Origin of the sequence: Leucobacter salsicius M1-8, from assembly GCF_000350525.1 — a bacterium.
GTDB classification, from domain to species: Bacteria; Actinomycetota; Actinomycetes; order Actinomycetales; family Microbacteriaceae; genus Leucobacter; species Leucobacter salsicius.
In genome coordinates this window covers 57672-101020 of the sequence record NZ_AOCN01000004.1, presented here as the reverse complement: position 1 = coordinate 101020, position 43349 = coordinate 57672, and the positions used below count along the sequence as shown (strand labels likewise).

Annotated in this window: 54 protein-coding genes (1 of these 54 only partly in view); 42 read left to right on the top strand and 12 right to left on the bottom strand. The window is 64.3% G+C overall.

Going from position 1 to position 43349, the window contains the following annotated elements:
• Positions 1-244: 244 nt before the first annotated feature.
• The gene (locus C795_RS0101140) at positions 245-1303 is read left to right on the top strand and encodes an IS110 family RNA-guided transposase (RefSeq protein WP_017791760.1); all 1059 of its coding nucleotides are present in this window, start codon (positions 245-247) and stop codon (positions 1301-1303) included.
• Between the two features lie 18 nt (positions 1304-1321).
• On the opposite strand, the gene C795_RS17475 is transcribed toward C795_RS0101140, so the two are convergent.
• Entirely contained in the window at positions 1322-1696 is a 375-nt protein-coding gene (locus C795_RS17475; protein ID WP_232225399.1) for a hypothetical protein, read from the bottom strand.
• 488 nt (positions 1697-2184) lie between these two features.
• On the opposite strand from C795_RS17475, the gene C795_RS0101130 reads away from it, so the two are divergent.
• A complete protein-coding gene (locus C795_RS0101130) occupies positions 2185-4497 on the top strand; it encodes a bifunctional alpha,alpha-trehalose-phosphate synthase (UDP-forming)/trehalose-phosphatase (protein WP_017791922.1) in 2313 nt (770 codons plus the stop codon).
• A 54-nt stretch (positions 4498-4551) separates the two neighbouring features.
• On the opposite strand, the gene C795_RS17470 is transcribed toward C795_RS0101130, so the two are convergent.
• From C795_RS17470 to C795_RS0101115, 3 genes are read right to left on the bottom strand one after another with little or no spacing between them, the layout of a single operon-like run.
• Entirely contained in the window at positions 4552-7110 is a 2559-nt protein-coding gene (locus tag C795_RS17470; RefSeq protein WP_157486891.1) for an ABC transporter ATP-binding protein/permease, read from the bottom strand.
• A 26-nt stretch (positions 7111-7136) separates the two neighbouring features.
• Complete coding sequence (locus C795_RS14740) at positions 7137-8117, bottom strand: ABC transporter permease (protein WP_017791920.1); 981 nt, start codon at positions 8115-8117, stop codon at positions 7137-7139.
• Positions 8118-8135: 18 nt separating this feature from the next.
• Complete coding sequence (locus C795_RS0101115) at positions 8136-9779, bottom strand: ABC transporter substrate-binding protein (protein ID WP_017791919.1); 1644 nt, start codon at positions 9777-9779, stop codon at positions 8136-8138.
• Positions 9780-9870: 91 nt separating this feature from the next.
• Here C795_RS0101115 and C795_RS0101110 point away from each other — a divergent pair, with 91 nt between their 5' ends.
• On the top strand, positions 9871-10440 hold the full coding sequence (locus C795_RS0101110) for a TetR/AcrR family transcriptional regulator (protein ID WP_017791918.1): 570 nt from the start codon (positions 9871-9873) through the stop codon (positions 10438-10440).
• 31 nt (positions 10441-10471) lie between these two features.
• Here the strand turns inward: C795_RS0101110 and C795_RS0101105 are convergent, their stop codons facing one another.
• Genes C795_RS0101105 through C795_RS0101080 form a run of 6 tightly spaced genes read right to left on the bottom strand, consistent with a single transcriptional unit; the run spans position 10472 to position 16878 of the window.
• Positions 10472-11959 carry an MFS transporter gene (locus C795_RS0101105; RefSeq protein WP_017791917.1) on the bottom strand — a complete coding sequence of 496 codons (1488 nt, stop codon included), beginning with the start codon at positions 11957-11959 and terminating at the stop codon, positions 10472-10474.
• Positions 11956-13308 (bottom strand): M20/M25/M40 family metallo-hydrolase, encoded by a 1353-nt coding sequence (locus tag C795_RS0101100; RefSeq protein ID WP_017791916.1) that lies wholly within the window; start codon positions 13306-13308, stop codon positions 11956-11958. Before C795_RS0101100 ends, C795_RS0101105 begins: the two co-directional genes overlap by 4 nt.
• A gap of 2 nt (positions 13309-13310) precedes the next feature.
• On the bottom strand, positions 13311-14735 hold the full coding sequence (locus tag C795_RS0101095; RefSeq protein ID WP_017791915.1) for a recombinase family protein: 1425 nt from the start codon (positions 14733-14735) through the stop codon (positions 13311-13313).
• Between the two features lie 4 nt (positions 14736-14739).
• Positions 14740-16080, bottom strand: coding sequence for a hypothetical protein (locus C795_RS17080; RefSeq protein WP_157486890.1), 1341 nt, complete (start codon positions 16078-16080; stop codon positions 14740-14742).
• Between the two features lie 15 nt (positions 16081-16095).
• Complete coding sequence (locus tag C795_RS16385) at positions 16096-16548, bottom strand: ImmA/IrrE family metallo-endopeptidase (protein ID WP_017791913.1); 453 nt, start codon at positions 16546-16548, stop codon at positions 16096-16098.
• 9 nt (positions 16549-16557) lie between these two features.
• Positions 16558-16878 carry a helix-turn-helix domain-containing protein gene (locus C795_RS0101080; protein WP_157486889.1) on the bottom strand — a complete coding sequence of 107 codons (321 nt, stop codon included), beginning with the start codon at positions 16876-16878 and terminating at the stop codon, positions 16558-16560.
• A gap of 642 nt (positions 16879-17520) precedes the next feature.
• Here C795_RS0101080 and C795_RS0101065 point away from each other — a divergent pair.
• From C795_RS0101065 to C795_RS0101055, 3 genes are read left to right on the top strand one after another with little or no spacing between them, the layout of a single operon-like run.
• Positions 17521-17754, top strand: coding sequence for a hypothetical protein (locus tag C795_RS0101065; protein WP_017791909.1), 234 nt, complete (start codon positions 17521-17523; stop codon positions 17752-17754).
• A complete protein-coding gene (locus C795_RS16380; protein WP_157486888.1) occupies positions 17751-18530 on the top strand; it encodes a ParB N-terminal domain-containing protein in 780 nt (259 codons plus the stop codon). The genes C795_RS0101065 and C795_RS16380 overlap by 4 nt, the downstream gene beginning before the upstream one ends.
• The gene (locus C795_RS0101055; RefSeq protein WP_017791908.1) at positions 18523-19023 is read left to right on the top strand and encodes a hypothetical protein; all 501 of its coding nucleotides are present in this window, start codon (positions 18523-18525) and stop codon (positions 19021-19023) included. Before C795_RS16380 ends, C795_RS0101055 begins: the two co-directional genes overlap by 8 nt.
• A 114-nt stretch (positions 19024-19137) precedes the next feature.
• On the opposite strand, the gene C795_RS0101050 is transcribed toward C795_RS0101055, so the two are convergent.
• Positions 19138-19791, bottom strand: a complete 654-nt coding sequence (locus C795_RS0101050; protein ID WP_017791907.1) for a hypothetical protein — start codon at positions 19789-19791, stop codon at positions 19138-19140.
• 88 nt (positions 19792-19879) lie between these two features.
• On the opposite strand from C795_RS0101050, the gene C795_RS0101045 reads away from it, so the two are divergent.
• The 10 genes from C795_RS0101045 to C795_RS0101000 all read left to right on the top strand — a co-directional run bounded on the left by C795_RS0101045 (position 19880) and on the right by C795_RS0101000 (position 25030).
• The gene (locus C795_RS0101045; RefSeq protein ID WP_017791906.1) at positions 19880-20149 is read left to right on the top strand and encodes a hypothetical protein; all 270 of its coding nucleotides are present in this window, start codon (positions 19880-19882) and stop codon (positions 20147-20149) included.
• Positions 20136-20855: a hypothetical protein gene (locus C795_RS0101040; protein ID WP_017791905.1), complete on the top strand. Its 720-nt coding sequence runs from the start codon at positions 20136-20138 to the stop codon at positions 20853-20855. The genes C795_RS0101045 and C795_RS0101040 overlap by 14 nt, the downstream gene beginning before the upstream one ends.
• 327 nt (positions 20856-21182) lie before the next feature.
• Complete coding sequence (locus tag C795_RS0101035; RefSeq protein ID WP_017791904.1) at positions 21183-22004, top strand: hypothetical protein; 822 nt, start codon at positions 21183-21185, stop codon at positions 22002-22004.
• A gap of 34 nt (positions 22005-22038) precedes the next feature.
• Positions 22039-22404 carry a hypothetical protein gene (locus C795_RS0101030; protein ID WP_157486887.1) on the top strand — a complete coding sequence of 122 codons (366 nt, stop codon included), beginning with the start codon at positions 22039-22041 and terminating at the stop codon, positions 22402-22404.
• A complete protein-coding gene (locus tag C795_RS0101025) occupies positions 22401-22616 on the top strand; it encodes a hypothetical protein (RefSeq protein ID WP_017791902.1) in 216 nt (71 codons plus the stop codon). The genes C795_RS0101030 and C795_RS0101025 overlap by 4 nt, the downstream gene beginning before the upstream one ends.
• Positions 22613-23080: a hypothetical protein gene (locus tag C795_RS0101020; protein ID WP_017791901.1), complete on the top strand. Its 468-nt coding sequence runs from the start codon at positions 22613-22615 to the stop codon at positions 23078-23080. The genes C795_RS0101025 and C795_RS0101020 overlap by 4 nt, the downstream gene beginning before the upstream one ends.
• Positions 23081-23279: 199 nt before the next feature.
• A complete protein-coding gene (locus C795_RS17650) occupies positions 23280-23405 on the top strand; it encodes a hypothetical protein (RefSeq protein ID WP_017791900.1) in 126 nt (41 codons plus the stop codon).
• Between the two features lie 62 nt (positions 23406-23467).
• Positions 23468-23854 (top strand): hypothetical protein, encoded by a 387-nt coding sequence (locus tag C795_RS0101010; RefSeq protein ID WP_017791899.1) that lies wholly within the window; start codon positions 23468-23470, stop codon positions 23852-23854.
• A 32-nt stretch (positions 23855-23886) separates the two neighbouring features.
• Entirely contained in the window at positions 23887-24228 is a 342-nt protein-coding gene (locus C795_RS0101005; RefSeq protein WP_017791898.1) for a hypothetical protein, read from the top strand.
• A complete protein-coding gene (locus tag C795_RS0101000) occupies positions 24221-25030 on the top strand; it encodes a hypothetical protein (RefSeq protein WP_017791897.1) in 810 nt (269 codons plus the stop codon). Before C795_RS0101005 ends, C795_RS0101000 begins: the two co-directional genes overlap by 8 nt.
• 11 nt (positions 25031-25041) lie before the next feature.
• Here the strand turns inward: C795_RS0101000 and C795_RS0100995 are convergent, their stop codons facing one another.
• Complete coding sequence (locus C795_RS0100995) at positions 25042-25359, bottom strand: hypothetical protein (protein ID WP_017791896.1); 318 nt, start codon at positions 25357-25359, stop codon at positions 25042-25044.
• 41 nt (positions 25360-25400) lie between these two features.
• Here C795_RS0100995 and orn point away from each other — a divergent pair, with 41 nt between their 5' ends.
• The 26 genes from orn to C795_RS0100870 all read left to right on the top strand — a co-directional run.
• Entirely contained in the window at positions 25401-26009 is a 609-nt protein-coding gene (gene orn, locus C795_RS14725; protein WP_017791895.1) for an oligoribonuclease, read from the top strand.
• Positions 26006-26224 carry a hypothetical protein gene (locus tag C795_RS0100985; protein WP_017791894.1) on the top strand — a complete coding sequence of 73 codons (219 nt, stop codon included), beginning with the start codon at positions 26006-26008 and terminating at the stop codon, positions 26222-26224. The genes orn and C795_RS0100985 overlap by 4 nt, the downstream gene beginning before the upstream one ends.
• Positions 26217-26786, top strand: a complete 570-nt coding sequence (locus C795_RS0100980) for a hypothetical protein (RefSeq protein WP_157486886.1) — start codon at positions 26217-26219, stop codon at positions 26784-26786. Before C795_RS0100985 ends, C795_RS0100980 begins: the two co-directional genes overlap by 8 nt.
• Positions 26783-27250: a hypothetical protein gene (locus tag C795_RS17075; protein ID WP_198008404.1), complete on the top strand. Its 468-nt coding sequence runs from the start codon at positions 26783-26785 to the stop codon at positions 27248-27250. Before C795_RS0100980 ends, C795_RS17075 begins: the two co-directional genes overlap by 4 nt.
• Positions 27247-27861: a hypothetical protein gene (locus tag C795_RS0100975; protein WP_017791892.1), complete on the top strand. Its 615-nt coding sequence runs from the start codon at positions 27247-27249 to the stop codon at positions 27859-27861. The genes C795_RS17075 and C795_RS0100975 overlap by 4 nt, the downstream gene beginning before the upstream one ends.
• A 9-nt stretch (positions 27862-27870) precedes the next feature.
• Positions 27871-28122, top strand: coding sequence for a hypothetical protein (locus tag C795_RS0100970; protein WP_232225398.1), 252 nt, complete (start codon positions 27871-27873; stop codon positions 28120-28122).
• Between the two features lie 247 nt (positions 28123-28369).
• The gene (locus tag C795_RS0100965) at positions 28370-28672 is read left to right on the top strand and encodes a hypothetical protein (RefSeq protein WP_157486884.1); all 303 of its coding nucleotides are present in this window, start codon (positions 28370-28372) and stop codon (positions 28670-28672) included.
• An 80-nt stretch (positions 28673-28752) separates the two neighbouring features.
• A complete protein-coding gene (locus C795_RS16375) occupies positions 28753-29052 on the top strand; it encodes an HNH endonuclease (RefSeq protein ID WP_017791889.1) in 300 nt (99 codons plus the stop codon).
• Positions 29049-29282, top strand: coding sequence for a hypothetical protein (locus C795_RS0100955; RefSeq protein ID WP_017791888.1), 234 nt, complete (start codon positions 29049-29051; stop codon positions 29280-29282). Before C795_RS16375 ends, C795_RS0100955 begins: the two co-directional genes overlap by 4 nt.
• A 201-nt stretch (positions 29283-29483) precedes the next feature.
• The gene (locus C795_RS0100950; protein ID WP_157486883.1) at positions 29484-29870 is read left to right on the top strand and encodes a hypothetical protein; all 387 of its coding nucleotides are present in this window, start codon (positions 29484-29486) and stop codon (positions 29868-29870) included.
• Positions 29800-31383: a hypothetical protein gene (locus C795_RS16370; protein ID WP_157486882.1), complete on the top strand. Its 1584-nt coding sequence runs from the start codon at positions 29800-29802 to the stop codon at positions 31381-31383. The genes C795_RS0100950 and C795_RS16370 overlap by 71 nt, the downstream gene beginning before the upstream one ends.
• Before the next feature lie 14 nt (positions 31384-31397).
• Positions 31398-32846, top strand: coding sequence for a phage portal protein family protein (locus C795_RS0100940; RefSeq protein ID WP_017791885.1), 1449 nt, complete (start codon positions 31398-31400; stop codon positions 32844-32846).
• On the top strand, positions 32843-34048 hold the full coding sequence (locus tag C795_RS0100935; RefSeq protein ID WP_017791884.1) for a head maturation protease, ClpP-related: 1206 nt from the start codon (positions 32843-32845) through the stop codon (positions 34046-34048). Before C795_RS0100940 ends, C795_RS0100935 begins: the two co-directional genes overlap by 4 nt.
• Positions 34049-34050: 2 nt before the next feature.
• Positions 34051-34416 carry a capsid cement protein gene (locus tag C795_RS0100930; protein WP_017791883.1) on the top strand — a complete coding sequence of 122 codons (366 nt, stop codon included), beginning with the start codon at positions 34051-34053 and terminating at the stop codon, positions 34414-34416.
• Positions 34417-34427: 11 nt separating this feature from the next.
• Positions 34428-35342, top strand: a complete 915-nt coding sequence (locus C795_RS0100925; protein WP_157486881.1) for a phage major capsid protein — start codon at positions 34428-34430, stop codon at positions 35340-35342.
• Positions 35342-35728 carry a hypothetical protein gene (locus C795_RS0100920; protein WP_017791881.1) on the top strand — a complete coding sequence of 129 codons (387 nt, stop codon included), beginning with the start codon at positions 35342-35344 and terminating at the stop codon, positions 35726-35728. Before C795_RS0100925 ends, C795_RS0100920 begins: the two co-directional genes overlap by 1 nt.
• A gap of 15 nt (positions 35729-35743) precedes the next feature.
• Complete coding sequence (locus tag C795_RS0100915) at positions 35744-36106, top strand: hypothetical protein (protein ID WP_017791880.1); 363 nt, start codon at positions 35744-35746, stop codon at positions 36104-36106.
• Positions 36106-36465 (top strand): hypothetical protein, encoded by a 360-nt coding sequence (locus C795_RS0100910; protein ID WP_017791879.1) that lies wholly within the window; start codon positions 36106-36108, stop codon positions 36463-36465. Before C795_RS0100915 ends, C795_RS0100910 begins: the two co-directional genes overlap by 1 nt.
• Before the next feature lie 20 nt (positions 36466-36485).
• On the top strand, positions 36486-36776 hold the full coding sequence (locus C795_RS0100905) for an HK97 gp10 family phage protein (protein ID WP_017791878.1): 291 nt from the start codon (positions 36486-36488) through the stop codon (positions 36774-36776).
• Positions 36773-37192, top strand: coding sequence for a hypothetical protein (locus C795_RS0100900; RefSeq protein ID WP_017791877.1), 420 nt, complete (start codon positions 36773-36775; stop codon positions 37190-37192). Before C795_RS0100905 ends, C795_RS0100900 begins: the two co-directional genes overlap by 4 nt.
• Positions 37193-37261: 69 nt before the next feature.
• Positions 37262-38035: a hypothetical protein gene (locus tag C795_RS0100895; RefSeq protein WP_017791876.1), complete on the top strand. Its 774-nt coding sequence runs from the start codon at positions 37262-37264 to the stop codon at positions 38033-38035.
• 84 nt (positions 38036-38119) lie between these two features.
• The gene (locus tag C795_RS14710) at positions 38120-38557 is read left to right on the top strand and encodes a hypothetical protein (RefSeq protein ID WP_017791875.1); all 438 of its coding nucleotides are present in this window, start codon (positions 38120-38122) and stop codon (positions 38555-38557) included.
• A gap of 107 nt (positions 38558-38664) precedes the next feature.
• Positions 38665-38901 (top strand): hypothetical protein, encoded by a 237-nt coding sequence (locus tag C795_RS17355; RefSeq protein ID WP_198008403.1) that lies wholly within the window; start codon positions 38665-38667, stop codon positions 38899-38901.
• Between the two features lie 15 nt (positions 38902-38916).
• The gene (locus C795_RS17350) at positions 38917-42048 is read left to right on the top strand and encodes a phage tail protein (RefSeq protein WP_017791873.1); all 3132 of its coding nucleotides are present in this window, start codon (positions 38917-38919) and stop codon (positions 42046-42048) included.
• Positions 42045-42893: a phage distal tail protein gene (locus tag C795_RS17345; protein ID WP_198008402.1), complete on the top strand. Its 849-nt coding sequence runs from the start codon at positions 42045-42047 to the stop codon at positions 42891-42893. The genes C795_RS17350 and C795_RS17345 overlap by 4 nt, the downstream gene beginning before the upstream one ends.
• Positions 42887-43349 carry the 5' portion of a hypothetical protein gene (locus tag C795_RS0100870; RefSeq protein ID WP_157486880.1) on the top strand. It continues 401 nt past the right edge of the window, so the window shows 463 of its 864 coding nt (coding positions 1-463); it begins with the start codon at positions 42887-42889; the stop codon falls past the right edge of the window. The genes C795_RS17345 and C795_RS0100870 overlap by 7 nt, the downstream gene beginning before the upstream one ends.

Genomic DNA, 43349 nt, shown 5'->3' with positions numbered 1-43349 from the left:
CAAACAGTGAAGATAGAGGTAGTGGCGCTGGGAACGGCTGACCGGCAATCAAACTGACTCATCTTCGATGGTGTCCCGTGAAGGACGCGTCGCCGCCCCAACGCCACTACTCCCGCAAGGGAGAGGCCAGACCAGGCGGGGATGTGACTTCATAGGACCCTGCTCAGAGTGCCCCGTCACTGTTGTGTCCGCCCGGCCCGGTTTGGTCATCCAACACAACGAAGTGAATGGAGACACCACCATCATGACCACCAGCTCCCTCGCGCGTCAACCAGAAGTCATCATCGGGGTTGATGCGCACAAGAACACCCACCACGCGGTGATCATCACCGACACTGGAAACCGAATTGCAGACCAAGAATTCCCTGCAAATACTCACGGCTATGCCGACATGCTCTCCTGGGCTCACGACCACGGCACTATTCAGGCGTTTGGGGTGGAATCCACCGGCTCCTACGCTGCTGGCCTCGCAAGATTCCTCATCGATCACCAGGTCGAGGTGCGAGAAGTGAACACCCCGCACGCACACACAAAAGCCAGAGTGGGAAAGGACGACGCTATCGACGCTGAGGCTGCCGCTCGAAAAGTGCTTGCTGGTGTCGCGAGCGCTATACCGAAACGAACCGATAGCGTCATCGAGTCGATTCGGTTCCTCACGCTCACGCGTGATTCCGCGGTGAAAGCTCGTACCGCAGCGATCGTGCAACTACAGGACATCCTCGTTACCGCGCCAGCGAACCTTCGAGAAAACGTGCCCTCTGGCGGCCTGGCTGCAGCACGTCACTGCCGAAAGTTCCGTATCGACCGCGCACGCCTCAACGATCCCGTTCAAGCTGTGAAGCTCGCGTTGCGCACCCTCGCGGCGCGTATCGCTGATCTTGACGCAGAGATCACCGAACTCGAACGCTCACTCACCACACTGGTGCACGCTACTGCACCAACGCTCGTATCCCGAGTCGGGATTGGGGCCATTCATGCGGCCCAGCTGCTTATCACCGTGGGCGAGAACGTTGAACGGTTCCGCAGCGAAGCAGCATTTGCGAGGCTGTGCGGGACCGCCCCAGTGCCAGTGTCTTCTGGCAAGAGCCATCGGATGCGGCTCCACCGAGGCGGGGACCGGAAAGCAAACCGTGCGCTGCATATGATCGCAGTGGTAAGGCTCCGATATGACGCCCGAACGGTCGACTATATGCAGCGCAGGCTCGCTGAGGGACTCTCCAAGAAAGACGTACTGAGGTGTTTGAAGCGGTTCATCGCACGTGAGGTGTTCAACGATCTCAGGAACGACCTAATCGCGGCTTGACATCTATAGGACCGTCCTTCAGCAGACCCTGACATCGGGCTCGGGAAGCGCGAGGCGCACCGAGAAATAGACCTGACCGGTGTAGTTGGCCGATCCCCATCCCGCAGCAGACTCCTGCATCACAAAGTACGAACTCTGATCTTGTCCGGTGAACATGATGGGAAACGACGCCGAGGTCCAAGTGCTGGGGGTGGCGCTTTCGACGCGAGGGTCAATGACCACCGCGTAGTACGTGCCAACTCTGAGTTCCGGTCGCTGCGGAAACGACGCCGTCGCGTTGACCGCCGCTGGGACGGTGCCGTGCGGCGCAAATGTCAGCTCGCCGACCCCACCAACGACTGGGGCCGGATCGATGACACCGGCGCTTGACATCTCATGGACTTGGGCGCTCACGAATTCATGGGGACTGGTGCTGTTGGTCACGATCGTGATACTCGCCAGCGCCCCATCTTGTTTGGGGGTGAACGGCTGTGCCCAGCGTTGGCCTTGCGAGTTGAGAAAGACAAATCCATTGCCCGAATACTCAAAATTGTCATCAACAACAATGGTCTCGGCCGCATGAGCCGAGCTGGGGACTGCGAGCCCACCAGACACCAAAGCCAGCCCAAAGGCCGCTGCAATAACCGACCATGCGCGTGACGCAAGTGTGCGCCGCGTGCACTGTCCCATGAAACCAAGCCCCCTCATTCAAGTGACGGCGAGGGCCAGCCCTCTGCGCCCCCGCTCCCCACAGCATAGGGAGCGCCCCTAGCTTTGCAACGAACGTAGTCGAAACCGGCAGGAGTAGCCCAACTGCGCTAGAGTTCCACGCCAGACCACACCACATGTCTGAGGCCCTCGCTAGACTGCACTCAGGGCCACATGGAGGTGCATCTACTGCAATGAACGCAACGACTGCAGCAACCGAAATGAACGACACCGCGACCGACATGACGCAGATGACCGGCGGGCGCGAGCTCGTCATGGTCTCCAACCGACTCCCCGTCGACCGAGTCACACTTGAAGACGGTACGACCGAATGGCGTGCCTCTCCGGGGGGCCTCGTCACCGCAGTGCAGCCCATCGTCGAACAGCTCGGCTGCGTCTGGGTCGGTTGGGCCGGCGACGCGGGCGAAGAGCTCGCGCCGTTTGATGTCGGCCGCATGCGGCTCGCCCCCGTGGCGCTCAGCGCAGAGGAAGTCGCCGAGTACTACGAGGGATTTTCGAACGGCACGATCTGGCCGCTGTACCACGACGTCATCGCGCAGCCCGCTTACCACCGCGAATGGTGGGATCGATACCAGACCGTCAACAGAAAGTTTGCCGACCGCGTCGCCCAGGAGGCCAGCATAGGGGCCATCGTCTGGGTGCACGACTACCAGCTGCAACTCGTGCCCGCGATGCTGCGCGAAGCCCGCCCCGACCTCACGATCGCCTTCTTTCTGCACATCCCCTTCCCGCCCCGCCGCATCTTTGCGCAGCTGCCCTGGCGCCGGCAGATCGTCGAGGGCCTGCTCGGGTCAGATGTGATCGGGTTTCAGCGGGTCGCCGACGCCATCAGCTTTCGAGCGGTCGCCGAGCGCTACGCGACAGCCCCCGCGATCGGCAACACCGTCGTCGCGCCGGCGCGCGGCGAGCAGCCCGGTCACACAGCCCTCGCCCAAGAGTTCCCGATCTCCATCGACGCAGCGGCATTCGCGCGAATCGCGGCACGGCCCGAGATTCAAGAGCGAGCCGCGCAGATCCGGCGCGACCTGGGCAGCCCCCAGACGATCATGCTGGGCGTCGATCGCCTCGATTACACGAAGGGAATCAGGCACCGGCTCAAAGCGTTCGACGAGCTGATGGCCGACGGTGAGCTCGACCCCTCGGAGGCCGTGCTGGTGCAGGTCGCAAGCCCCAGTCGAGAGCGGGTCGACGCCTATCGACGGCTGCGCGATGAGGTCGAGGTGACCGTCGGCCGCATCAACGGGGAGCGTGGCACCATCGGCCGCTCGCCCGTGATCTACTTGCACCAGAGCTTCACGAAAGACGAAATGGTGGCGTTGTACCTCGCCGCCGACGTGCTCCTCGTGACCCCTCTGCGCGATGGCATGAACCTTGTTGCGAAGGAGTACGTAGCGTGCCGCAGCAACGAGCGCGGCGCGCTCGTGCTGAGCGAGTTCGCGGGCGCAGCCGATGAACTGCGCGACGCATTGCTGGTGAATCCGCACGACGTGGAGGGCATGAAAGCCGCGATCCTGCGGGCGGTTCATATGCCCGAGCGCGAACAGGCTCGCCGAATGCGGGGCCTGCGCCGCGCGGTGAACGACAACGATGTGGCCCACTGGGCGCAAAACTATTTGGGCGCGGTGACCGCTGCGGCCGACGCACGGGACGCCGCCCGCAGCGGGGGCCGCACCGAACCAATTCAGGTCTCGGCAGCCTACGTGCCGAGAAAGGTCGATGACCGGATCCGGAGACTTGCCGCATCATCGGCGCTCACCGTCGCGATTGACTTCGACGGCACAGTGGCCCCCATCGTCTCGCGACCGCAAGACGCGCGCATTCTGCCGCGCGCGCAGCAGGCGCTCGACGTGCTGCGTGAAGCGCCCGGGGTGCAGGTCGTGCTGCTGACTGGGCGGTCGCTCGCGGGGCTGGCCGAGACGCGAGTGGCGAGCGACGGCTGGATCATCTCGGGCTCGCACGGCGCCGAGCTGGTTGGCGTCCCCGGTCTCACAGGGGAAGGCGAACAGATCCTCAGCGAAGAGGAACGCACCCAGCTGCATCGGGCGAAACGTCGTGTGCAGCGTGCGCTCGGCCTGGTGCCGGGCGTGCGTTTGGAAGACAAACCGTTCGGGTTTGCGGTGCACACGCGCGAGGTCTCAGACCCGGTGGAAGCCGACGAACTGCTCACCGCGGCGGTCGAGATCGGCCGGGCGGCTGGCCTGCATATCCGTGCCGGAAAATGTGTGCGCGAGATCGCGGTGCGCGAGAGCAACAAGGGCGACGTCCTGGGTCGGATTCGCGCGGCCCTGCCCACCGCCCCCGTGCTGTTTCTCGGTGACGACGTCACCGACGAGGACGTGTTTGCAGTGCTCGGCACCGACGATCTTGGCATCAAGGTGGGCGAGGGTGAGACAGCGGCGAGCGAACGCATTCCCGGCCCCGAAAGCGCAGCTGCGGTGCTCGCGATGCTGGCCGAGCTGCGCACCGGCACGGTGATCGGCTCATAGCGTGACCGGCCGCGGGCTGCCCGGCATGATCCGGATCAGCCCGCGGCCGGGCCGCTAGAGGCTCAGTGTGCCGTAGCTGCTCGCGGCAACCAGGGAACGGGTGAACGGCTCGGTGGTGCTCGCGATCACCGCCTCGGTATCGCCCTCCTCGACGATGCGGCCGTCGCGCATGACGATGAGTCGATCTGACACCGTGCGCACGACGGCGAGATCGTGTGAGATGAACACGATCGCGACGCCGCGACGCTCCTGGAGCTCGCGCAGCAGATCGAGCACGCCCTGCTGCGTCGTCACATCAAGCGCCGAGACGGCCTCGTCGCACACGAGCACATCGGGCTGCGCAGCCAGCGCCCGAGCAATCGCGACGCGCTGACGCTGCCCGCCCGACAGCTGCGCCGGGTAGCGCCCCAGCACCGCCGCGTCGAGCCCCACGAGCGCCAGCAGCTCGGCGGGGCTTTCGGTACCGGACAGGGCCGCTGTGCCGGTTGTCGTTGCTGCGCCTCGAGCCCTGTGCCGTTCGCGCCGGATCGACGCGCGCAGGATCCGCTCGACCCGCCAACGCGGGTCGAAGCTCGCGAGTGGATCCTGGGGGATGAGCCGCACCCGGCATCCCGGTGCCACGAGCTCGCGGCTGCCGTGCTGCGGGGGCTCCGCACCGATAACGACGCGGCCGAGCGTGGTCTTGCCGGCCCCCGACTCACCCACGACGCCCAGCGTCTCGCCCCGGTGGAGCACGAGGTCGATGTCAAACATGCCCGCCTCGCCGCCGTTGGGGGCCGCGTACCTACGGCTCGCACCGTGGAGCCGCAGGAGTTCGGTTGCCCCCGCTGCCCCCGCGAGCGCTGCTGCCCGGGCGGGCTTTGGCCCAGCCGGAATTGCCGCGACGAGTGCCTGGGTCGCGGAGTGTTCGGGGGCACCGAGCACCCGGTCGGTGGGGCCGACCTCGACGATGCGGCCGCGCTCGAGCACGGCGATGCGGTCGGCGACCCGGGCGACGCTCGCGAGGTCATGGCTGATGAGCACGAGCCCGGTGCCGCCGGTTACCAGGTCTCTAAACTGCTGCTGTACACGCAACGAGGTCGCCGGGTCGAGGGCCGTGGTCGGCTCGTCGGCAATGAGCAGCGCCGGGTCGCCGATGAGCGCCGACGCAATGAGTGCACGCTGCCGCATGCCGCCCGACAGCTGGTGCGGTCGCTGCTTCAAGCGAGCTGCTGCGCCGGGCAATCCGGCCGCCTCGAGCGCGCGCACGACGCGGCCGCGCAGTTCAGCCCCGCGCACTCCGCGAATCGCGAGCGTCTCGCCAACCTCGGCCTCGATGGTGCGGAGCGGGTCGAGGGACTGCAACGCATCCTGCAACACGAGCGCGACCCCGGCGCCGCGGGCCCGGCGCCACGCGCGCGGGGAGGCACCGGTGAGGTCGGCGCCGTCGACACTGATTCGGCTGGCCGCAACCCGCCACTCGGGGCTCTCCTGGGTGAGCCCCAACAGGGTGCGCGCGAGCACTGACTTTCCGGCCCCCGATTCGCCGACAATCGCGAGGCATTCGCCCGGGGCCACGGTCAGCGAGATGCCATCGAGTATGGGGGTACCCGCGGCGGACGCCACGTAGAGATCGTTGATCGCGAGTGCCGGGGGCGTGGCAGACACGGCCAGCGAGGTCGTCGACGCAAGGGCGGGTTGTGTCTCTGCCTGCGATGCTTGCTGCACCTGCGGCATGTGCCGCACCTGCCCAGCGGCGAGACGGGCCGCCCGGCGGCGTCGCGCGCGGGGCCGCGATCCGGCGCTGGAACGAGACCTGCGAGGGGCCCCGGCCGCGCGCCCCAGCACGGTGAGGGCGCTCGCGATCGCGACGATCGCGAGACCGGGAAACAGGGTCATCCACCAGGCAGTGGTGAGGTACACGCGGCCGGCATTGAGCATCGCGCCCCACTCGGGAGCGGGCGGGGCGGTGCCGAGGCCGAGAAATCCGAGCGAGGAGACCCAGATGATGGCCTGGCCGATGCCGAGCGTCGCGGCTCCGGCGAGCGGCCACAGCGAGTTCGGTGCGATGTGCCGTGCAAACACGCGAGCGCGGCCCACCCCGTCGAGCCGGGCCCACTCGACATAGTCGCTGCCCGCGATGCCGCGCACCCGCGAGCGCAGCATACGTGCGTACCCCGGGATCGTCGCGATGCCGATCGCGAGCACCGATGAGGCGGTGCCGCCGCCGAGCACCGAGATGAACAGCAGCGCGAGCACGAGGGTGGGTAGCGCAAAGAGCACCTCGAAGAGTCGCGCGAGTGCACGGTCGGCGATGCGGGGGCCAAGGCCCGCCGCAAAGCCCGCGATCGCGCCGATGCCCGCGCCGATGAGGGTTGCGGCGAGCCCGATGCCCACCGATGCGCGTGCGCCATGCACGACGCGGGTGAGCACGTCGCGCCCCGACTCATCGGTGCCAAACGGGTGGGCAAGCGAGGGCGGTGCAAAAGCGTCGGCTGGGCTGATGGCGAGTGGGTCGCCCGGAGCGATAAATCCCGGGGCGACGACGGCCGCGAGCGTCACCGCCACGACCGCGAGGCTCGCGAGCACTGGCCACCGCGGCAGCCGCACCGCCCGCGGCGGTGTGGTGCTCACGGTGTTCTCCCTGCGACGAGTGGTGCTCACGGGGTGACCTCCTGGGCAGTGCTGGCGGTGCGCGCGTTGCTGGGGGATCCGGATCGCAGCCGCGGGTCCACCACGATTTCGATCGCGTCAGACACGAGCATGATGACGACGTACGACAGCGCGATGACCGAGACCCCTCCGATCACGACGGGAACGTCGCGGCCGATCGATGCCTCGAGCAGCAGTCGCCCGAGCCCCGGGCGCGCGAACAGCGCCTCGACGACGACCGCGCCGCTGAGGAGGGAGCCGTAGGCCCACCCCGAGAGCGCGAGCGCCGGGAGCGCCGCGTGACGAATGGTGTGGCGCAGTGCAACCCGCGTCTCGGAGGCGCCGCGGGCGCGTGCGGTGAGCGCGAAGGGGGCCGCGTCGGCCTGAGCCAGCGAACCGTGCATGACGTGGGCGAGATAGCCCGCGACGGGAACGGCGAGGGTGATCACCGGCAGCACAAGGCCTGCGGCGCCAGTGCCGGTGACGGGAAATAGACCGAGCCCAGTCGCGAACACGAGAATGAGGATCGCCCCGAGAAAGAACTGGGGCGTGACCGAGGCGATCGTTTCGAGGCCGTGCAACGCTCCGCGCACAAGCCGCCCCGCACGGCCGCGAGACGTTTGCGCGATGAGCACGCCCCAGAGCGCGAGCACCCATGCAAGCAGCAGCGCGAGCGTGGCAAGCAGGGCGGTGGGGGGAAAATTCGCGGCGAGCAGGTCGGCCACGGGCAGCTTGCGCGAGTAAGAGTCGCCGAGCTGGAGCGTCACGACCTGCCACAGCTGCCGCAGGTACTGCACGATCACGGGCTGATCGAACCCGTAGGCCGCCTGCGCCGCCGCCTGCGCCTCGGGGCCCGCCTGCGAGCCGGGTCCTCCCATGACCGCCTCGAGGGGGTCGCCCGTGGCGCGCAGGGCGACGAACACGATCGTGGCCGTCGCCCACACCACGAGGGCGGCCGAACCTATTCTGCCCAGCACCGCGCGGGTCACCTGCCTGCAGCGCACCTACTAACCCGCCGTGAGCTGCGCGTTGATGAACGTGGGCGTGCCCACGGTGCCGAGCGTGACGACGCCCTCGACGTTGTTCGTGAGGAAGTGGTTTTGCTGGTCGTAGAGTGGCAACAGTACGTAGCTTGCGAGGATGCGCTGTTGCGCGTCGGCATAGAGTGCGTCGCGCTGCTCACCCGGGTTCGTCGAAGAGGCCTCGGTAAGGATCCGGTCAATCTCGGGGTCCTGCAGCATCGCGTGGTTCGCGAAGTATCCCGACGGCGCCGGGGTGATGCCGCTCGAATGGTAAAGGATACGCAGCACGTCGGGGCCCACCTTTGAATAGGGAGCGCTGACCGCCTCGTAGGACTTGCTGCCGAGGCGCTCGTGCCAGGTCGGCAGGTCGACGGGCTCAAGCTGCACGTCGAACCCGACCTGGGCCGTGTTGGCCTGGATCTGCTCGAACAGCGACTGCTCGGCGGCAGTCGACTGGTTAGTGCTGACGGGGAATCGCACGGTGAGTCGCTTGCCGTCCTTCGTGCGCACGCCGTCGGAGCCGGGCTTCCATCCCGCTTCGTCGAGCAGCTGTGCGGCGGCCTTGGCGTCAGTCTGGAATAGTGATTCGTCGCCCACTGCGGTGGGCTCGGTGCTCGCGAGTGGGGAGAAGCTCTGCTCGGCCGCGCCCTGGAACAGGGCCGCAATGCCGGGACCCGGATCGGCCGACTTCACGAACGCCTCGCGCACGCGCTGGTCGTCAAACGGGGCCTGGCCGCTGTTGAGCTCGATGCGGTTGACCGAACCGGGGCGGGGCGCATTGATGTGCCCGATGCCTGCCGTTTCGGCGGCCGCAATGTCGCTCGGCAGCGGGTTGTCGATGACGTTCACCTCACCGGAGGCCAGAGCGGCCTGGCGGGTGGCGGCGTCGGGAATGAAACGCCACTCGATGCGATCGATGAAGGCCGGACCTTCGTGGGAGGCTTCTGGGCCGGGGGTCGCGTAGTCGTTGTTGCGCACGAGGGTGACGCGCTGCTGCGGCTCCCAGCTCTCGACAATGAACGGGCCGGTGCCAATGGGGGCCTGGCAGTTAGCCTCCATGCCGCGCGCGATTCCGGCGGGGGACTGCATCGCCGTCCACGGCTGGCTGAGCGACTCGACCAGCGCCGAATCGGGAGCCGAGAGATGGAAGCGGGCGTGGGTGGCGTCGACGACCTCGACGCGCTCTACTTTCGTGGTGGCGATGAATCCGGTCGACGACTGCGTCTCGGGATCCTGCAGGTGCTCGATGTTGGCTTTGACCGCGGCCGCGTCAAAGGGGGTGCCGTCGGTAAACGTGACGTCGCCCTTGAGGGTGAAGTCCCAAGTGAGCCCGTCGTCGCTGACCTCCCACGCCTCGGCGAGCCACGGCTGCATCGCACCGCTCGCGTCGCGGCCCACCAGGGGCTCGAGGTACTGGGTCGCGACGAGGGCCTGCGGATAGTTGCCGCCCACGTGCGGGTCGAGGCAAGCTGGTTCGGCGTCGCCGGTGGCGTAGACCAGGGTGCCCCCGTTGCGTGCTGCCGTGTCTGCGGATGGGGCGGGTGTCGCGCATGAGGTGAGCGCGAGCGCGGCGAGCGCGCACACCGAGGTGACGGTTGCGGCGAGTGCCGGGGTGGGGCGGGACTTCATGGGGAAACGGCCCTCTCTGGGAAACGAAAATGAGTTCTTAGCTCGGGTATAACAAATCAGAGTGTAGCGGATACGCCGATACAGTTGGTGCATGCGCACTCCCTCTCGCGGCCGCCCACCCGCGTCCTCTCGCGAGGTCCTTGCCGACGCCGCCCTCGAACTGTTTCTCGAGCGCGGCTACGAGGCCACCTCGGTGACCGAAATCACGCGGCGCGCCGGCGTGAGCCGGGCGAGCTTCTTCAACTACTTCACGAGCAAGCCAGAGACATTGTGGTTTGTGCTTGATCACCGCATCGCGGAGCTCGAGACAGCGCTGGCGGATCAAACGGCGCGCTTCGACGACGCGCTCGCCGCCGTCGCCACGGGCGCACGCCCCGACACCCTTGCGCTCGCGATCGTCGATGCCCGCACCATGGGGGTGGAAGAGGAGCTTGGCCGGGGGCGGGCCGACCGGCAGCTGCGGGTCGCCTCGGCGGTGGCGGCCAGGCTCGGACGCGAGGGGAAAACCTTGATCGACGCCGAGATCTTGGGCGGTGGCTACGCGGCCGCGCTCTTCGCAGCGGTGTGGTCGTGGGCGGCCCGCGGCGCGGGCCGACACTCGCTTGACGACGAAATCAGAGACGCCCTCGCGGCAGCCCGCGCGGTGCTCGGCGGTCGATAAGCGGCACGTGCCCTGCTGCACCAGCGGCTAGTTACGACTCGACCGGCCGCCGATCCTGAAACGCGTCCTTCGGTACGACGAACAGCAGCGCCCCGGCGGCGGCCACCGCCGACAACCCGCACACGAGCCACACGGTGACGTACCCGGCAAATGATCCGGCGGTCGCTTCTGCTCCCGCCGCAGCTCCGGTCGCCCCGTGCATCAGCGCGATGCCAAAGATCGCCGAGGCGACGGCCCCGCCCACGGTCTTCGTGGAGTTAGTGAGTCCCGTCGCGACCGCGGTCTGCGAATCGGGGGCGCCAGCTGCGGCCGCGGCCGGCAGCGCCGCCACGAGCGCGCCCGACCCGATGCCCGCGATGAACATGTTCGTGACGACCTGGCTGAACGAACCGTGGAACGGCAAGAACATGAGATATCCGGCACCGACGAGCAGCGCGGCACAGGTGAGTGCGAGCCGCGGGGTGATGGCCCGGGCGACCAGGGGAAACAGCAGCGCGCCCCCGATCATGCCGATAAGGTAAATGCCGATCGCAAGCGAGGTCGTGAAGCCGCCGGCACCGATGCCGTAGCCGTAGACAGTGGGGTCGGTGCGCATGAACGTCGACAGCGGGGCCTGCGCGCCGAGCACGCTCATGCCAAACAGCGCGGCCGTGAGAAACACGGGCGCGAGGGCGGGGGAGCGGAACATACGCACGTCGATGACAGGATCGGGGTGCCTGAGCTCCCACACCGCGAACGGCCACACGAGCATCAGGCCGAGCACGGTCACGCCCCAGGCGAGCGGACTGTCAACGCCGTTCAGGCGCATTAGGCTGAGCCCGCCCGTGAACGCGAGGATCGCGAGCGATACGAGCGTGATGCCGACCGTGTCGAGCTTGCCGCCGGTCTGGTGCTCCGACTCCTGCACGCCAAACATGATCACCACGAAGCACACCGTGACGAGCAGCCCCGGGATCAGCAGCACGGGCACGAGCGGCAGCGTGTCAATGAGCTGTCCACCAATGAGCGCGCCGCTGATGGCGCCAGCCTCAAGGGCCGCGACGAGAATGCCCGCGGCCTTCGCGGTGAGCGCGCTGCGCCCCTCGCGGCCTCGGCTGCGCGACCAGATCAGCGCGATCTCGAGCGGCAGCCACACGACGTAGAACCCCTGCACCGTCCAGCACGCGAGAAACACGGCGAAGTTCGGGGCAAACGGCAGTGCGAGCGACGCGAGGCCCGTGATCGCGGTCGACCACAGCAGAATGCGCCGATGCCCCACCATATCGCCGAGCTTTGCGAGCGCGGGCACCACGAGCGCCGACAGCATCAGCTGTGACCCCTCGAGCCAGTTCACATCGGCGTCGGGCACCCCGAGATGCCGGGCGATATCGGTGAGCATGGGCGTGTAGTACCCCTGCAAGAACCCGCTCGTGTATTCCACGAACGCGAGAAATCCGACGACACCGGCGAGCGCGCCCAGGCGGGCCCGGGGTGCTCGCGGCCCGCGAGCTTTCGAGCCGGATCCGGATCCTGCGGTCACGATGCACCCCCGGGAATCGACTGGATGAGGGCGCGGTGGAAGACCTCGCCGCGCTCGAGCTCCGCGATCTCGACCCGCTCGTCGACGCCGTGAATTGTCGCGCGCAGTTCGCCCGGCATCGCGAGCGGGGCGAACCGGTAGCAGGCGGGAGAAAACCGGTGAAAGTGGCGTGAGTCGGTTGCCGCCATCATGACGTAGGGCACAGGCATCGCGGTGGGATGGGACACCGCCACTGCGGTCGAGATAAGCGCGAACTGTTCGTTCTCGGAGCTGGACTCGGGGGAGGGCTCACCGGCCTCGAGCACCTCGATCTGTACCCGGCGGTCGCCGATGCGGCGGCGCAGGCGACGGGCCGTGCCCGCGACGGTCTCGCCGAGCGCGATGCGCAGGTTGACGGTGGCCTCGGCGCGCGATGGCAATACGTTTTGTGCGGTGCCGCCCGAGAGCATGGTCGGCGCAACCGTGGTGCGTACGAGGGCGGCGGGCTCGCCGCCCAGCAGTGTGAAGACCCGCGCCGTGAGCCACGGTGAGGCGGCGAGGGCGCGGTAGAGGTAGTGTGCTGGCCCTCGGGCGCGCGTTGCAAATCTTGAGAGCATCGCCGACACCGCCACGGGGGTACGCGCCGCAAACGTGGCGGGGGTCAGCTTGGACACGGCCCGGGCCACCCGGCCCACCGCCGTGAGCGCGGGCGGTGCCGACGCGTGCCCGCCGGCCCCCTGTGCCGACAGTCGCACGGTCGTGGCGCCCTTCTCGCCGACACCGATCATGGCGGCCTCGCCCCGTACCAACGGCAGTGGTGACGCGACCACGGCCCCGCCCTCGTCGAGCACGAGCCACGGGGTGAGGCCGCGATCCTGAAACGCCTGCGCGATCGCCCGCGCGGCATCGCCAAACGATTCCTCGTTGCCGCCGAGCGATAGGTACACGTCTCGCTCGGGGACGAACCCCGCCGCGAGCAGGTTCTCGACCGCCTCAAACATCACGAGCAGTGGCCCCTTGTCGTCGAGCGCCCCACGCCCGTGCACGAACCCGTCCCTGACGACTCCGCCAAACGGCGGCTCCCGCCAGCCGTCGCTCGCCTCCGCTGGTACCACGTCGAAGTGCGCCATCAGCACGACCGGGTCGGCCGTCGCATCCCTGCCCGGCCACCGAAACAGCAGCCCGAGATCGGTGATGCGCTCGCGCGAGAGCCGCTCATGCGCGAGCGGATAGAGCTCCCCGAGCAGGGTGACGAAGCGCTCGAACGGCGCGAGCCCACTGGTGGGCGGCTCTGCCGACACCGTCGGCACCTGAATCATGCGCGAGAGTCGCTCGGCGGAGCCTGGGCGCGGGACAACACTGTCTGCCATGCCTATAGGGTATCGATAACTTCAGTCGTTCCCCAGGCTGTTATGACATCGAGTTTTCGGTCTTCTCGTACGGTCACTGACCGGACCAAAGTTCGCAGGAGTGATTGCCTGTCTGGTGTTTCGAGGATGTCCCAGGACTCTACGAGATCTTCGCTGCCAGATAGAAACATGGCGGGCGAGAACGATTGCCGTGACTTTGCTGCTTCGAGCTCGAGGCGGAGCCCGGTGGCTTTTCCGGTGAGTAGTTCTTTCGTGTCGCGGTATGTGGGTTCGGGGACAAGTCCGGAGAGGAGGTGTTCGGTGAGTTTGACGAGCTGTTTTTCGATGCCGGTGATTTCGCGCGCGAGTGCTTCGATGTCGATGGAATGGCCTGTGGTGTCACCGGCGTCGACCGTTATGTGTGGGAGCTGTTTTACCCAATTGGTGATGGCTTGATCTACGTGATGTGCGGCAATGCTCTTGCGTGGGTGGCCGGTCGTTGAAGGGCATTGGTAGTAGCGCCTTTCAACGTCACCGGCGGCAGTCTTGATGACTTCCCGTTTGCCGTGCCGCTTTCGACCGCAGTGGCACACGATGATGGAGGCGAGTAGGTACGGAGAGGTGCGTGGTCTCACTGCGATGTGCCGGTCTTTTCTGAGAGCTTGATACTGCTGCCATTCGGTGTCGGTGATGATTCCATCGTGGGCGCCGTCGCGGATCTGGCCGAGGTACTCGACTTTGCCGGCATGGATGGGGGAGTCGAGGAGTCTCCGAATGGTGGCGTGGAGCCAGTCGCGGCCATTGGTGGTCTTAGCGGGCGTTCGGTTGAGCCAAGAGGCGATGGCGGTGTAGCCGCTGCCGGAGAGGTACATGCGGTACATTTCGCGAAGGTAGGGGGCCTTGTCGGGGTCGGCGGTGATGTACGTTTTGTGGCTGGTCCATCCCCAGGGCACGGACCCGGTGGGTGGCAGGCCGAGGTTGAATCTGCGTGCGCGGACTTCGGCCCATTGCTCGCCGATCTGCTCGGATTGGAAGGCTGCGTACTCGGTCATGACGCCGCGAGCAAAACGACCTGAAGCGGTGGCGGTGTCGATGGGTTCGGTGGCTGATTCGATGCGGCCGCCTGCGACGTCGACGCGGTCGGCGGCGAGGGCCCAGTCTTTGCGGTTGCGGGAGAGGCGCGACCATTTCCAGAGCACGATGATGTCAGCGTCTCGCGCTTCGATGGAGGCCATGGCGCGCTGCACTGCGGGGCGCTTGGACCAGTTGCGACCGGAGAGTCCTTCGTCTACCTCGACGGATACGACTTCGTAGCCTTGGGTGACGCAGTAGTCGCGCCCCGCGATCTCCTGCAGCTCGAGGCTGATGGAATCGTCCCGAGCGACAGACTGACGAAGGTAGAGCACCGCGCGCGGGGCGATGGCAGGGACGGGACGGAGTGCGCGCATTTGATTAGAAGTCCCAGTTTTCTTCGCGCTCGCGCGCTGTCAACTGACTTGGACTGGGACGATCTGATTCTGTCGAGGCGGTATCTGCGGCGGCTGGTAGTGCGTGGAGCGACGGGATCACGACTGGAATCTCGGCGAGCCATGATTCTGGGATTTCGTGGGCCTTTGACGCTTGGATGGTGACTTCGACAGCGAGTGCCGAACCCTTCACTCTGGCCCAGGCAGCGGCCTCGTGTTCCAGATCATTGAGGTGTCGGATCATGGGGAGTAGCTTTTCGCTAGTTACCGGTGTGAGCTCGCCGATTTCGTCGCCATCAATGTGCACGGTTACGTACTCACGGATGTTTCCATTCTTGAGCGTTTTGGTTGCGGGCCTGAGCGTTGCGATCGCGTAGCTATCGGGGCCGTTCAGGTGCTCCGTGAGCTCCGGAAGGTGGTCAGCTTCCTTGGTTACTTGAATGGCATTACCCCATGGGAGCATCGAGTAGCTGCTTCGAGGTGGGTCATTGGTAGGGATGAGTTTTTCAGGCTCATTCAATGCGACTCGGGCGTAGAGATGGTGTTTTAGCTTGTTGTCCCAGCTATAACGAGAGACTCCCCAGAGGCGTCCTGTGGTTATTGGTAAGTAGCCGGCGTCGATGATTTGGGCTAGTACTGGGCGGTAACGTTTTGCGTCTTCATTGGCGAGGTAGCCAACGTGGTGGCCGTTCATCCAAACCATGATGGCGTTCCCATGTCCGTGAGGGTTCTCGGGCTCGGGGATAAGGAAAGCCAATACTTCGTCAAGTGTCTTTTCGACGTCAGGCGAAAGCCCACCAAGTGCTGCGATTACGGAAGTTTCTCGGTACGCTTCCCCGACTACTTCGACGTTTGCGTAACCGGAGCTGAGGAGGTTGTACCTCGGGTAGTGGAGTTCCGGTCGGGGCGGGGAAACCCAGGGCTTGGTTGACTGGGCACGCGGAGCTCGTGTGTTTACAACTGTGCGAGTACGTGGTGATGATTCTGCGTGTGCCATTGCGGCCAGTGCTGTGCCGGCAGTGCCGCGTGCCTGCTCTGCTTGTTGCTGTTTGAATTCCTTGTCGGTTGGCAGGGTGTTGTAGAACGCTCGCCACTGTTCTTTGGTGGAACAACCGGCGGCTTCCATGACGGCGCGCTTGTGTTTCCCGGTCTTGACCCACACCATCGGAACTAAGACTGCGCCGATGCCGAGCCAAACGTACGGCACCGTCGGCAGCAGTACAATCGCGGAAAGTATGCCGCCGAGGATGACGAAAGTTCGAGCGTTGGTGATCGCGTTGACCTCGCCTTGTGAGCGGGGCACGGGGACATGATTAACAGGGGGCATCGTTGATCCTTTGAGCTATACAGCGATGGGAATGCGGGCGGCGTATTGACCGGCGCCCATGCGGGGGTTTATGTAGACACAGTCACCGAAGCGGTGGAGGGATCGCTCGAACGCTGTGACGAGACGCTCGAGCACTCCGAGTTCTTGGGCGATCCAGTCAGTTCGGAGGCCGTACTTGGATTCGGCAAGGCCGTACTCGTCGAGGTCTATGAGGAAAGCGGCGGCCCACTCGTCGGCAGCTCGTTCTTGGCGGTCGTTGATCCAGTCGAAAAGCGAGTTCCGGTGGGCGAGGGTGGCGTGCCCAAGTTCGTGCGCGAATGCGCAGACGGTTTTTGTATCGGTCATGCCATCGAGGATCTTGATGTGCCGGCGGGAGTCGCTGTAGCTGCCGGGGTGGTGGGGGCTGAGATCATCGCTGAGCTCGTATGTTACGCCGATGGTCGCGGCGTACTCGATGAGTCGTTTCATCGGGGGTTCCTATTCGTCCATGAGTTCGCCGGTCTCGTCGGTGTAGGGGTGGGCAACGAGGTCGTAGTCCGACTGTGCGGGGTGGACTGCTGCTTCGGCGCGCTCGACGATGTCTGAAGCGCTGAAGCCCAGAGCTTGGGCAAGTAAGCCCAACTCACCCACTGTTGCGGGCGGTGGCTCCTGGCGCAGGATGATGCCCAGCCGATTGACGGACATTCCAGTCTCGCCAGCAAGGGTGCGTCGTGTCATGCCAGATTCCACAACGAGCTCAGAAAGAATCTCGGCGATCTTCGCGTCGATCGGTTGTAGGTCCTTCTTGGTTCTAGCCACACCCAAGAGTGTACCCATTTGGGTTCACGTGGCGCAAGCAGTTTGACATTGAACCCAAATGGGTTCAACATGTTGACATGACCGTGAACCGAAATGGGCTCAGTGAGCTTGATGCTCTTGTTGCAGCTGAAGTGAGAGCCGAGATTGCTCGCGTTCCAGGCGCATCAGTGAAAGCAATTTCCGAACGTATTGGGATGAGGCGAGCAACTCTGTCAGCACGTGTGAATGGACATGTTCCGTTCAGTACTTCGATGCTCGCGGCCGTGGCCAATGAGATTGGCTCATCAGCCTCAATCATCGTCGCAAAGGCAGAGGTCGCAGCGCTCGCCGCCGAGCAGCACCCGCCGTCAGGTGTGAGGGCCGAGTAATGGCGACCAGAACGCAAGCCGAATGCCTCGCCGCGGCAGGCGTGATCCTCTCTCGTGCGCTTCGGAAGGTTCTGGTGTCAGATCCGCGAGAAGCAGCCGAGAGGGCATTCACTCCGGGCGGCCCATCGGTCGATGAACTCGAGGAAAAGGTCCGGATGATGCAGGCGCGAGCGAGGTCGCTCGGAGAGCAGGCCGCAGCATGAGCGAGACGCCGGTCCAAAAGAAAATGCCCGGTGTTGGAGCACCGGGCGAGACAACTGAGTTAGGAAAACCAATGTCTGAGCACAAGACTACAACACCAGTCGTCAAGGTAGAAGACGGTCGCGCCACCATCGAGTGGGACGTGACCATTGGCGGATGGACTGGGTGGGAGTCGATCCTGATCAGTGTTGTCGATGGTCACATGGAAATCAGTGGCCGTGGTGACGGGCCAGTTGCCATTCCGCTTGAGAACCTCGGTGTCGTGATGGCGGCAATGGCTGAACTGAACGTGCAGGCTGCGAAGTGAGCGCGCCGTACCAGACCATGCCGCCGCTCACGAAAGACGAGCTCCGGCAGCTCGAGGACTCGATCCTCGCGCACGGCATCCAGGTGCCTGTGCTCGTCGATGAACACGGCGCCACGATCGACGGTCACAACCGACTCGAAATCGCAGAACGTCACGGGCTCGACTGCCCGACGGTAATGCGTGGCGGGCTGACGGAGGCTGACAAGATCGCGCTCTCGATCAGTCTGAACATCGACCGCCGCCAGCTCACCCGCGAGCAGCGCCGCGAGATCATCGCGCAGAGCATCACCGCACACCCGGAACTCACCGACCGAGAGCATGCGCGCCGCACCGGCACGAGCCCGACCACGGTCGGCACGTTGCGCGCGAAGCTCGAGGACGAGGGCGAAGTGTCCAAGTTGGACACTCGCACCGATCCGCGCGGATACGAGCAGCCCGCGGCGAAGCCGGCGGTGCAGCGCATCACCGAGACACAGACCATCCAGCACGTCACCGAGACACCGGTGCCGGAACCGACGCAAGCCCCGGTCGCCGAGGGCGTGACCGCGACCGAGCAGAACGCACGGAACACCGTGCGCGAGATCGCGCGCAGCCTCGAAACGCTCCTTGGCTTCACCTATCAGGCCTACCGGGCGCGAATCATCACCGAATGGTGGGATCTCGGATCCGCCGACGTCCCACCGTCACAGGCTGACCTCTTCACCCCTGACCGACTCCGCGCGCTCGCGCAGGGCCTCACCGACACCGCGACCGCTTTGGAGGCACACCGTGGCTAACGAACTCGTAGCAAAGATCTACCGCGACACCGTCGCATCGTACGGCCGCGAAGGCGTGGACCGATCGGTCGCGCTCGACGCCGCCACCGCGAAGGTGCTCGAGGAGATCCGGGCGGGCCGCTACAAGGTTGACGAGACGGCTGCGATCCGAGCGAGCCTGGTCCGCGTCGACGAGTCCGAGGGCCGCACCGCTGACCAGATCATTCGCCGCGCGGCCGGCACCGATGGCGCTGTACTCGAAGCCGACGACCTCAAGGTGATCGTGACACTCGGGGCGGGCCGCCGGAAGCCGTGGGGCGAGGTCACGAACGAGGATCTCAAGTCGATGAACGAGATCCGGTTCAAGAACTACCGCCAGGCCGAGCAGGCCTACAGCGAGTTCAACGACGCCTACCTGCGTTTGCGTGAAGCGGTCTTCATGTATGGCACCATCGGCGCCGCATTCGCCGCGTCTGGGTTGCCGGTTCCGGAGCTCGTAGAGGTGGTGGCGTGATGAGTCTTGACGTGAAGTTCCATGACCGGGAACCGGAAGAAGTCGCGAGAAGCATCGCCAAGCAGATCGACGAGGCACAAGTGAGAAGGATCAGGCCGAGTTGGGTCCTGATAGTTAGTGCCCTAGCGCTCCTGACGCTGAATTGGTTTCTGCTTCCCGAATTTCTGCGCCAAGTATTTCCATTCGTGCTCTCCGTTTCTTCGTTGCTGCTACTTTGCGCCACGGCTGGTGATCGGGGCCCACTCGCCTCAGTAGCACGTGCTCTGGCAGTCGCACTTTCTGCCACCAGCGTTGTTTGGGTTCTTCTTGAATCTGTTTCCACCGTTTGTCACTCAGTGGGCCTGTGTTCATGAGGGGGATCCACTCGGTAAGCACCTTTGAGGTGTCGTCAAGCGAAATCCATGTGATGCGCAGCCAGGCCTTCTCGGGGTCGGCGCATTCGAATTCCAAGTTGACAGTGTCGCCGGTTCGAAACACGAAGCTCTTGATCCGGAGCTCTTTGCTGAGCAAGGGTTTGCACTCATATGTCAGGCAGCCGAGTAGTCGAATGGTTTCTGAGCCGTGTTGGGACAGAGACACGAAGAGGTTTGGCGAGGCAACATCTGGCTCGCCGACCGTTCCAATGACCGATGACTCCCATACGGCTGGTTGCGCGCGGCGGCGATGCCTGCGCTCTTGGATCAGCACCACAACGAGGGTGGCTGCTGCGATGGACACGCTCAGGATCGCTGTGAGGTCGAGGTCCGGATCAGTGGCCCAAATAGTCATGCCAGCACTCTAGCCAATCCACTGTTCACGCCATGCTGCGGCCTGGCTCAGCTACTGCACACCAACTTTCAGGACGGACACCCAATGTATGACTCACATCAAGATCACCCGGCGGCGAGCCACGGCGATCACCGCCGCATGGCGGATCCTGTGCATGCTCGCGACCATGCCGCCACTAGCGGCGTTCACCGGCCTGCTGGCGGCGCTCCCGCCGCTGTGGCTGGGCGTCTCGCTTCTGCCGGGGGTGCTCGTCATGCTGCTGACCGCCGTGGCGGCATACGCCGAGCGCTCGCAGCGTTCGGTCGCGGCCTCGTCGCTTACGTCACTTTCAGTGGAGGTGCGCGATGAATCCGCTTGAGCGTTTGAGGGATGACTTCCCCCACGGCACCGTCGAGGGCGGCCGCGAAGGGTGCACCACGAAGGACTGCCCCGCAGAGCACATGCAGTGCTGGGAAGTGCTGCGGAACTACCGCATCGACATGCGTTTCCAGCGCGCGTACAAAGCCGGTGCTCGTGGCGCCGAGCTGCTCGCACTCGACTCCACGAGCGCGGCACCTGCAGCGCAGGCACCTGCCGCGGAGGTAGCTCCCGTGGCCGAGGCTGCTGCAGTCGAGGATGCTCCGGCCATGACGGAGTGGCAGGACATGAGCATCGCGGAGCAGGATGCGGAACTGCTCGCTCGCGTTTACGCTGGCGCGACGAACGCGCAGCTCGCGGACCGGATCGGCTGCAACGGCGCCGCGGCCGCGGGCCGTCGCGTGACGGCAGCCCGCAAGCGCGCGACCGCCGTCGCACAGGCCGGCGCCGCGGGCACCACCGCAGAGACCGCGCTGCAGCACGGCTCGGCACCGGTCACGGTGGCTCAGGCATCGACGCCAAGCGCGCATGGTGTGGTGGTGGTCGCCAGCGAGATCGAGGACATTTCGGGCCCGCAGATCCGCACGATGTTCGTCGTGGTCGACCAGCACAAGCGGGTGGTCGCGGCCTCGACTCAGGTGGAGGCCGCGGTCGCAGCTCTCGGTGATGCGTGGAAGCTGCAGCTGGGTGCGGAGGCCCGCGCATGAGCACCATCAACCCGATCGCCATGACGTACATGGTCTGGTGGCCTGAGCACGGGATCGTGAAGTACGGCCGCGCCTGGAAGATGTCTCGACTGCGCCGGTTCGTGGAGCAGGGCGCGCGCATCGTGTGGCTGCGCCGCGGCACGCTCGCGATCGAGGAACGCTCGATTCTCGCGATCGCTCGCGCTGAGCTCGCGCCCGCGTTCGCGTCGTGGGAGGACGCCCGCGACGTGCTACCGGGCGGCCGCGGCTGGACCGAGACCTTCCGCACGCCGACTGCGGATCTCGTCAACCGTGCTATCGACATTTTCATTGAAGGGATTGCCCCGTATGTACATCAATCGGCAGAGGCAGCTGCCGCACGAGGACTGGAAGGATCCGCGCCTGGTGGTGCAGCCTCCGGCGGTGCGGCATCTCGCGACGGCGCTGCGGATGATGGCGGACCCCGAGGGGCGCGGGCCAGTGAATCTGCATCTGATCCGATCGAACGCGTTCCCGAGCCCGGACACGACGGGCTGGTGGCCGAGCCTGGACGACATCGAGAACTACATGTTGATGCTCGACGACGCGAAGTGGCTGACGATCTACCCGAACCCGGACCAGTCGGGCCCGGAGCCGGAGCTGTTCCAGGTGATTGCCCGCTGGCCACACGTCTCACGGGAGGGCGAATCGCGCCTCCCGGCACCACCGAAACCGGCGCCCGTATCGCCTTCCGGAAGATTTCCGGGCAGTGGGGAGAGAGCGGGAGCGGGCGAGTGGGCGAGCGGGGGCGAGCGTGCGGGCGTGAGCGAGAGCGAGCGGGCGAGGCTCTCCGGAACCTACCCATCTACATCTCAAGCTTCGATACCTCCTGGCCCGGTGAGGCTTCCCCCGTCTTCGTTCTGTTCGGTGCATCTGGGTGGACCTCCGGAGCAACTGAACTGCAGGGACTGCGGCACGGCACGGCTACGCCATCAACGCTATGCGGAGCTGCGGGCGGCACGTCAGCAGGCGGCGGCTCAGGGCGGAGTACTCGGATCGATGGCTGTACAGGCGATCGATACCGAGATGAACGCGCTCGAGGCGGCGGCCGCGGCAGCGCTGATGGGCGCGGGGCCGGCGGAAGACCCGGTGGAGTTCATCGACGCGGAAGGCCGGGTCGATCACACATGACGAACACAACTTTTGAAAGGGCAGGACTATGGCGATGACCACGATGACGGTGACGCTCGATATGGGCGCGGAGCATATCACCGCACTCGAGGCTGAGGCGGCACAGCATGCCCAGACGCTCGAGGTGTATCTGGCGGGTGTACTGCGTCGCCGGGTTGAACGCCCGGGCTGGCCTGAGCGCGCCGAGGCCGCAGCGCTCGCAGACCAGGTGGAGTGCTTGACGGGCCAGCTAGATCGGGCACGGGACACCGCGGTGCGACACGAAGGCGAAGCGGAGCACCTGCAGGAACTGCTTGACGGGACGACTGCGACGGTGATGGTGCAGGTGACGGGGCTGCCGGCAGATGCCGCGGCTCGTGCGGTGCGTCGTCTCGTGACTTCATTGGACGAGGCATCGTGAGTACCGCGGTTGCGACCAAGGGCGGTCACGTTCGCATGCCTGGTGAGACGGTCATCTCGGAGACGGAGTGGCTGCTGACGTTTGGCACTCATCCGCTCACGATTGCTGTCCAGCTGGGCATGAAGCTTGAGAGCTTGCAGCGTGTGATGGAGCGGCACGGCCGTCATGATCTGCGCGAAGCGCTGCGGGTGTCAAAGGATGAGCTGCTGTGACCGCGACGATGTGGGCTCAGGCGGACGGCTACGCGGAGTGCGCGGGTCGCGACATGGATCGATCGGCCTGGTCGAGTGTCCCGGTGCAGTCGGGCCCGATGGGGTCGTCTACGCATCACCGGCAGCTGCGTTCACGCGGCGGCAAGCATGCCCCCTCGAACCTGGTCACGTTGACGGGGTCGGGCACGACGGGCGAGCACGGCTGGGTGCATGCTAACCCAGCGATCGCGACGGTCCTCGGCTACATGGTGAACTCCTGGGACGAGCCCGCCGAGATCCCCATCTTCCGGGTCGCACCGTACGGGCCGGGCTACGGCTGGTACCTGCAGGACGACGAAGCACAACTCACCCCCTGCCCACCACCCACCGACCGGCACACCCCGGACGAGATCGTGGACGCCCTGATCGCATTCGACGAGATCTACCTCACCAGCCGCCGCGACGCGAACCCCTTCCGGCTATGAGCACACCGAAACCACGACCCCACAACGGATGCACCGCAGCACTACCAGGCAGATGCACCCACAACGGCAAACGAACGATGGTGCACCTCTGCACCGACTTCCCAGGCCACACAAAGTACTGGCACCGCTGCAACTGCGGCAAAGCCTGGCCCACCACACCACCAGACGACGAATAACGGCCCCACCAGGAGACGACACCATGACCAACACCATCGACCTCACCACCATCACCACCCTCACAACCGCCGCGCTCGCCGCCGGGGTTGCGTTGCTGTGGCTTGAGCATGTGGTGCGCAGCCGTCTTGTAAAGGCGCGTGCGCAGTGAGTGAGACATGGGCCACAGCCCAAGAGATTCGGTGCGAGCACGGACTAGGGGAGTCAGGGTTCGTGGCTACTGATGCGAGCGTGACGAGCATCAACAGACGCGAACAGGAGTTCCTGGAAACGCATGGTGCTGTGTACATCGGTGAACGGTGTGAACAAGCTGCGTGGAAGACGGCGCAGCTCGAGGACGGGCGGATCGTGGGCACGTCTGCGATGACGGTGCTGGGAGCTCAGCTGTCGATCGAGGTGTGGTGGGGGTCTCCGGTGGTGTGGATCGTCCCTGATGGGAATGCGAGCGTGCACACCCGCTATCTGGGTGAAGTGTCATCCGCGCAGACGCGTTCTAGGGAGGCTCGCACCTTCCCGGTGACGTCGGGCCCGGTGGAGTATCCAACGCGCGACGGTGCACCCGTCGAAGTGCAGGGAACTTTCGATTTCGGGCTGCTCTAGGGCTACCCGGTCTATCAACGAAGGAGGACGAAGTGAATGACAAGAAGCCGAGTGAGTTCGACGGGATCTTGATCGCAACGGGAGGAAGCCGCCCGTTGATGTCGAAGCCGCCCGAGTTCAAAGCAGCTCGTGTGTTCGTAGATCGGGTGATGGCCGAGCTCGACGTACCAGACCGAGAGCGTGCCGAGTTCATGGCCGATTGGATCGTGAACTTTGCTGAGCGATTCGGTGCGAGTGCTGCCCAGCCGATGTTCGACATGGAAGGCAACGGGCCGCAGTGCTCGTGGTGCGGGCAGATCTGGCCGCTGTGTGGGCATCACCACATGAGTGAAGAGATAAGCGATGACGAAGCGAAGGAGCATGACGATGACTGAAACAGCAAAGACCGCCGAACAGATCGTGCAGGGGAGCCAACACCTAAAGGAAGCAGTGCTTGCCGCTGTTCAGAAGGGAGCAACGAACGACCGAGAAGCTGTGAGCTTCTACCGGGATGCGCGAGACACCATTGTCGCGGCACTTCCGGAGCTGCGACAGCACTTTGAGGCGGAGCTGCGCACACCAGGAGCCCAGAGCGACGATCAGGCTGGAAAGTATGCGGCGTTCGCTGCGCGGCAGGAGCATCTACGTGATCCGTGGCGCGGTATCGGCGCTAAGTGCGTGTGCGGTCGAGTGTTTGATTGTGACACAGACCATGCGATGCATCAGGTGGAGGAGATCCTTGTCGCTGTACAGGGAGACAGCGGGGATGATTCCCCGGCGTCAGGAAACCATGCGGTCATTGACGAAACGGCGCTCGCAGAGGTGAACGCCCGTGTGTATGACGAAGCCGCAGTGGATTCACCCGAGGACTATCCGCTGCAATACACCGAGGCGATGCAGTACGGGCGAGACACTGCCCGCGCTGCCGTAGAGAACCGCGCTGCCTGGCTTAATGACGGTGCACTCGAGTACGCGCTTCGCACTGAGGGCGAGGAAGGGCCGTGGACCAGTTGTTACCCGTCGCCTGAGTCGCTCATGGTGCGGCTTGGCCCCCTTGCTGCGCGTGATGACGAGGAGATCGTGTGTCGGCGAGTGGCGGGCGGCTGGGAGCGGTTCGAGCCGAGTGTGGTGTCGGAGTTGTTCCCGGGTGTTCAGGCTGCTTTGGCTCGGCTCACAATCCGGGGTGAAACGTCTTGATTCGAGAAGCGCTACATGAACAGCGACAAGATGCTTGCGAGCGCGCCAAATGCGAGACCGCCGCCAATCAGCCAGAGGTCCCTTCCGGAGGAATCTCCACCTTCTTTAATCCCAGGAACGAGCACGCTCATCGCAGCCTGAACTTCGTCGTAGGAGACACCTTCACCGTTGGCAGTGCCTTTGGCCTCTCGAATAACTCTGGAGTCACGGCTGGCTTGCTTCCAGAGGCTTCGTGCTCCGAGGTAGGGAAACACGGCGGCCACGACGTACATGAGGGCAATCAGGATCTTCATGCTCTCACCATCCCACATGCCGAAGTTCGGGTGCACTCGAACTCCTCGGTGATCGCCGCAGAAAGGCAGAACTAACTATGCAGGAACTTAATGCTGGACCGATCGCTTGGATCGATATTGAGACGACGGGGTTGGATCGTGATCAGGATCTGATCCTCGAGGTAGCGGCCGTCATCACTGATGCGGAGCTGAACGAGGTCGCGCACTTCTCGGAGGTGGTGCATCAGGATCGTGCGCTTGCGGTGTCGATGATGGACAAGGCGGTGCTCCAGATGCACACCAGGTCGGGGTTGATCGCGGATCTCGCGGTCACGTCGTCGGCGTCGAGCATCGTGGAGATCGAACAGCGCTTGCTCGAGTTCGTCGCCGAGCACCGCGCACTGGACGCACCGGTGGCTGGCAGCAACGTGAGCTTCGATCGTGGCTTCCTCGAGCTGTGGATGCCGACGCTCAACGATCAGGCGCTCCACTACCGGTCGATCGATGTCTCCACGGTGAAGGAGCTCGCACGACGCTGGGCGCCGCACGTACTTGAGACCGCACCGCCGAAAGACATGAAGCATCGTGCGCTCGCAGACATTCGCGAATCGATCGCCGAGCTACGCCACTACCGCGCAGCCGGCCTACTCACACCCACTACCAACGACACAGCGGCGCTCGCCGCCGGGGAAGGAATGACTCGATGACCAAGATCCCGAATCCCGGTGAGGTGGCGGCGCAGCGTAAAGCGGCTGCAGAGCACGAGCAGGAGCGTGCGGTGGAGCGTGCGCGGGTGAAGACGGTGCGGCAGCGGCGCAGGTTGCGTAACGGCTCGAGGTTGACCTCTCACGTATCGGATGAGACCGCGATCGCGTTGGCGAAGATGGTTCACCCTGACGTGGAGGGGGCTCCTCGTGAGTAGCGGTCAGAGGCCGCGCACGCGGGAGCACTTCCCTCGCATGAAGGTCCGCGGCAGGCGGCGTCGAACTCGTGCGCAGGTGCAGGCGTTGCAGGGGATTAACTGGGACGAGGTGCAGGTAGGCATTGGCAGGGCGATCAACCATTTCGGCGTGATGGCAGCTACCGTACTGGACGCGATCACCGCTGCAGCGGAGAGTGTGGCTCGCGTCGGTGAAGCATGGGTGGCGCAGTGGCATGAGTACCTGGGTAGCGAGCGGTACCAGCTGGATCTCATCGCAGTTAAGTACAAGGGCGACCCGATGGGGCACAGCGCCGCGGTGGGAGAGTTCTTCACTGCGCGCGCACACCGGGAGCTGGACGACCTCGCGGAGCGAATCCAGTTTGACCGGGTGGGTATTCACCCCTGGCAGCGGGACTTCCTAAAGCAGTTATTCAGGAAGGAATTCGCGCACCAGGAACCAGGCGAACTAATGTCACGCTTCGCAGGGATGGGGTTGGGGCAGCTCACGTGGTCGCAGCGGCGCGCTCGCGTTCTCTCGAGAATCTCACCGCCGCGAACATGACGCAGCTCCACCTCCTCGGCTCACCGTCGTCGTTCCCACCGCTACCAACGCGGTGGGACGGCGACGTCGTCAGCTGGGACAACTGGCAGGAGCACATCCGCACCAGCGCGGACTTCCACGGAGACCAACCAACATGCGAAGGATGCGGCACCGACCAACGCCCACATTGGGCCACCGGCAGCCGCCACCCATCACAAGGTGAAGTCATCGAAACCACCACACGACATCCATACAAAGCACCCTGGGGCACCACCTACCAAACACCACACACCAGATACACCCCAGCAACAGCCACCATCCAATTCCACGCCACCAGATGCGGATGGTGCGGCCACACCGAAGTCTTCGACAACGACTCCCAAGAACTCTGGACCCTCGATGACACCGACTACAACACCACCGGCAGCCAACGACCAACCACCACCAAACACCCAGCAGCGCTCGCCGCCGAGGAGGACACATGAGCTTCGATACCTTCGACCGCATTGACTGGCTGAAGCGCGCACTCGGTGATGTGCCAACACTGATCCTGGCGATACGTGAAGAGGTCGTGCCATCGCTACAACCAAGCAGCGAGCCGCGGGTATCGGGCTCGACGGAGAAAACCATCGCGCCGCTGAACGTCGAACCGATCGATGCCGCAGACGCACTCTGGGGAATGGTCTGCGCGCTCGCGATCGACTATGCGCAGCGGTCTCAGAACTGGCGGGAGCTGCCTGATGCGATCGACCGGCAGTGGCTCATTCCAGGTTCGGCAGAGTTCGCCGTAGTCGGATTCAAAAGCATCGACGAGGACCGGATCTACTCGGACGTAGTCGAGGTGACGCGGTACCTGATCGAGCACGCATTCCCGCTCGCGATCAACAAGGAGTACTCGGTGCCGGTCGACGAGCTCGTGGCCGCCATCGTTGCGGCGAGTGCGCGTCAGGAACGGGGGCCGGCGGCAGTGCCGCAGCGTCAGCACCGGCATAAGTGTCCAAGGTGTTTGAAGCATGGGGTGGTGCCGGTGTACAGCGCGACGGGCGAGATCCAGTCGTTGAAGTGTGAGCGATGCGGCGCCGAGCGGAAGTTCTGAGGGGGATGGATGGCTGAGATGGCTACGGCCGCGACCTGGTACACCTACCGGGGCGCGGCCGCGCGGGCCGAGAGGTCAGTGCGGTCGATTAAGCGGTGGGTGCGAGAAGGTATGGCTGCCGGGTGGGATGACGAGGGGCGTCGGATTATCCGGGAGGATTTGCTGCTCGCGGAGCTGCGGCGTCGTCTTGATGCGAACCCGGCGCATCAGTATCGAATCCGCAGAGAGTTGGGCGACACGCCGGTTGAGGGTTGGTCTTGACCAGTGAGTGTTGTCACCCCCTAATGTTTCAAATGCAGGAATAGGCCAGACACCCGGCAGGGGAGTCTGGCCTTACTGCTTTCCGGGGAGAGCCCCCGGCAGCGCCTAGAGCGAGCCGGGGGACACCCATCTCAGATTTCCCGCACCGCATCGTCAACATCGGCACGAGGCGGTTACGCCACACATGGTCATTGGGTGCGAGTGCGGGAACCTTATTACGCGGACAAGTTCCGGTAGCGTGGCTGGCATGAACGTACCTACTGGGGCTGTGCGCCCGAGCAATAAGAACCTCGCGAAGATCTTCGATCAGTCACTGCAGGGTGGCATGGAGATCCGGTACGCAGACGAGACTCAGGTCGTCGTTTACCGCAAGAACCAGTGGGGCTGCGGCGGGTTGATCTTCCTCATCGTGATCGGGCTGCTGACAGCGTTCATCGTGCCGCTAATCCTATTGATTCTCGGAGCCTTTGCCCCTGGCGGCCAGGTGATCACCTACACGCTCAAGCCCAACGGCAAGGTCAAGAAGAAACAGCGCGCAGCGCGCAACTAGATCGAACAGTCCTGAAGCCCCGTAGCCTTTCGGCCGCGGGGCTTCGTCGTTCTCACTTGAGCGCGTGCGGAGGTGTCTAGATGTCGAGTAGGCAGATCAGGAACGGCAAAGGCCATCGGGTGTACCGGCGCAAGCAAGCGGCGTTGAAGCGTCGCACCGCGGACGAGAACCTTCCCTGTGGGTGGAGGAGTCACTACGGGTGCGGTCAGCCGATCGATACCACGCTGCCGTACACCGACAAGATGAGCTTCACCGCCGACCACCCGGTGGCGATCACCAACGGTGGAGATCTCGTGCGTCAAGAACTCCATCCGTTCCATCGAAAGTGCAACCGAGACAAAGGCGATGCTGCCACTGTCGAGATATGGGAGGCAACATGAAGACCATCCTGATGGCCACCGACAAAGCTGACGGCCGCGACTACCTCATGGCCTACCCGTGCTTGAAGCCAGCGATCATCGTGACGCCGCGCTCGAGCAGCGCGGCACGCGGTTGGATCGGCCCGGTGTACGCAACGCCTTCAATGCGCAAGCACGCACGGTTTGAAGAGCTCTCCGCTGTCACCGTGCTCTGCGCTCTGACACTGCCGGAAGAGGACCGGATCGCCTGATCCGGCGTCCGCATGGGGGCCTCAATAAAATACAGAGGCACCCCGGTCATGCCAACCTCCCGCGCGAAACTGGCATCGATCCCCCCGTGCGAATTGCTGGGGGTGCGAATTGGGGGGAATTGGGGGTGCGATATGGCGCGTCCGAAGTCTCCGTGTGGGACATACGCGGCGTATCGACGGCACCTTCGGGAGAAAACGCAGGTGTGCAATGCATGCCGTGACGCTAAGCGGGAGGACTCGCGAGAGCGTTCCAACTCGGCTGAGGTGAGACGCGAGAAGCAGATCCAGCGCGAGGCCCCGAAGAGTGCCTCAGCGGATCCTGTGGAGCCTCCATCGGGTGAAGATCTGTCACAGATCGAGCTGCTCGAGGAGATGCTGCAGCAGTCGCGCACGCTCGTGAAGGGCTTGCTCTCATCGGATCCAGCGCGGGCGTACCTGCAGCTGCGCGAGCAGCGGGAGATCATCCGCGAGATCGCGGCGCTCAAGGAAGCTTCATCTCCGACGAAGGGGGTCACGCTTGCAGACCAGCTTGCTGCTGCCCGGGCAGAGCGCGAAAAACGAGAAGCTGTTCGGGCGGCAGGAGCCTAGTCTCCTCACCATCCCAGAGCGCACGGGCTCGCTAGCCGGTGATGCGATCGATCTGGCCACGATCGCGGGGCTGCACGGTGACCCGTGGCAGGACCTAACCCTCGATGCGATCTTCTCGATCGACCTGGCCGGCCGTTGGGTGTGCACGGAGTTCGGGGTGCTGGTGTCCCGCCAGAACGGCAAGGGCAACATCCTGCTGCCGTTCGAGCTCGCGCACCTGTTCTTGTGGCCCAAGGCGGACGGCGAACCGAAGACGATCCTCCACTCGGCCCACGAAGTGAAGACCGCAGTCGAGGCGTTCCGGCGCATCAAGCGGGTCATCACATCATCGCCGTTGTTGATGGCGGAGATGCTCGACGGCGAGCGGGGCATCAAGGACAATAACCAGCTGCGCGGCTTCGAGCTCGCGAACGGAAACCGTCTGCTGTTCATGGCACGCTCGCGCAATGCCGGCGTCGGGTTCACCGTCGACGTGCTCGTTGTTGATGAGGCTCAGGAGACGCCTCAGGCAGCGATGGACGCGCTCCTTCCGACCATGTCGTCGGTAGACAACACGCAGTCGCTGTACACCGGGACAGTGCCGGACGAGCTCAACAACTCGGAGTACTTCGAGGGGCTGCGCGATCGCGGACGTAAGGGAACGGATCCGCGCACCGGGTGGGCGGAGTTCAACCCTGACGGTTCACAAGACCCCGACGTGGCCGACAAAATAAATGTCAACGATCCGCAGGTCTGGCGTCAAGGAAACCCGGGGCTCGGGTACCGGCCAGGCCTGAACCGGGAAACCATCGAAGACGAGATCTCGCGGCTGGGCCCCGAGGCGGTCAAGCGGCTCAGGTTCTCGATCTGGCCGAACCGGCGCGAGGAAGAGGCCGTGAAGCTCTCCGAGATGGACCTCGAGATCTGGGACCGGCACAAGGGTGACTTCCCGGTGGTCGGTGACGGCGGCGTGATCGCGATCGCGCTGGGGCGTGGTGGTGGATTCGCCACGATCTCGAAAGCCATCCGAATCGATTCAGACCACATCGCGGTCGAGCACCACAAGACAGACCGGAAGGTGCGTTGGGTCGCCGATGATGTGAAGGCGTTGAAAGCCGAGCTGGGTGACGCGCTCGTGGTCGTTGACCCGAAGAACGCGGCGACGATCCTCACCGATCTGGATCGTGTTGGCGTCAAGTACATGTCGATGAATCTTGACGAGATCGCGTCGGCGCACGCGATCTTCATCGAGCTGTCGAACGACGGGCTGGTGAAGCACCGCGACCAGCCGGAGGTCAGCAGGTCGTTTGAGTTCGCGACGACGAGAGCGATCGGCCGCGCGGGTTTCACCTGGGAACCGTCAGATCCATCGAAGCCCATCACGCATGCCCAGTCAGTGACGTGGGCGGTGTGGGGCGTGATCAAGTCCGAAGCTTCCCGCGCGGAGCCCAAGCCGCCGCCACCTAAGGCGGCGGTCATTACACGCGACGCTGTCGCTCGAGACGAACTGGACCTCAACGCAGCGAGGTTCTGAGAAGGAGGCTCGCTTTGGCTGAGATTGGCTACCAGGCGGACAACGGTCTCCTGGGGTGGGGGAAGCTCACCGCGGCAACACACGAAACGAACCCTGACCTGCAGTGGCCGATGTCGCTCGACGTGTTCGATCGGATGCGTCGCGAAGATCCGCAGGTGAAGTCAGTCTTGCGGGCGGTGACACTGCCGATCATTCGCACCGACTGGATGATCGACGGGACCGGATGCAGGCCGGAGGTCATTGCGCACGTGGCCGATGATCTCGGGCTGCAGGTGAAAGGCGAGCCGTTCACGGCTCCGCTGCGGAGCAAGGGGCGGTTCTCGTTCAAGGAGTTTCTGCGGCTTGCGCTGCTCGAGCTCGTGTACGGTCACAGCTTCTTCGAGCAGGTCTATGACCAGTCCTCGGGGCGCACGCATCTGAGCAAGCTGTCGTGGCGGCCGCCGCGCACGATCTCGGACATCGAGGTCGCGCCGGACGGTGGCCTGGTCGCGTTGAAGCAGCATGGCCGGTCAGGCAAACCAGAGGTGAAGATCCCGGTGGATCGCCTCGTAGCGTTTGTGAACGAGCGCGAGGGCGCGAACTGGGTCGGTGAATCTCTGCTCCGGTCGGCGTACAAGATGTGGCTCCTGAAAGATCGGGTGCTCCGCATTCAGGCGCTTACCGCTGAGCGAAACGGTCTGGGCATCCCTGTTGTGACTGCCGCCCCACCTCCTGAAACGGGAACCTACGAGGAGATCGTGGAGTGGCAAGAAACTCAGATCGCGGAGAACTTGAAGATCGCGAAGGCCGCTCGTGCGGGTGAGGCCGCGGGCGCTTCGCTCGCGCACGGTTCGACACTGGCATTCGTGGGCGTATCAGGGAAGCTGCCGGATACGGACAAGCCGATTCGGTATTACGACGAGCAGATCGCTCGCGCGGTGCTCGCTCACTTCCTCAACCTAGGTACCGAGACAGGGTCGTGGGCGCTCGGTTCTACGTTCGCGAACTTCTTCACGGACTCGCTGAATGCGGTGGCTCAGCATATTGCTGAGGTCACCAACCAGCACATCATCGAAGATCTCGTTGATCTGAACTGGGGCGAGAACGAACCGGCCCCACGCATCGTGCCGGCCGCCATAGGCGAGCAGCAGCAGATTACGGCCGAGGCGATTCGATCGCTCATCGACTGCGGTGCGCTGTCAAAGGATCCGCAGCTCGAGGAGTTCCTGCGGGCGAAGTATGGCCTGCCAGTACTCGGGACAGAACCAGCGGTAGGCGGTACACCGGTCGACGACAAATCGGACGATGCCGCGGCTGCGAGGTTCGCCGCTGAAACCGAGCAGAAGGTATATCTCGCGACCGACCAGAAGCCGCTCACTCAGAAGGAAGCGCGCGAGCTGATTCGCCGGTCCGGTGCAGACCTTACTGGTGACGGGCCGGACGTGGACAGCACATCGATATCAGAGCCTGAGGAGGCCGCATGAATCCTTTCCGAGTAGCTGGGCGCGCAGGCGCCGAGCGCACCCCCATCCGTGCCGAGCTGCCGAGCGTGAAGACGAACGGAACCACGGCGACGCTGCGCTTGTATGACCCGATCGATAGCTACGGCGAGTGGTGGGGGATCTCCGCGAAGGAGTTCACCCGCGTGCTCGACGAGCTACCGGAAGAGACAAACGAGATCCGGCTCCTGATCAACTCGCCTGGCGGCGAAGTGTGGGAGGGCATCGCGATCATGAACGCGCTACGTGCTCATCCAGCACGGATCGTGGCGGTCGTGGAAGGCGTCGCTGCATCGGCGGCATCGTTCATCGCGACCTCAGCTGACGAGCTGGTGATGATGCAGAACAGTGAGCTCTACATTCACAACGCGTGGTCGTTCGTGGTCGGTGATGCTGCCGACATGCGCGCAGTAGCCGATGAACTCGAGCAGCATTACGACCGCAACATTGCAGCCATCTACGCCCAGAAATCTGGCGACTCCGTCGAGCACTGGCTGTCCGAGATGGACAAGGACCGATTCCTCACAGCCGACGAGGCAGTCGCCGAGAAGCTCGCCGACCGTGTCGAGGGCGTCGGTGATGCTGCGGCCGCGAAGGCCAAGTTTGACCTCTCCGTTTTCGCTCGAGCGTCTGGCCGTCGTGCCGGTGCGCGCGCGGAGATCAGTAAGACCCCGAGCTCAACCGGGCCGGACCAACACAACCAAAAGGAGAACGTCGTGAAGTTCGACGAATTCAAGGCTGGCATCCGTGAGCGGCTCGGTGTGACCGATGCCGACGCTAACGAGGAAACGGTCCTGGCCGCCCTCGATGAGGCACTCGCGGAACAGCTCGAACCAGTGGCGGCGCCCGCCGCGGCCATCCCCGCCGGAACGGTCCTCGTGGACCAGGCCGCATACGACGAGCTCCGCAGCAACGCGGCTGCTGGCCGTACTGCGCTGGACTCGCTCGACAGCACACGCCGCGCTGGCATCATCAGCGCCGCGCTGCAGGACGGTCGTATCGCAGCGAAGAGTGCTGACGCTTGGCGGGCAATGCTCGACAAGGACGAAGCCGGTACCTCTGCACTGCTGGATCAGTTCCCCAAGAACGCTGTCCCGGTGGTTGAGGTCGGCCACGCGGACACGCTCACCAGCGCCGATGACGCACTGTATGACGCAGTGTACGGCTCAACTACGAAGGAGGCCTAACCATGGCTGACTACCTGCCCAAGTTCAAGCCCGGCCAGGCGGTGACGTTCACCGCTTCGGTTGACGTGGCCGGAGGTCGACTCGTCGCCGTCACCGGTGATCGCACCGTGGGGCCCGCCGCTGCGGACTCAGCAGCCGTCGTAGGCGTCGCGGGTTTCAACGCGAAGGCCGGCGAGCGCGTGACCGTGTTCACGCGGGCCGGTGGCGTGCACCAGCTCACCGCAGCTGGCGCGATCGCAGCCGGCGCCCAGGTATCGGCCGCGGCCGCGGGCAAGGCCCAGACCATCGGTGCTACCGAAAACCCAATCGGTCTCGCTCTCGAAGCTGCGGCCGCCGACAACGACGTCATCGACGTCCTGTTCATCTAGGAGGAAATGACGTGTCTCTTACTTACCCAGTGAGCCATCCCACAGGAAAGCTCACCCAGGAGCAGCTCCACCTGTTCATCTCAAGTGCCCCACTCATCGCGAAGCGCGTGGCCGACATCACCCAGATGCGGTTCATCTCGGACTACCTACTGCAGGGCCGCTTCGACGCGACCGGCGGCGGCATCTTCTACGAGAACGGTGACCCGGTCTTTGCAGACGGTGACCCGGAAGCGATCTCGCCGCTGGGCGAGTTCCCGCTCGTGGTCCTCGAGGACGGAGAAATCACCTCGGCCCGCACTGACAAGTGGGGCCTGGACACGATCATCTCTGACGAGAAGATCGCACGCCAGGGCCGCACCCCGATCGACCGCGGCATCCTCCGCATCAGCAACTCGATCGTGCGCTACGTGGACTCCGTCTCCATGGCCGTGATCGCATCACGCGTCTCGTCAACGTTCAACTCGAACGCCTGGAACAGCGCCGGCGCCGCCGTCGAGAGCATCATCACCATCCAGAACGAGCGTGCGGAGCTCGGCCTCGGTTTCGAACTCGAGACCGTCGTGCTGCGCCCCGCGCAGTACGCGAAGGTCATCGGCATGCTCATCGACGACAAGGCACTCCCGCGAGAGTCCGGCGAGACCGCAATCCAGGGCAACGCTCCCGTCAACGCGCTCGGCCTGACATGGGCGACCACGCCGCACTTCAAGGGCTCAAACCCGCTGCTGCTCGATCGCAACAACCTCGGCGGAATGGCCGACGAGAAGCTGAACAGCCCGGGATACGCATCAGCCGGCACGTTCGGCGTCGAGGTGAAGTCAATCCGTGACGAAGACACAGAGGGCTACAAGCTCCGAGGTCGCCGCGTCACGGTACCCGTCGTCACCGAGGCACTCGCTGGTGTCCAGCTCGTCGGGACTGGCCTCTAATGGCTGCCAAGAAACCTGCCGCCAAGAAAGCGGCAGCCGCGGGCACGGTAGAGGACAACTCCACCGCGCCCGCCGTGGCGGACACAGCACCCGCGACAGCGCCAGAAACACCCAGCGCCGTACCGGCAGCAGACCAGGCTTCGGCTGCTGAGGCGCCCGCGACAGCGCCGGACACGGACACCACCGCCGCGCAGCCCGCGCTCGACGCCGCGCCCGCCGTAGCGGACAAAGAAGTGTTCACGGTGATCGGGCCGGTAGCGGTACTCCCGCTGGTATTTGGTGGCGAGCGGTACGCGTACCGGGGTGCGGTGGTGGGCGATGAGTTCACCCCCGAAGGGATCGCGCATGCCCAGTCGGTTGGGCTCGTCAGCAGTTCAGCAAAGTAACGAGAGGCGGGGGCGATGACTCAGATCACGCATGATCAGGTCGGCACTAATGAGGATCTCGCACGCGAAGTGCTCATCATTGCTCGGGACATCGCCCCCTGCATCTCGTCACTCGACGCTGAATCAGAAGAGGGCAAGAACGCGCTCGCCGTACTCCGACGCGTCTACAAAGACACATTGGCCCGCGGGTCAACGCTCATCAAAGCGCAGCGCATTGGGCCAGCATCAGTGGACTACTCCACCGTGAGCTCAGCATTCGAAGGCAACCCAACCCGCGCGCTGCGGGCGATCTGCCAGGCCCGCAGAAAACCAACACATTCGCTGGGGAGCTTCCCAACGGATCGACCGATCAGCAGACTGTGGCCGGAGGGACACTGATGGAGTTTCAATTTGGTGTGACCGTGTACCGGCTCCGGCCGAAACCGGTATGGGACAAGTACTCGAACAGCTTCATCCCCGGCGACTGGGATGACCCGGACGAGCTCGAACTCCCCGGCGCTTTCATCGCCCAGTCGTCGACCGCGATCGTCACGTCCGAGGCGCGGACACAAGCGCTCGAAGAGAAGTCGCTGTACCTCACCGACACGGACGCAGACGTGCAAGTGGGCGACCGGATCCGCCAGGGCAAAACCGGCCCAGCAACGTTCATGGTGGACGGCGTACCAGCCGCCGACATCAACCCATTCACCGGCTGGCAACCAGCGCGCGAGATCCCACTCCGCGCCGCCACCGGATAACGAGAGGGAAGCGATCCCAGATGGCACGCAAAGGACAGACCATTGTCGACTTCGACAACTCATACTTCGACGAGATCATGAAGAGCGAGGGCATCGCGAAGCTCACCGACAGCAAAGCAAACGAAGCACTCCAAGAAGCCAAGAGAACCGCCCCCGTAGATGAGGGCGACTATCGAGACGGGCTCATGGTCCTGAAGCGGGACACACGCTACCGCCACACCGCCCGCGTCATCGGAGTAGACGCAAAAACCCTCCTCATCGAAGCCAAAACGGGCAACCTCGCACGAGCCCTGAAGAACACGAAACGATGAGAGTCTCACCACCCACCGTCGACCTCTGGCTCATCAACCACATCCGCGCGCTCGCCGCCGCGGAAGGCGTCGATGTGGACGTGAGTAACAAGGAGCCGGTGAAGCTGCGTGCTCCGCTCGCGCGACCGCTGATCATCGTCAGAGGTGACGGGGCGACTCGGGCTGACTGGACGACATTCGGGTGTCCCATCGGGGCGTCGGTGCTTGCAGGTACTCGCATGTTCGACACCCCGGCGATCGAGCTGGCGACCTGGCTGGCTGGGATCTTGTTCGATGATGCGCTCCCGCAAGTGGAGGGGAGCCCGATCGCGAGCGTTGTTTGGGACGGCTGCAACGGGCCGTATCCCGTCGACGATGAGCACGACGTGTCTCGGCAATACATCACTGCCCAGTACGTCGCCACCGGCTCTTGGTGAGCCATCACACAACCAACATTCGAAGCCCCGCAAGTTGCGGGGCTTCCGTCTTTTCAAAGGAGCATCCAAATGTCTGCTGATGAGCATGGCAATAACCTCGAGGCCGTAGCCGTACCGATCACCGGATTGGCTGCGTTTGCGCCACTGGCCGCGGAGAATGTGATCGCGACTGCAGCTTTGGGAGCATCACCGCTTGAGCTGCCGCCCGCGTTCAAGAAGCTGGGTCTGTACAAGCAGGACGGCGGGCCAGCGCCGACTCGTGAGGACGGCGAGGCGATTGAGTTCTTCCAGATCGGTTACAAGCTGGCTGGTGATGGCACTCGTGGCCTGACGGTTGGGCTTGCTCAGAATGACAAGACCGTGATGTCGCTGATTGAGGGTGTCGAACCTGATGAGCACGGCGTCTACAAGGTGAAGTCGACGCTGCCGGACAACCGGTTCATTCTGTTCTCGTCGATCCGTTACCGCGGTGGGCTCGAGGAGCGGCAGATCGGTGTGGCATCGATCACGGCCGTCGAGCCGGACCAGGCTGAGCGCGGGTCGGTGAAGGGTGCCGCGGTGACGTTCACCTGGCAAGAGCACGACCTCTTTGAAGGGTCGCCGTTCTGGCAGTGGGGGCCGGCCATCCCTGGCGCTGCGGTGCAGCCGACGGGCGTGACCGCGGGCACACCGGGGGCGTTCGTACCCGCCAGCGCAGCGGTGCCTTCCACCATCGTGGCGCTGCGCGCACTCGGAAACCTGGGCCAGACGGCCGCATGGACGACCGGCCAGTACGTCGCTTACGGCACCTCAATGAAGGCGCACTGGGACGGATCTGACTGGGCTACCGGCGAGGCCGTGTAGCTCACTTGACTGCTGGCCGGGGTGTTATCGGGTCACCCCGGCCAGCTTCACACCCGAACCCGAGACGCAAGAAAGGGGCCCATCATGGCCACAACCAGCACCACCAAGACCAAGAAGGCGACTGCAGCGAAGGAGCCGGCAGATACGGCAGCCACCACTGAAGTGAGCGAGTACGACTTCGACGGCTGGACGCAGGAAGCCGAAGACGCTGCTCTGATCCAGATGAGTGACGTCAAGTACATCATCGTGGAGGGCAACTTCATTGGCCGCTTCGGTGACGGCACGATCGTGAAGATCCCGCTCTCGATCAAGCTCAGCATGATCGACGAGCTGCAAGCAGATTTCGACACTCCTATTGACCAGTTCCGGCATTTGCTCCGGACGTTTGCTGGCGAAGAGGTAGCGGACGATCTGAGCGATCGCAGCATCGTGCCGGTCGCGGTCATGTCGGAAAAGTTCTTCCGGGCGCTCTCGCGCGCGCAGGAGCTCGCGTTCCCGGAATCCAAAGCGTCGTCCAACTAATCCGAGAGCGCCGCGGGACGGTCGCGCGCACGCTGCGTGAGACGTTCTCTGTCGGCCTGTCGGACTTGGGCGGCGCAGTCACCTGGGGTGAAGCGCGGCTTCTGATCATGGAAGCCGCGCAAGACCCATCGACGGTGCTGGGCGCCGAGCTCGCCGGGTGGGCCTATCCGGCGACTACTCCTGAACTGATCGGGATCGTCGCTCAGATCGCCAACAAGTCTGCGTCGCAACGGGTCATGCCGTGGGCGCTGGAAAACCCGCGTCGTAAAAAGTCGGATGCCACCGCTGAAGAGGTCGCCGTCGCAACAGCAGCGCTCGAGGACGGCATCGTGTTCGCTTCGTAAACCCAAGGAGGTGCCATGTCTTCACAGGTAGGCTCTGGCCACATCAGCATCTTTCCCGTGATGACGGGCTTCAAGGGCGCTGTGATGAAAGGCACGCAGGCGGCCGGGGCGGCTGGCGCGAAGACGTTCGACGGCGGCTTCAAGGGTGCGGGCCGAAAGGTTGGCCGCACCCTTGGCACCGATGTGAAGGCTGCTTTTGGTGCCTCGGCTGGCGATCTCGGTTCCGTCGGGATGCGCAAACTGAATCGCGAAGTTGCGACCGCAGCGGCCGGGTTGTCGCGTTCCCGTTTGAAGCAGCAGGACGAGGCCGGCAAGGTTCGTGTTGCCGAGGTCAAACTACAAGAAGCCATCGCGAAGTCCGGCGAGGGGTCTTCTGCGGCTGTAGCCGCCGAGGAGCGTCTGGCCTCTGCTCGTCGGTCGCATAAGGCTGCGACTGACACCGTCACTGCAGCCACTACGCGGCTGAAGGGCGCGCAGGAAGCTGTGCGCACCGCTACGTCGGCAGCGGCTACGTCCGCGACCAGCAGTGGCAGCTTGTGGTCTCGGTTTACCGGTAACGTTCGCGATAATTTTCAGCAGCTGTCGACCTCGCAGGCGGGGTTTGCGCGAGCATCGACCACTGGGTTTGGTTCAGCGGCATCAGCGCTGACGCTCTTCAAATCGAGCGCGGCGTCTGCCGGGGCTGGCGTCGGTGCGGTAGCTAAGGCTGCGGGGGCGACGTTTGCTTCTCTGGGCCCGGGTATTGCGAGCTCGATGAAGGCAGGGCTGCAGGCCCTCCCGGGCGCTGCCGCTAGTGGTCTGTCGTCGCTGGTCTCAGGCATGCGTGATCTGGGCTCACGCGCGGGCAAGGCCCTGGGTGGGGCTCTGCAGGGAGCTGCGACTGTCGCGGTTGCAGGTCTGGGTGCATCGTTCGCGATCATTGGCGCGAACGCAATCTCCACGATCAAGTCTGCTGTCGCCGAGTATGCGACCTGGGAGCAGGCTGTTGGCGGCGTGGAGACCCTGTTCAAGAGCGCTGCAGGGAGCGTCCAAAATTACGCTTCGGAGGCGTACCGGACCGCTGGCGTATCTGCGAATGAGTACATGTCGCAGGTCACCAGCTTCAGTGCTTCGCTGATCGGGTCGCTGGGTGGGGACACCAAGGCTGCGGCGGAGCTCGCGAACCGTGCCGTTATCGACATGTCCGATAACGCGAACAAGATGGGCACCGATCTCGCGTCCATCCAGCAGACGTACCAGTCGATCGCGCGCGGTAACTACGGCATGCTCGACAACCTCAAGCTCGGTTACGGCGGCACCAAAACCGAGATGGAGCGTCTGCTCGCAGACGCTGAAAAGCTGTCTGGTCAGAAGTACTCGATCGGTAACTTCTCCGAGGTCGTCAGTGCCATCCACGTAGTTCAGACTGAGCTTGGGATTACGGGAACGACGGCCCTCGAAGCTGCCACCACCATCGAGGGCGCGACCGCCGCGATGAAGTCGTCGTGGAAGAACTGGCTCGCGGAGCTCGGCAAGGAAGACGCCGACATTTCGGGAGTCACGGATCAGCTCGCCTCGAGCGTCGGGGTCGCGATGGGCAACCTCCTCCCGCGCATCCAGCAGATCATCAAGGGACTGGTCGCTGCCATCCCGCAGATGGTGTCGGGGCTCGTGCAGACACTGCCGCAGCCGTTCCAGGATGTGGTCGGGAAGATCTCGGGAACGTTCTCGGGTTTGAAGGAACTCATCGCGCCGCTGGGGGCGGCATTCTTGGCGTTGGGGTCTGGCGGTCTTGCCGCGGTACTGGCCAAGGTGCCGATCCTCGGCGGCATGCTGGGTGGGCTGACCGGCCCGCTTGCGGCGCTGGGTGGGCCGCTCGGTATCGTCACGGCAGCATTCGCGGCATTCGCTCTTACGGGCGGTGACGCGGGAGCACTCGTCGAGGGTCTCACGGGGGTCATCGACCAGGTCGTCGCCGCACTCCCGGGACTGATCGCAAAGGTCACGGAGTTCGTGCCGAAGATCGTGGCCGGCATTTACGCGCAGATCCCAGCGTTCCTTGCTGCAGCGACCGGTGTCGTTGAAGCTCTGGTGTCGGGGCTGGTGCAGGCAGTGCCACTCCTGGTAGACGGTGCAGTCGCTCTGGTGTCGGGGCTTATGGCCGCGATCATGGAGAACCTGCCAGCCATCATCGAGGGCGCAATCGCCCTGGTAACGGCGCTTGTCAGTGGCATCGTGACCGCGCTTCCCCTCCTGGTAGAGGGTGCGGTGGCGCTCGTCGCGGGCATGCTGACGGCCATCGTGACCGCGCTCCCGATGATCATTGAAGGCGGCGTTCAACTCCTGACCGCCATCATCACCGGTCTCATTGCCGCCCTGCCGATGCTGCTCGAGGCCGCGCTCACGCTGGTGACTGGTCTCCTCGAAGCCATCATCAGCAATCTGCCGATGATCATCCAGGCAGGCATCCAGCTGCTGCTGTCCCTTATCACGGGCATCATCAACATGCTGCCGCAGCTCATCACCGCAGCGATCACGCTCGTGCTCAAGCTCGTAGCTGGGCTGCTGCAGATGCTGCCGCAGCTCATCGCGGCCGGCATCCAGCTCGTCCTCTCCCTGATCGTGGGTCTCGTGAAAGCGATCCCACAGATCATCGCCATGCTGCCCCAGATCGTGAAAGCAATCTGGGACGGCCTGGCGAGCGTGGACTGGCTGAGCCTCGGCGTCGACATCGTAATGGGAATCATCAAGGGCCTCTCATCCATGGGGCAAGCAGTCCTCGACGCCATCGTCGACCTCGCATCCAGCGCGTTCGACGGCTTCAAGGACTTCTTCGGAATCAAATCTCCCGCCCGCAAGATGATCCAACCCGGCCGCGACATCGTGCGCGGCGCAGTGGCCGGCGTCGACGCCCAAGCGGACAGCCTCGGCGACTCACTCGTCGACATGGCACAGCACGCCGCCAAGCGGGCAGAGGACGCGATGACATCCGTCACCGCCACCATGTCCGCCACTATGAACGGCGAACCGGGGCAAGACGCACGGAACACCGGACAAGGATCAGCCACCAAACAGGTCAACATCAACAACGAAATCAAAATGTACGACCGAGACCCACGCATCGTGGGCAAACAAATCGGACGAAGCATCGAGGAGGCCCTGGTGTGAACGAACAACCACTCTGGATAGAACTCCTCGGCACAACACTGTCCGGCGCACAAACACCAGACACCGGACTCATCTGGACCAACCTCGAAGGATGGACCGGCCTACCAGAAGCACGCGGCGACACCGACCCAATACCCGGCGCCCACGGCAGCTTCAAACGAAAAACCATCCTCCGACAATCACGCATCATCACCATCACAGGCCACATCTACGCCACCAACACCACCGAACTACACACCATCAGAGACAACCTCGAAACAGCGCTCGCCGCCGGGGCTGGAACGATGCGGGTGTCGTCTCGAGAGAGTGGCGTGTGGGAGCGGTATGTAGAGATTGACACGCTCGATGTGGACCCTGATCGGGGGCGCAGATGGACGAAGTTTGTAGTTGACATGGTGGCGCCGGATCCGCGTAGGTATGGACCGTTGCAGCGTGTAGGTCCGGTCGGGATGCCGGTTGCTGCTGGAGGTGTCAGGCTGCCTCAGAGGATGCCCTGGAACTTCGGCACGGTGTCTGAAGCAAGTCGGTTGATTGTGCCGAACGCTGGCGCGATCTCGATGGCTCCAACGCTCGAGGTCGTGGGCGGGTTCTCTCAGGTCACGATCTACGAGATCGCGACTGGGCGGCGGCTTCGGTTTGAGTGGGCTGTCGACGACGGCGATGTGGTCGTGTTCGATTGCGGCGCGCGGCGCGTAACGGTTGGCGGGGCTGACATGACGCGTTGGTTGCGTGTTCGTGAGTGGTTCGATATTCCGGCTGGCCAGGTGGGCGAGTTTCGGTTCGAGGTGGTGGGTCGCGTGGGTGATCCGCTGCTGTCTGCGTTTTTTAGGATTGGGGCTTGGTGATGGAGTTTCCGGGTTTTCCGTCGAACGATTTCGACTGGCATTTTGAGGAGACGGGTGCTGCGTTTGCGGGGCTCGTGTTGCGCGACCGTACCGGTATTCCGCGCTCGGGGGTGCTTCCGTCGTCGGCGAATCTGCTGACGAAGGGAGCGGGCTGGACGGTTCAGGTGGCACCGCATGTAGCGGTACGTGCGAAGGGTCGCCTGGTGCTGATCGGTGGGGCGACTGAGCCGGTCACGGTTGATGTTGGAGCTGCTCCTGCTGCGAACGCGCGCATAGATGTTATTTACACAAGGCCGGCTGATGTCGGCGCTGGCGAGGAAGCTGTTTCTGTAGGTGTCGTTATCGGTATTCCTGGCGCTGTTCCGGCGAAGCCCGCGATCCCTGGTGGGGCGGTTGAGCTCGGCACCGTTAGGTCTGCCTCTGGGAACACGGGAATCGTGCAGGCGACGCTGACGA

What these genes read in the sequence shown, in the direction of transcription:
- C795_RS0101100 (WP_017791916.1), bottom strand. Translation starts at nt 13,308, where the DNA reads ATGGCAGACAGTGTTGTCCCGCGCCCAGGCTCCGCCGAGCGACTCTCG.
- C795_RS0101050 (WP_017791907.1), bottom strand. Translation starts at nt 19,791, where the DNA reads ATGACTATTTGGGCCACTGATCCGGACCTCGACCTCACAGCGATCCTG.
- C795_RS0101115 (WP_017791919.1), bottom strand. Translation starts at nt 9,779, where the DNA reads ATGAAGTCCCGCCCCACCCCGGCACTCGCCGCAACCGTCACCTCGGTG.
- C795_RS0100935 (WP_017791884.1), top strand. Translation starts at nt 32,843, where the DNA reads ATGAATCCTTTCCGAGTAGCTGGGCGCGCAGGCGCCGAGCGCACCCCC.
- C795_RS16385 (WP_017791913.1), bottom strand. Translation starts at nt 16,548, where the DNA reads ATGAAACGACTCATCGAGTACGCCGCGACCATCGGCGTAACATACGAG.
- C795_RS0100895 (WP_017791876.1), top strand. Translation starts at nt 37,262, where the DNA reads ATGTCTGCTGATGAGCATGGCAATAACCTCGAGGCCGTAGCCGTACCG.
- C795_RS14710 (WP_017791875.1), top strand. Translation starts at nt 38,120, where the DNA reads ATGGCCACAACCAGCACCACCAAGACCAAGAAGGCGACTGCAGCGAAG.
- C795_RS0100920 (WP_017791881.1), top strand. Translation starts at nt 35,342, where the DNA reads ATGGCTGCCAAGAAACCTGCCGCCAAGAAAGCGGCAGCCGCGGGCACG.
- orn (WP_017791895.1), top strand. Translation starts at nt 25,401, where the DNA reads ATGCAGGAACTTAATGCTGGACCGATCGCTTGGATCGATATTGAGACG.
- C795_RS0101140 (WP_017791760.1), top strand. Translation starts at nt 245, where the DNA reads ATGACCACCAGCTCCCTCGCGCGTCAACCAGAAGTCATCATCGGGGTT.
- C795_RS0100970 (WP_232225398.1), top strand. Translation starts at nt 27,871, where the DNA reads ATGGCTGAGATGGCTACGGCCGCGACCTGGTACACCTACCGGGGCGCG.
- C795_RS0100985 (WP_017791894.1), top strand. Translation starts at nt 26,006, where the DNA reads ATGACCAAGATCCCGAATCCCGGTGAGGTGGCGGCGCAGCGTAAAGCG.
- C795_RS17355 (WP_198008403.1), top strand. Translation starts at nt 38,665, where the DNA reads ATGGAAGCCGCGCAAGACCCATCGACGGTGCTGGGCGCCGAGCTCGCC.
- C795_RS0100965 (WP_157486884.1), top strand. Translation starts at nt 28,370, where the DNA reads ATGAACGTACCTACTGGGGCTGTGCGCCCGAGCAATAAGAACCTCGCG.
- C795_RS0101045 (WP_017791906.1), top strand. Translation starts at nt 19,880, where the DNA reads ATGACTCACATCAAGATCACCCGGCGGCGAGCCACGGCGATCACCGCC.
- C795_RS0101040 (WP_017791905.1), top strand. Translation starts at nt 20,136, where the DNA reads ATGAATCCGCTTGAGCGTTTGAGGGATGACTTCCCCCACGGCACCGTC.
- C795_RS0100900 (WP_017791877.1), top strand. Translation starts at nt 36,773, where the DNA reads ATGAGAGTCTCACCACCCACCGTCGACCTCTGGCTCATCAACCACATC.
- C795_RS0100905 (WP_017791878.1), top strand. Translation starts at nt 36,486, where the DNA reads ATGGCACGCAAAGGACAGACCATTGTCGACTTCGACAACTCATACTTC.
- C795_RS0101095 (WP_017791915.1), bottom strand. Translation starts at nt 14,735, where the DNA reads ATGCGCGCACTCCGTCCCGTCCCTGCCATCGCCCCGCGCGCGGTGCTC.
- C795_RS0100910 (WP_017791879.1), top strand. Translation starts at nt 36,106, where the DNA reads ATGGAGTTTCAATTTGGTGTGACCGTGTACCGGCTCCGGCCGAAACCG.
- C795_RS0101035 (WP_017791904.1), top strand. Translation starts at nt 21,183, where the DNA reads ATGTACATCAATCGGCAGAGGCAGCTGCCGCACGAGGACTGGAAGGAT.
- C795_RS0100930 (WP_017791883.1), top strand. Translation starts at nt 34,051, where the DNA reads ATGGCTGACTACCTGCCCAAGTTCAAGCCCGGCCAGGCGGTGACGTTC.
- C795_RS0100975 (WP_017791892.1), top strand. Translation starts at nt 27,247, where the DNA reads ATGAGCTTCGATACCTTCGACCGCATTGACTGGCTGAAGCGCGCACTC.
- C795_RS17080 (WP_157486890.1), bottom strand. Translation starts at nt 16,080, where the DNA reads ATGCCCCCTGTTAATCATGTCCCCGTGCCCCGCTCACAAGGCGAGGTC.
- C795_RS17650 (WP_017791900.1), top strand. Translation starts at nt 23,280, where the DNA reads ATGACCAACACCATCGACCTCACCACCATCACCACCCTCACAACCGCC.
- C795_RS16375 (WP_017791889.1), top strand. Translation starts at nt 28,753, where the DNA reads ATGTCGAGTAGGCAGATCAGGAACGGCAAAGGCCATCGGGTGTACCGG.
- C795_RS0101000 (WP_017791897.1), top strand. Translation starts at nt 24,221, where the DNA reads ATGACTGAAACAGCAAAGACCGCCGAACAGATCGTGCAGGGGAGCCAA.
- C795_RS0101065 (WP_017791909.1), top strand. Translation starts at nt 17,521, where the DNA reads ATGTCTGAGCACAAGACTACAACACCAGTCGTCAAGGTAGAAGACGGT.
- C795_RS0100955 (WP_017791888.1), top strand. Translation starts at nt 29,049, where the DNA reads ATGAAGACCATCCTGATGGCCACCGACAAAGCTGACGGCCGCGACTAC.
- C795_RS0101030 (WP_157486887.1), top strand. Translation starts at nt 22,039, where the DNA reads ATGACCACGATGACGGTGACGCTCGATATGGGCGCGGAGCATATCACC.
- C795_RS0100915 (WP_017791880.1), top strand. Translation starts at nt 35,744, where the DNA reads ATGACTCAGATCACGCATGATCAGGTCGGCACTAATGAGGATCTCGCA.
- C795_RS0101110 (WP_017791918.1), top strand. Translation starts at nt 9,871, where the DNA reads ATGCGCACTCCCTCTCGCGGCCGCCCACCCGCGTCCTCTCGCGAGGTC.
- C795_RS17350 (WP_017791873.1), top strand. Translation starts at nt 38,917, where the DNA reads ATGTCTTCACAGGTAGGCTCTGGCCACATCAGCATCTTTCCCGTGATG.
- C795_RS17075 (WP_198008404.1), top strand. Translation starts at nt 26,783, where the DNA reads ATGACGCAGCTCCACCTCCTCGGCTCACCGTCGTCGTTCCCACCGCTA.
- C795_RS0101130 (WP_017791922.1), top strand. Translation starts at nt 2,185, where the DNA reads ATGAACGCAACGACTGCAGCAACCGAAATGAACGACACCGCGACCGAC.